The 57671-nt window shown below is 71.7% G+C and carries 41 protein-coding genes and 1 pseudogene; 28 read left to right on the forward strand and 14 right to left on the reverse strand.

Features of this window, described 5'->3' with window-relative positions; genetic code table 11:
- The first annotated feature begins 18 nt into the window (after positions 1-18).
- From V6V47_RS12400 to V6V47_RS12425, 6 genes are all read left to right on the forward strand, one after another.
- A complete protein-coding gene (locus V6V47_RS12400; protein WP_334628296.1) occupies positions 19-750 on the forward strand; it encodes a succinate dehydrogenase cytochrome b subunit in 732 nt (243 codons plus the stop codon).
- Position 751: 1 nt separating this feature from the next.
- Positions 752-2689 (forward strand): fumarate reductase/succinate dehydrogenase flavoprotein subunit, encoded by a 1938-nt coding sequence (locus V6V47_RS12405; RefSeq protein ID WP_334628297.1) that lies wholly within the window; start codon positions 752-754, stop codon positions 2687-2689.
- Positions 2686-3444 carry a succinate dehydrogenase/fumarate reductase iron-sulfur subunit gene (locus V6V47_RS12410; protein WP_334628298.1) on the forward strand — a complete coding sequence of 253 codons (759 nt, stop codon included), beginning with the start codon at positions 2686-2688 and terminating at the stop codon, positions 3442-3444. The genes V6V47_RS12405 and V6V47_RS12410 overlap by 4 nt, the downstream gene beginning before the upstream one ends.
- 289 nt (positions 3445-3733) lie before the next feature.
- Positions 3734-4918, forward strand: a complete 1185-nt coding sequence (locus V6V47_RS12415; RefSeq protein ID WP_334628299.1) for a zinc-dependent alcohol dehydrogenase — start codon at positions 3734-3736, stop codon at positions 4916-4918.
- Between the two features lie 196 nt (positions 4919-5114).
- Positions 5115-6125: a serine hydrolase gene (locus tag V6V47_RS12420; RefSeq protein WP_334628300.1), complete on the forward strand. Its 1011-nt coding sequence runs from the start codon at positions 5115-5117 to the stop codon at positions 6123-6125.
- A 125-nt stretch (positions 6126-6250) separates the two neighbouring features.
- Positions 6251-7393, forward strand: coding sequence for an MBL fold metallo-hydrolase (locus V6V47_RS12425; protein WP_334628301.1), 1143 nt, complete (start codon positions 6251-6253; stop codon positions 7391-7393).
- A gap of 19 nt (positions 7394-7412) precedes the next feature.
- Here the strand turns inward: V6V47_RS12425 and V6V47_RS12430 are convergent, their stop codons facing one another.
- Positions 7413-8924: a deoxyguanosinetriphosphate triphosphohydrolase family protein gene (locus tag V6V47_RS12430; protein WP_334628303.1), complete on the reverse strand. Its 1512-nt coding sequence runs from the start codon at positions 8922-8924 to the stop codon at positions 7413-7415.
- Between the two features lie 142 nt (positions 8925-9066).
- Here V6V47_RS12430 and V6V47_RS12435 point away from each other — a divergent pair, with 142 nt between their 5' ends.
- Both V6V47_RS12435 and V6V47_RS12440 read left to right on the forward strand, forming a co-directional pair.
- Positions 9067-11607, forward strand: coding sequence for a Tex family protein (locus V6V47_RS12435; RefSeq protein WP_334628304.1), 2541 nt, complete (start codon positions 9067-9069; stop codon positions 11605-11607).
- Positions 11608-11869: 262 nt separating this feature from the next.
- Positions 11870-12337, forward strand: a complete 468-nt coding sequence (locus tag V6V47_RS12440; RefSeq protein ID WP_334628305.1) for a hypothetical protein — start codon at positions 11870-11872, stop codon at positions 12335-12337.
- On the opposite strand, the gene V6V47_RS12445 is transcribed toward V6V47_RS12440, so the two are convergent.
- On the reverse strand, positions 12267-13160 hold the full coding sequence (locus tag V6V47_RS12445; RefSeq protein WP_334628307.1) for a DUF389 domain-containing protein: 894 nt from the start codon (positions 13158-13160) through the stop codon (positions 12267-12269). The two genes, V6V47_RS12440 and V6V47_RS12445, sit on opposite strands and share 71 nt — an antisense overlap.
- Before the next feature lie 274 nt (positions 13161-13434).
- Here V6V47_RS12445 and V6V47_RS12450 point away from each other — a divergent pair, with 274 nt between their 5' ends.
- Genes V6V47_RS12450 through V6V47_RS12465 form a run of 4 tightly spaced genes read left to right on the forward strand, consistent with a single transcriptional unit; the run spans position 13435 to position 17118 of the window.
- Complete coding sequence (locus tag V6V47_RS12450; protein WP_334628308.1) at positions 13435-14595, forward strand: DegT/DnrJ/EryC1/StrS family aminotransferase; 1161 nt, start codon at positions 13435-13437, stop codon at positions 14593-14595.
- Positions 14592-15257 carry a sugar transferase gene (locus tag V6V47_RS12455; protein WP_334628309.1) on the forward strand — a complete coding sequence of 222 codons (666 nt, stop codon included), beginning with the start codon at positions 14592-14594 and terminating at the stop codon, positions 15255-15257. The genes V6V47_RS12450 and V6V47_RS12455 overlap by 4 nt, the downstream gene beginning before the upstream one ends.
- A complete protein-coding gene (locus V6V47_RS12460) occupies positions 15254-15901 on the forward strand; it encodes an acetyltransferase (RefSeq protein ID WP_334628310.1) in 648 nt (215 codons plus the stop codon). Before V6V47_RS12455 ends, V6V47_RS12460 begins: the two co-directional genes overlap by 4 nt.
- Positions 15898-17118: a glycosyltransferase family 4 protein gene (locus V6V47_RS12465; RefSeq protein WP_334628311.1), complete on the forward strand. Its 1221-nt coding sequence runs from the start codon at positions 15898-15900 to the stop codon at positions 17116-17118. The genes V6V47_RS12460 and V6V47_RS12465 overlap by 4 nt, the downstream gene beginning before the upstream one ends.
- Before the next feature lie 60 nt (positions 17119-17178).
- Here the strand turns inward: V6V47_RS12465 and wecB are convergent, their stop codons facing one another.
- The 4 genes from wecB to V6V47_RS12485 form a co-directional block, all read right to left on the reverse strand.
- Positions 17179-18303, reverse strand: a complete 1125-nt coding sequence (wecB, locus tag V6V47_RS12470) for a non-hydrolyzing UDP-N-acetylglucosamine 2-epimerase (protein ID WP_334628312.1) — start codon at positions 18301-18303, stop codon at positions 17179-17181.
- 22 nt (positions 18304-18325) lie between these two features.
- Positions 18326-19450, reverse strand: coding sequence for a polysaccharide biosynthesis C-terminal domain-containing protein (locus tag V6V47_RS12475; protein WP_334628313.1), 1125 nt, complete (start codon positions 19448-19450; stop codon positions 18326-18328).
- Positions 19444-20484, reverse strand: a complete 1041-nt coding sequence (locus tag V6V47_RS12480) for a polysaccharide biosynthesis protein (protein ID WP_334628314.1) — start codon at positions 20482-20484, stop codon at positions 19444-19446. Before V6V47_RS12480 ends, V6V47_RS12475 begins: the two co-directional genes overlap by 7 nt.
- Before the next feature lie 111 nt (positions 20485-20595).
- Positions 20596-21531: an NAD-dependent epimerase/dehydratase family protein gene (locus V6V47_RS12485; protein WP_334628373.1), complete on the reverse strand. Its 936-nt coding sequence runs from the start codon at positions 21529-21531 to the stop codon at positions 20596-20598.
- A gap of 223 nt (positions 21532-21754) precedes the next feature.
- Between V6V47_RS12485 and V6V47_RS12490 the strand changes: the two genes are divergently transcribed.
- Both V6V47_RS12490 and V6V47_RS12495 read left to right on the forward strand, forming a co-directional pair.
- Complete coding sequence (locus V6V47_RS12490) at positions 21755-22990, forward strand: glycosyltransferase family 4 protein (RefSeq protein ID WP_334628315.1); 1236 nt, start codon at positions 21755-21757, stop codon at positions 22988-22990.
- Positions 22991-23223: 233 nt separating this feature from the next.
- On the forward strand, positions 23224-24471 hold the full coding sequence (locus tag V6V47_RS12495) for an O-antigen ligase family protein (RefSeq protein WP_334628316.1): 1248 nt from the start codon (positions 23224-23226) through the stop codon (positions 24469-24471).
- A gap of 190 nt (positions 24472-24661) precedes the next feature.
- On the opposite strand, the gene V6V47_RS12500 is transcribed toward V6V47_RS12495, so the two are convergent.
- The 3 genes from V6V47_RS12500 to V6V47_RS12510 form a co-directional block, all read right to left on the reverse strand.
- Positions 24662-25930, reverse strand: a complete 1269-nt coding sequence (locus tag V6V47_RS12500; RefSeq protein WP_334628317.1) for a glycosyltransferase family 4 protein — start codon at positions 25928-25930, stop codon at positions 24662-24664.
- Between the two features lie 3 nt (positions 25931-25933).
- Positions 25934-27055 (reverse strand): glycosyltransferase family 4 protein, encoded by a 1122-nt coding sequence (locus tag V6V47_RS12505; protein ID WP_334628318.1) that lies wholly within the window; start codon positions 27053-27055, stop codon positions 25934-25936.
- Between the two features lie 116 nt (positions 27056-27171).
- Positions 27172-28680, reverse strand: a complete 1509-nt coding sequence (locus V6V47_RS12510) for a lipopolysaccharide biosynthesis protein (RefSeq protein WP_334628319.1) — start codon at positions 28678-28680, stop codon at positions 27172-27174.
- Positions 28681-28913: 233 nt separating this feature from the next.
- Between V6V47_RS12510 and V6V47_RS12515 the strand changes: the two genes are divergently transcribed.
- A complete protein-coding gene (locus V6V47_RS12515) occupies positions 28914-30188 on the forward strand; it encodes a glycosyltransferase (RefSeq protein WP_334628321.1) in 1275 nt (424 codons plus the stop codon).
- Here the strand turns inward: V6V47_RS12515 and V6V47_RS12520 are convergent.
- Both V6V47_RS12520 and V6V47_RS12525 read right to left on the reverse strand, forming a co-directional pair.
- A complete protein-coding gene (locus V6V47_RS12520) occupies positions 30074-30766 on the reverse strand; it encodes an acyltransferase (protein ID WP_334628323.1) in 693 nt (230 codons plus the stop codon). The genes V6V47_RS12515 and V6V47_RS12520 overlap by 115 nt on opposite strands.
- Positions 30766-31326 (reverse strand): acyltransferase, encoded by a 561-nt coding sequence (locus V6V47_RS12525; RefSeq protein WP_334628374.1) that lies wholly within the window; start codon positions 31324-31326, stop codon positions 30766-30768. The genes V6V47_RS12520 and V6V47_RS12525 overlap by 1 nt, the downstream gene beginning before the upstream one ends.
- A gap of 216 nt (positions 31327-31542) precedes the next feature.
- Here V6V47_RS12525 and V6V47_RS12530 point away from each other — a divergent pair, with 216 nt between their 5' ends.
- The 8 genes from V6V47_RS12530 (at position 31543) to V6V47_RS12565 (ending at position 45497) form a co-directional block, all read left to right on the forward strand.
- Positions 31543-32691, forward strand: coding sequence for a DegT/DnrJ/EryC1/StrS family aminotransferase (locus tag V6V47_RS12530; RefSeq protein WP_334628325.1), 1149 nt, complete (start codon positions 31543-31545; stop codon positions 32689-32691).
- A complete protein-coding gene (locus tag V6V47_RS12535; RefSeq protein WP_334628326.1) occupies positions 32688-33911 on the forward strand; it encodes a glycosyltransferase in 1224 nt (407 codons plus the stop codon). The genes V6V47_RS12530 and V6V47_RS12535 overlap by 4 nt, the downstream gene beginning before the upstream one ends.
- A gap of 26 nt (positions 33912-33937) precedes the next feature.
- Entirely contained in the window at positions 33938-36718 is a 2781-nt protein-coding gene (locus V6V47_RS12540) for an O-antigen ligase family protein (RefSeq protein ID WP_334628328.1), read from the forward strand.
- A gap of 17 nt (positions 36719-36735) precedes the next feature.
- The gene (locus V6V47_RS12545) at positions 36736-38004 is read left to right on the forward strand and encodes a glycosyltransferase family 4 protein (protein WP_334628329.1); all 1269 of its coding nucleotides are present in this window, start codon (positions 36736-36738) and stop codon (positions 38002-38004) included.
- Positions 38001-39272, forward strand: coding sequence for a glycosyltransferase family 4 protein (locus V6V47_RS12550; RefSeq protein WP_334628330.1), 1272 nt, complete (start codon positions 38001-38003; stop codon positions 39270-39272). The genes V6V47_RS12545 and V6V47_RS12550 overlap by 4 nt, the downstream gene beginning before the upstream one ends.
- A gap of 276 nt (positions 39273-39548) precedes the next feature.
- Entirely contained in the window at positions 39549-41228 is a 1680-nt protein-coding gene (locus tag V6V47_RS12555) for a nucleoside-diphosphate sugar epimerase/dehydratase (RefSeq protein WP_334628331.1), read from the forward strand.
- A 141-nt stretch (positions 41229-41369) separates the two neighbouring features.
- On the forward strand, positions 41370-44474 hold the full coding sequence (locus V6V47_RS12560) for a M14 family metallopeptidase (protein ID WP_334628332.1): 3105 nt from the start codon (positions 41370-41372) through the stop codon (positions 44472-44474).
- A 108-nt stretch (positions 44475-44582) separates the two neighbouring features.
- The gene (locus V6V47_RS12565) at positions 44583-45497 is read left to right on the forward strand and encodes an NAD(+)/NADH kinase (RefSeq protein ID WP_334628375.1); all 915 of its coding nucleotides are present in this window, start codon (positions 44583-44585) and stop codon (positions 45495-45497) included.
- A gap of 13 nt (positions 45498-45510) precedes the next feature.
- On the opposite strand, the gene pgm is transcribed toward V6V47_RS12565, so the two are convergent.
- Positions 45511-47154, reverse strand: coding sequence for a phosphoglucomutase (alpha-D-glucose-1,6-bisphosphate-dependent) (gene pgm, locus V6V47_RS12570; RefSeq protein ID WP_334628333.1), 1644 nt, complete (start codon positions 47152-47154; stop codon positions 45511-45513).
- Between the two features lie 31 nt (positions 47155-47185).
- On the reverse strand, positions 47186-48418 hold the full coding sequence (gene glgC, locus V6V47_RS12575) for a glucose-1-phosphate adenylyltransferase (protein WP_334628334.1): 1233 nt from the start codon (positions 48416-48418) through the stop codon (positions 47186-47188).
- Between the two features lie 70 nt (positions 48419-48488).
- On the opposite strand from glgC, the gene glgA reads away from it, so the two are divergent.
- Complete coding sequence (glgA, locus tag V6V47_RS12580; protein ID WP_334628335.1) at positions 48489-49718, forward strand: glycogen synthase; 1230 nt, start codon at positions 48489-48491, stop codon at positions 49716-49718.
- Positions 49719-49792: 74 nt separating this feature from the next.
- On the opposite strand, the gene V6V47_RS12585 is transcribed toward glgA, so the two are convergent.
- Positions 49793-50737, reverse strand: a complete 945-nt coding sequence (locus V6V47_RS12585) for an inositol-3-phosphate synthase (RefSeq protein WP_334628336.1) — start codon at positions 50735-50737, stop codon at positions 49793-49795.
- A gap of 108 nt (positions 50738-50845) precedes the next feature.
- On the opposite strand from V6V47_RS12585, the gene V6V47_RS12590 reads away from it, so the two are divergent.
- The 4 genes and pseudogenes from V6V47_RS12590 to glgB all read left to right on the forward strand — a co-directional run bounded on the left by V6V47_RS12590 (position 50846) and on the right by glgB (position 57410).
- The gene (locus V6V47_RS12590) at positions 50846-52096 is read left to right on the forward strand and encodes an HNH endonuclease signature motif containing protein (RefSeq protein ID WP_334628337.1); all 1251 of its coding nucleotides are present in this window, start codon (positions 50846-50848) and stop codon (positions 52094-52096) included.
- A 461-nt stretch (positions 52097-52557) separates the two neighbouring features.
- Complete coding sequence (locus V6V47_RS12595; protein ID WP_334628376.1) at positions 52558-52755, forward strand: winged helix-turn-helix domain-containing protein; 198 nt, start codon at positions 52558-52560, stop codon at positions 52753-52755.
- 276 nt (positions 52756-53031) lie between these two features.
- A pseudogene (locus V6V47_RS12600) lies at positions 53032-55080 on the forward strand (maltotransferase domain-containing protein); the annotation flags it as partial.
- Between the two features lie 227 nt (positions 55081-55307).
- Complete coding sequence (gene glgB, locus V6V47_RS12605) at positions 55308-57410, forward strand: 1,4-alpha-glucan branching protein GlgB (RefSeq protein WP_334628338.1); 2103 nt, start codon at positions 55308-55310, stop codon at positions 57408-57410.
- Positions 57411-57671 lie beyond the last annotated feature (261 nt).

Genomic DNA, 57671 nt, shown 5'->3' on the forward strand with positions numbered 1-57671 from the left:
ATCAACACTGCGACTTCGATGCATTGGACGACTGATCGAACTCCTCCTAGCGTCGAACCCGTGGTAATCACGAAAACTCGGTCGCCCATCCGTTCCAGCGTCGGTCTCAAGGCCGTGATGGCGGTGACGGGCATCCTGGTGGTGCTGTTCCTCATCGTGCACATGCTGGGAAACCTCAAGATCTTCACGGGCGAAACCTCGTTCGACCACTACGCGCACTGGCTGCGGGACATCGGCACGCCGCTGCTGCCCCACACCTGGTACCTGTGGATCCAGCGCGCCGTGCTCACCGTCGCCCTGGTGGCGCACATCGTCGCCGCGACCGTGCTGGCCCGGCGCGCACGCGCCGCCCGCCCGGTGAAGTACGCCCACCGCAAGAAGGTGCAGGGCAGCTACGCGGCCCGCACGATGCGCTGGGGTGGAGTGATCATTCTGCTCTTCGTGATCTACCACATCCTGGACCTGACCACCGGTCACCTGAACCCCCAGGGCGACGCCAGCAACCCCTACGGCAACGTGGTCGCCGACTTCGCACCGGAGCGCTGGTACGTCACGCTCTTCTACACCCTGGCGATCGTCACGGTCGGCTTCCACGTACGCCACGGCGCGTTCAGTGCGTTCCGCAGCCTGGGCCAGCAGACCCCGCAGGGCGAGCGTCGCGCGCGCGCCGCCGCACTGGTCCTCGCCGTCGCGCTCTGCGGCGGCTACCTGGTGGTCCCGTTCGCCGTACTCACCGGATTGGTGTCCTGACATGGAACTCTTCACCGAGGGCGACCCGATCGCCGACACCAAGGCTCCCGACGGCCCGATCGAGAAGCGCTGGGAGACCCGGCGCTTCGAGGCCAAGCTGGTCAACCCCGCCAACCGCCGCAAGATGACGGTGATCGTGGTCGGCACCGGCCTGGCCGGCGGCTCGGCCGCGGCCACGCTTGCCGAGCAGGGCTACCACGTCAAGTCCTACTGCTACCAGGACAGCCCGCGCCGGGCGCACTCGATCGCGGCGCAGGGCGGCATCAACGCCGCGAAGAACTACCGCAACGACGGCGACTCGGTGCACCGGCTCTTCTACGACACCGTCAAGGGCGGCGACTTCCGCTCCCGGGAGTCGAACGTGCACCGACTGGCCGAGGTCTCGGTCAACATCATCGACCAGTGCGTCGCCCAGGGCGTGCCGTTCGCCCGCGAGTACGGCGGCCTGTTGGACACCCGCTCCTTCGGTGGCGCCCAGGTGCAGCGCACCTTCTACGCCCGGGGCCAGACGGGCCAGCAGCTGCTGCTCGGCGCGTACCAGGCGCTGGAGCGGCAGATCGGCCTCGGCAACGTCGAGATGAACACCCGGCACGAGATGCTCGAGCTCGTCATCGTCGACGGCAAGGCCCGGGGCATCGTGGTCCGCGACCTCGTCAACGGCGAGATCAGCACCGAGATGGCCGACGCCGTGGTGCTCGCCTCCGGCGGCTACGGCAACGTCTTCTACCTCTCCACCAACGCCAAGGGCTGCAACGTCACCGCCACCTGGCGGGCGCACCGCAAGGGCGCGCACTTCGCGAACCCCTGCTACACGCAGATCCACCCGACCTGCATCCCCGTCTCCGGCGACCACCAGTCGAAGCTGACCCTGATGAGCGAGTCGCTGCGCAACGACGGCCGGGTCTGGGTGCCCAAGGCCAAGGGCGACGACCGCAACCCACGAGACATCGGAGAGGACGAGCGGGACTACTACCTGGAGCGGATCTACCCCTCCTTCGGCAACCTGGTCCCCCGGGACATCGCCTCGCGCGCCGCGAAGAACGTCTGCGACGAGGGCCGGGGTGTCGGGCCGACCAAGCTCGGCGTCTACCTCGACTTCGCCGACGCGATCAGCCGGCTGGGCCGCAAGGCCATCGAGGCCAAGTACGGCAACCTCTTCGAGATGTACGAGCGGATCACCGGCGAGGACCCGTACGAGGTACCGATGCGGATCTACCCCGCCGTGCACTACACGATGGGCGGCCTCTGGGTCGACTACGACCTCCAGTCGAGCATCCCGGGCCTGTTCGTGATCGGCGAGGCGAACTTCTCCGACCACGGCGCGAACCGTCTCGGCGCGTCCGCGCTGATGCAGGGCCTCGCGGACGGCTACTTCGTGCTGCCCACCACGATCGCCAACTACCTGGCCTCCGGTTCGCTCGACAAGGTCGACGCCAGCCACCCGGCGGCGGTCGAGGCGCAGGCCGACGTCGAGGACCGGATCCAGCGGCTGCTGGCGGTCAACGGCGACCGGACCGTGGACTCGTTCCACCGGGAGCTCGGCCAGATCATGTGGGAGCACTGCGGCATGGAACGCAGCGACGCCGGGCTGCGCAAGGCGATCAGCGAGATCCGCGCCCTGCGCGACCAGTTCTGGCAGCGGGTCAAGGTGTCCGGCACCGGCGAGGAACTCAACCAGTCGCTGGAGAAGGCCGGCCGGGTGGCCGACTTCTTCGAGCTGGCCGAGCTGATGTGCATCGACGCCCTGCACCGCGAGGAGTCCTGCGGCGGCCACTTCCGGGCCGAGCACCAGACCCCGGACGGCGAGGCACAGCGCGACGACGAGCGGTTCGCGTACGTGGCGGCCTGGGAGTTCACCGCCGCCGGTGAGCCCTCGATCCTGCACAAGGAAGACCTGAAGTTCGAATACGTCCACCCCACGCAGCGGAGCTACAAGTGAACCTGACCCTGCGCATCTGGCGCCAGAAGGGCCCTGAGGACAAGGGTCAGATGGTGACCTACCCGGTCGACGACGTGTCCCCGGACATGTCGTTCCTGGAAATGCTCGACGTGCTCAACGAGCGGCTGATCCTCGCCGGCGAGGACCCGGTGGCGTTCGACCACGACTGCCGCGAGGGCATCTGCGGCATGTGCGGTCTGATGATCAACGGCGACGCGCACGGACCGCAGCGCGGCACCACCGCCTGCCAACTGCACATGCGGCAGTTCAAGGACGGCGAGACGATCGACATCGAGCCGTGGCGGGCGCGAGCCTTCCCGGTCATCAAGGACCTGGTCGTCAACCGGAACGCCTTCGACAAGATCATCGCCGCTGGTGGTTACGTCACCGCGCCGACCGGCAGCGCACCCGAGGCGCACTCCACCCCGGTGGCCAAGGCCAACGCGGACGCCGCGTTCGAGTCGGCGGCCTGCATCGGCTGCGGCGCGTGCGTGGCGGCCTGCCCGAACGGCTCCGGCATGCTCTTCACCGCCGCCAAGCTCACCCAGCTCTCACTGCTGCCGCAGGGCCAGCCGGAGCGGTACACCCGGGTGATCGGCATGGTCGACGCGCACGACGAGGCCGGCTTCGGCGGCTGCACCAACGCCGGTGAGTGCACCTCGGTCTGCCCGAAGGGCATCCCGCTGAACACCATCGGCCGGCTCAACCGCGACTACCTCAAGGCCACCGCGAAGGGTGGCACCCCGGGCTCCTGAGGCCCGCCACCCCGACCGCCGTATCCCGCGCCTTGCCGGGGTACGGCGGTCCGCGTTTGGTCGCGGTGTGGGCTGGGGCGACCGTCCCCCCGCGCTCAGATCCACTCGACTTCGCTGATGTCGCGGTATCCCCGCAACGGGATACCGCGACATCAGCGAAACGGTGTCGATCACGCCGGCCCCGCGACGGGCGATGGGCGACGGCGGGGCCTGAATCGACCGGCTGCTGGTTCAACTCACCGTTCCCGGGTAGCAGTCGAGAGGACGGCGGCGAGAGGGGCGAGCGAACATGAAGGCGTTGACCTGGCAGGGCAAGCGGGACGTACGGGTCGAGGACGTGCCGGACCCCCGGATCGAGGAGCCGACCGACGCGATCGTGAAGATCACGTCGACCGCGATCTGCGGCTCCGATCTGCACCTGTACGAGGTGCTCGGGCCGTATCTGAAGCCCGGTGACGTCCTGGGCCACGAGCCGATGGGCATCGTCGAGGAGGTCGGGCCGGAGGTGACCGGACTCAAGCCGGGCGACCGGGTGGTGGTGCCGTTCAACATCGCCTGCGGCAGGTGCTGGATGTGCCGGCGCGAGCTCTATGCGCAGTGCGAGACCACCCAGGTCAGCGGCGAGGGCAAGGGCGCGGCCCTGTTCGGCTACACCTCGCTCTACGGTTCGGTGCCGGGCGGGCAGGCCGAGTACCTGCGCGTCCCGCAGGCCCACTTCGGGCCGATCAAGATCCCGCAGACCGGTGCCGACGAGCGCTACCTCTACCTGTCCGACATCCTGCCCACCGCCTGGCAGGCGGTGAAGTATGCGGACACCCCGCCGGGCGGCACCCTGGCCGTCTTCGGGTTGGGTCCGGTCGGGCAGTTCTGCGCGCGGATCGGCCGTCACCTCGGCGCGGGCCGGGTGATCGGGCTGGACCTGGTGCCCGAGCGTCTGGAGCTGGCTCGCCGGCACGGCATCGAGGTGCTCGACGTCCGCGACCTGTCCGACGTGCCGGGCGCGCTGATCGATCTGGTCGACGGGCGTGGCCCGGACGCGGTGATCGACGCGGTCGGAATGGAGGCGCACGGTTCGCCGGTGGGCAAGCTGGCCCACGCCGCCGTCGGGCTGCTGCCGGACAAAGTGGCCCAGGCGATGACCGACCGGGTCGGCGTGGACCGTCTCTCCGTCCTGCATGCCGCGGTCAAGGGGGTTCGCCGCGGTGGCACGGTGTCGGTGTCCGGTGTGTACGGCGGCGAGGCGGACCCGATGCCACTGATGGAGATGTTCGACCGGGGCATTCAGCTGCGGATGGGCCAGTGCCACGTGCGCCGGTGGACCGACGAGATCCTGCCGCTGCTCGCTGGCGACGACGACCCGCTGGGCGTGGAGGATCTGCGTACCCACCGGTTGCCGCTGGCCCAGGCGCCGCAGGCGTACGAGATGTTCCAGAAGAAGGAGGACGGCTGCATCAAGGTCGTGCTCGAACCGTGAGTCGGGTGGTGGTGGTCGGCGCGACCTGCGGCAACTCCTGTTCGGACCGGTCGGTGCGATGGGCGCCGCACTGCGCCGACGGCTCGGCTGACCTGTTCGGAACTGTTCGGGACTGTTCGAGGGCTTCGTGCGTCGATCACCTCGCCTAGGGTGGTGGGCCGGCAAGCGCTTCGGCGCTCCACGACGGGAGAGACAGTTGACTATCCGGCTGAACCGCAGGACCGCACTCGGGCTGGGCACCGTGGCCACCGCCGGCACAGTGCTCGGTGCCGCTGGCCCGGCGAGCGCCGCCGAGGGCACCGAGCCCGCCCCGACCACCCCTGCCCGGGCCGCCCGGCGGGTCGCCACCGTCTTCAGCAAGCACAGCGCCGAGGCCGGCGGCAACTGGCAGGCGTACGTCAGCGTGGCCGACCCGGCCGGCGCGCCGGTGGTCGCGGTGGCGGCCGACGCGGACCGGCGGATCGAGGCGTACAGCGTCAACAAGATCGCCGTCGCCACGGCGGTGCTCGACAAGGTCGACCGGGGGCTGCTCACCCTGGACCAGCGGGTCGAGGTGACCGCGGAGATCGTGGTGCCCGGCGGTGACGGCATCTTCAGCCTGGACGGCGCGTACCCGAGCAGTGTGACCCTCGGGCATGTGCTGGCCACCTTCCTGACGGTCTCCGACGACACGTCGGTGCGGCTGTGCGGCCTGGTCTGCCCGGCCGCCGAGATCAACTCCATCCTGGTCGCCAAGGGCTTCCCGAACACCCAGGTCCAGCTGGTCGCGAACCCGAACCGCTACTTCCTCGGCACCAGCACCCCCCGGGAGATGCACGACCTGCTGCGCGCCCTGGTCGGCGGGACACTGCTCTCCCCCGCCTCGACGACGTACATGCTGGGCCTGCTGCGTTCCCCGGTGGCGTTCACCGACGGCATCCGGCGCACCATGTCCTCCGACGAGCGGGCGCGGATCGCCACGAAGGCCGGCTGGTATGACGATGCCCGGCACGAGGCTGGTGTGATCTTCGACCGGGCCGGCGCGGCGGTGCTCACCTACGCGCTCTTCGCCGACGGGCAGGCCAACCCGGAGGACTTCGGCGCCACCCACCCGGCGGTCCAGGCCCGGGCCGCCATGGGCCCCAAGTTCCTGGCCGCGGTGGACCGCATCGCCGGCGCGGGCAAGACGTTCCGGATCACCTCCCGGCGTCCCAGCAACGGCGGCTAGGGCACACCCTGAACCCGTCCCCGGGTCGGTCGCCGCTGCCGGCGACCGACCCGGCGTGGCGACCGCCCAAGCACGGGTCGGCCCGGGTGACTACCGTGTAGGGCGGACACGTCGGAGGGACGGCAATGGCGCGAGCGCAGAGCACGGACGTCGAACGGTCGCTCGGGCGGCGGATGCGAGGCGCGGCCGGGCTGGCCGCGCTGGCGGGCCTGGCCTGGGTTGCCCGGGATGTCCCGGCGGCGCTCGGTGGCCGGCTCAGCGGGGCCCGAGCCGAACGGGCGGCCCGTTCGCCGCAGTTCCGCGAGGGCACCTTCCACAACCGGGCCGGCACCCGCACGATGGTCGCCGACCCGGGTCGCAACCTGCTCCGCGATCTGATCTTCGGCAAGCAGAAGCGGCGCCCGACCGCACCCGTGCCGCTGCTGCGCCCGAGCGCACCGGCGGCCGCTGACACCGCCGACGAGCTCAACATCATCTGGTACGGCCACGCCTCGACGCTGATCGAGATCGAGGGCCGGCGGGTGCTGCTCGACCCGGTGTGGAGCGAGCGGTGCTCCCCCTCGGGTCTGGTCGGCCCTCGCCGGCTGCACGAGCCGCCGGTACGCCTGGACGAGCTGCCCCCGCTGGACGCCATCCTGATCTCACACGACCACTACGACCACCTGGACATGCCCACCGTGCGGGCGCTGCTCGCCGGGCAGTCCGCGCCGTTCCTGGTGCCGCTGGGCGTGGGCGCGCACCTGGACCGCTGGGGCGTGCCGGCCGACCGGATCATCGAACTGGACTGGTCCGAGTCGCACCAGGTCGCCGGGCTGGAGATCACCGCCACCGCTGCCCAGCACTTCTCCGGCCGGGGGCTGCGCCGCGACGGCACGCTCTGGAGCTCCTGGGTGGTCGCCGGAGCCCGTCGCAAGGTCTTCTACACCGGCGACTCCGGCTACTTCGACGGATACGCGGCGATCGGGGCCGAGCACGGGCCGTTCGACGTGACGCTCATGCAGATCGGCGCGTACGACCGGGCCTGGCCGACGATCCACATGTTCCCCGAGGAGGCGGTCAGCGCCCACCTCGACCTGCGGGGCGGGCTGTTCGTCCCGGTGCACTGGGGCACGTTCAACCTGGCCCTGCACGACTGGTCCGAGCCCGTCAACCGGCTCTGGGCCGAGGCGAAGGCCCGCGATGTGCGGCTCGCCGTGCCCCGCCCCGGCGAGCGGGTCGTGGTCGACGAGCCGCCCGCCGTCGACGGCTGGTGGCAGGCCGTCGCCTGAGCCCAGGCCGCTCGGCGGCTCAGAGCACGAAGGCGTCGGTCCAGAGGGCACCGGAGCGGCCCGAGAGCGCGTCCAGCATGGCCACCGCCTGACCGTCGGTGAGCTGCGCGACGAAATCCACGATGGCCCGCCCCCGGGCCCGACCGATCCGGTCCGGGGTGCGCGGGTGCAGCTCCGCCTCGGCCAACTCGACGAGGTCGTGCAGGCGACGAGGCAGCCGGGACTCCTCCTCCGGGTCGAGCAGCCACTCCCAGAGCGCCTCGACCAGGGTGCCCAGCAGGCGGGCCTGGCCGCGTTGGTGCAGGGCGAGGTCGGGACGGGCCAGCACGAACCGGTGGTGGACGAACTTGAGCACCTGCACCTCGTGCCACTGGGCGCAGCCGAGCAGCACGTGCCCGGAGCGCACCGACGGCCGTTCGGTGACCGTGATCGCCTCGACGAAGCGGGTGGACCAGCGGGCGGAGAACCGCGCCACGTACTGCTCGGCCTCGATCGAGCCGTCGAACGGCATCGCCAGCAGCCCGTCGACCAGCTCCTCCCGGACGTGCTCGACGGCAGCGGCGAACGCGTCGTCGTCGGCGATCCAGGCGTCCTTGCGGTGCAGTTGCCGGCGCAGCCGCTCGATGGCCGCGCCGGGGCGCCGGGCCGCCGTGGCCAACGCCGCGTCGGTGATGGCCTTGAGCTGCCCACTGTCGCGCTGCCAGGCCATCAGCTCGGCGGACACCGCACCCTGCTGGAGCACACCGACCCGGTAGAAGTCCTCCACGTCGTGGATGGCGTACGCGATGTCGTCGGCGGTGTCCATCACCGACGCCTCCACGGTCTGCTGCCATTGGGGAATGCGGCCGGCGAACGGCTCCCGGGCCTGCCGCAGATCGTCGAGCTCGGTCCGGTACGCGCCGAACTTCGACGAGCCGGACTCGGGGTCGTCCGGCGGCGGCGTGGCCCCCCGCGGCGGCGGGTCCATCGTGCGCGGGTGCGGGTCGGGATGGTCCAGCCGGGTCCACGGGTACTTCAGCAGCGCCGCGCGGACCGCGGCGGTCAGATCCAACCCGGTGGTGGCCGCGCCCCGGATCTCGGTGCTGGTGACGATCCGGTACGACTGGGCGTTGCCCTCGAAGCCGTCACTGAGGCCCAGCCGCTGCCGGGCGAGCCGGTCCAGCACCCGCTCCCCCAGGTGCCCGAACGGCGGGTGGCCGAGGTCGTGGGCGAGCGCTGCGGCCTCCACCACGTCCGGGTCGCAGCCGCCGAGCTTGTCCAGCAGGTCGCGCCACCGCTCGTCGGCGGTCAGCCGTTCGGCGATCGAGCGGGCCACCTGGGCGACCTTCAGGCTGTGCGTGAGTCGGTTGTGCACCAGCAGGCCGGAGCCGACCGGGCTGATCACCTGGGTGACGCCGCCGAGGCGGGCGAAGAACGGCGAGCCGACGATCCGGTCCCGGTCGGCGCGGAACGGGTCGGCGGCGAGGTCACCGAGGGCCCGGGCGCTGCCGCCGAAGAGCCGCCGGGCGCGCGGCTCCGCAGGTTTTTCCATGATCGCCACGCTAGCGCAGGCCGGGCGGGGCCGTGGCGGCTCGCCCCGGCCGGGCGCGGCGACAGCGCCGTGGGCCGCCCGGCACAATGCAGGGCGGTACCCGCTCTGTGAAGGCGGATCAAGTCGAAGGCGGATCGAGATCGTGACCCAGTCTGTTCATCAGCGGATCGCCGACGAGCTCGGCGTGGCCGAGCGTCAGGTGCGGGCGGCCGTTGACCTGCTCGACGGCGGCGCCACCGTGCCGTTCATCGCCCGTTACCGCAAGGAGGCCACCGGCCTGCTCGACGACACCCAGCTGCGCACCCTCGAGGAGCGGCTGCGCTACCTGCGGGAGCTGGATGAGCGGCGGGCCGCGGTGCTCGAGTCGATCCGCGGCCAGGGCAAGCTCGACGAGGCCCTCGAGGCGCAGATTCTGGCGGCCGACTCGAAGTCCCGGCTGGAGGACATCTACCTTCCGTACAAGCCCAAGCGCCGGACCCGGGCACAGATCGCCCGCGAGGCGGGGTTGGCGCCGCTGGCTGAGACGCTGCTGGCCGACCCCACCCAGGACCCGAAGGCCACCGCCGCCGGGTTCGTCGATGAGGAGAAGGGCGTCGCCGACGCCGCCGCCGCGCTGGAGGGCGCCCGGGCGATCCTGATCGAGACCTTCGCCGAGGACGCCGACCTGATCGGCACGCTGCGCGAGCAGATGTGGTCGCGGGGCCGGCTGGTTTCCCGGGTACGCGAGGGGCAGGAGAGCGCCGGCGCGAAGTTCGCCGACTACTTCGACTTCTCCGAGCCGTACCCGAAGCTGCCCTCGCACCGCATCCTGGCCATGTTCCGGGGCGAGAAGGAGGGCATGCTCGACCTGACCATGGCCCCGGAGGAGGCCGGCGAGGCGGACGCCGTCCCGGCCGGTCCGAGTCGGTACGAGGGGGCCATCGCCGGCCGGTTCGGCGTGTCCGACGCCGGCCGCCCGGCCGACCGCTGGCTGACCGACACGGTCCGTTGGGCGTGGCGCACCCGGATCCTCATCCACCTCGGCGCGGACCTGCGGGTGCGGCTGTGGCAGGCGGCCGAGGAGGAGGCGGTACGGGTCTTCGCCACCAACCTGCGGGACCTGCTGCTCGCCGCGCCGGCCGGCACCCGGCCCACGATGGGGCTGGACCCGGGCCTGCGTACCGGCGTGAAGGTTGCCGTGGTGGACGCGACCGGCAAGGTGCTCGCCACCGACACCATCTACCCGCACGAGCCACGCCGGCAGTGGGACGCGTCGGTCGAGACCCTCGCACGGCTCGCCGCCACGCACGGCGTGGAGCTGGTGGCGATCGGCAACGGCACCGCCTCGCGGGAGACGGACAAGCTCGCCGCCGACCTGATCGCGCGGCACCCGCAGCTCAACCTGACCAAGGTGATGGTCTCCGAGGCCGGCGCGTCGGTCTACTCGGCCAGCGCGTACGCCTCACAGGAGCTGCCCGGGATGGACGTGTCGCTGCGCGGCGCGGTGTCGATCGCCCGTCGGCTCCAGGACCCGCTCGCCGAGCTGGTCAAGATCGACCCACGGTCGATCGGGGTCGGGCAGTACCAGCACGACCTGTCCGAGGTGAAACTGTCCCGGTCGCTGGACGCGGTGGTCGAGGACTGCGTCAACGCGGTCGGCGTGGACGTCAACACGGCCTCCGCGCCGCTGCTGACCCGGGTCTCCGGGATCGGCGCGGGGCTGGCCGAGAACATCGTGCTGCACCGGGACGCCAACGGGCCGTTCCGATCCCGGTCCGAGCTGAAGAAGGTGGCGCGGCTCGGCCCCAAGGCGTTCGAACAGTGCGCCGGCTTCCTGCGCATTCCCGACGGGGACGACCCACTGGACTCCTCCAGCGTGCACCCGGAGGCGTACCCGGTGGTCCGCCGGATCCTCTCCACCACCGGCCAGGACCTACGTTCGGTGATCGGTAAGAGCGGCATTCTGCGCGGGCTGCGGGCGACCGACTTCGTCGACGAGCGGTTCGGCCTGCCCACCGTCACCGACATCCTCGCCGAGTTGGAGAAGCCGGGACGTGATCCCCGGCCCGAGTTCCGCACCGCCACCTTCGTGGAGGGCGTGGAGAAGATCGGTGACCTGACGCCGGGCATGGTGTTGGAGGGCGTCGTCACCAACGTGGCCGCGTTCGGCGCGTTCGTGGACGTCGGGGTGCACCAGGATGGATTGGTGCACGTCTCGGCGATGTCCCGGACGTTCGTCAAGGACCCCCGCGAGGTGGTGAAGTCCGGTGACGTGGTCCGGGTGCGGGTGCTCGACGTGGACGTACCCCGCAAGCGGATCTCACTGACCTTGCGCCTGGACGACGAAGCCGGCGCGGCCGAGCGAGGTCGCCCCCGGGCCGAGGCGGGCGCGGCCCCCGATGGCGCCCGGGACGGACAGGGCGGCCGCAGGGGCCAGGATGGACGCGGAGGGCCGGCGCAGCGCGGCGCCCAGGGCGGCCGGGACCAGCGCGGCGGGCAGGGTGCGCGCAGCGGTCAGGGTGCGGGCAGCGGGCAAGGCGGACGCGGCGGCCAGGGTGCCGGCAACGGCCAGGGCGGACGCGGCGGCCAGGGTGCCGGCAACGGCCAGGGCGGACGCGGCGGCCAGCAGCAGGGCCGTGGCGGCGGGTCCGCACCGGCCAACGACGCGATGGCGGACGCCCTGCGCCGCGCCGGACTGGCCTGACCGTTTCAGCCGAAGGCCCGACGCTGACGGAGGCTCGATCACCCTTGCCCGGTGGTCGGGCCTCCGGCCGCTATGGAGCTGACGTCGTGAACGGATCGCGGTTCGACGCTGCCAACGACTCAGCTCCATAGGCACGGCGGCCCGGCCGGGCGGGCCAGGGCAGGCGACGGCGATCTGTGGCGCGATCGCCCCGCGCAGAGCGCCGGAGCGCGGGGCGGGCGCCATCGGGGTGGGTCGCGCTCGCGGGCGTACCGTCGGGGACGTGAGTGAGCGGGACGGCCGGGAGTGGCGGGAGCGGCAGCGGCAGGCGGTGCGGGCGCACGCCGACGCGGACGCGCGGCGGCGGGCCGCCGAGCAGGCGGAGGCGGCGGAGCTGGTGGCCTGGTTCGTGGCCGAGGCGACCCGGCGCGGGCTGCCGACCACCCGGTTGAGCGCCCGGGGGTACGACGGACGTGGGCGTTACCGGACCCGGCTGACCGGCTGGTACGTGGACCGGGCCGAGACCCGGGCGGTGGACGTGACCGGTCGGTTCCACCTGCTGACCGTGCCGGGCGGCCTGCGCGCCCGACTGTTCGGCGTCGACCCGGAGCCCAGTCCGGCGCCGATGGTCCTCGGGGCGGGCGGCCGGGACGGCGAGTCGATGCCCCTGCGGACCCTGCTCACCCGGCTACTGGGCGACGGGACCGGCGGGCCAGGTTCCACCACCAGAGCCGCTGCGCCAGGAGAGTGAGCAGCCCCGCCAGGACGATCGCGGACAGGTTGATCACCAGCTGGAGGGCTGACCCGGCCGCCTCGTCCCACACGCCGTAGGAGGCGGCGACCGCCACGTTCGCCGCGGCCGGGACGGTGGTCACCGAGATCAGCACCCCGACCAGGCTGCCCGACTTCTTCGAGGTCAACGAGAGCATGCCCGCCACGCCGGCGAGCAGGCCGACCACCCAGGAGAGGGCGTCCGGCCGCCAGATGAAGTCGGTCAGCGGTCGCTCGGCGAGCAGCATCTCCTTGCTGACCAGGCCGGCGGCGGTCAGCGCCCAGGTGCTCAGCGCTGTCGCCACCATGGCCGCCAGGAAGCCGACCACGAGGGCCTGCACCGACCGGCCGATCACCCCGAGCCGGAAGCGCAGCAGCGCCACGCAGAGAGCGGCGAGAGGGCCGAACTCCGGGCCGACCACCATCGCCCCGACGATGAGGATCGGCTGGTCCAGCAGCACACCGATGCCGGCGATCATGGTGGCCACCACGATCAGCACCAGGTAGGTGCCGGACAGCTCGGTCTGCTCACCGGTCTTCGCGGCGATCTCGTCCCAGACCACCGCGTCCGCGCCGCTGCCGGGGGCCCGGCGCGCGGCCTGGTCAGCCGCCGCCGAGATGGTCAACTCGACATCCTCGGCGGCGATGCCACCGCTGGTGTCCACACCGATCCGCTGCAACCCCTGGAACACCCGGTCGGCGCTCTCCCGCACCACGTCGCAGAGGATGAGATCACCCTGCGGCTGCCGGGCAGCGCCAGGAAGCACAGCCAGGTGGGTCACCCCCGCCTCGGCTGTCAGCAAGTCGACGACCTCGGTTGATCGGTCCGCCGGGACGATCACCCTCAGGTGCAGCACTCGTTCTCCCTGGTGTGGACGATTTGCGCTCGCGCGGGCGGCAGCACTCTACCGGCTGCGTCAGGTGGTTCGGCGAACCACGAGGGCCGATCGGGTTGATTTGGCGCAGAAATGGCGAAACCGCTCACGCGTGCTCATAGCCCTTGCTACAACCATTTTGGGCTTTTCTCATGACCGATCGGAGGCGTCGTCCGTGGACCTGATTCACCAACGTCCGCCCGTGGCGCCGCGCAGCGGTGGCCCGGCCGTGACCGATCCGGTCTTCCTCTCCCCTCCGGACATCGGTGAGCTGGAGGAGTCGTACCTGCTCCGGGCCATTCGTGCCGGCCGCTTCGACCCGGACGGGCCGGAGCTGGGCGCGTTCGAGCGGGAGGTCGCCGCGCGGGTCGGCGTCGGGCACGCGCTGGGGCTCGCATCCGGCACCGCCGCGCTGCACCTGGCGCTGGTCGCCGTCGGCGCCGGGCCGGGCAGCGTGGTGGTGGTCCCCACCCTCACGTTCGCCGCCACCGCGAACGCGGTCACCTACACCGGAGCCGAACCGGTCTTCGTGGACTGCGACGCGGCCACCGGCAACCTCGACGTCGACCTGCTGGCCGACCTGCTCGGTCGGCTCGCCGACGCCGGCCGCCGGGTCGCCGCCGTGCTGACCGTGGACATCAACGGCCGGTGCGTCGACTACGACCGGCTGTTGCCGCTCTGCGCGGCCACCGGTGTACCGGTGGTGGAGGACGCCGCGCAGGCGCTCGGCTCCACCTACCGGGGCCGGTGCGCCGGCACCTTCGGTCAGGTCGGGATCTACTCGTTCAGCCACAACAAGGTGATGACCACCTCGGCCGGGGGGATGCTGGTCTCCGACGACGCCGCGCTGGTCGCCCGGGCCCGACACCTGGCCACCCAGGCCCGCGAACCGGTGCCGCACTACGAGCACAGGGACGTCGGCTACAACTACCGGCTGAGCACACTGCTCGCCGCCCTCGGCCGGGCCCAGCTCGGCCGACTGGACACGATGATCGCCCGCCGGCGGGCCCTGCGGGACCGGTACGACCGGCTCTTCGCCGCCGTGCCGGGCACCCGGATCCTCGGTGCCGGCGACACGGGCTCGAACTGCTGGCTGACCTCGGTGGTCATCGAGCCGGAGCGGGCCGGCTGGCACGCCGGACAGCTCGCCGAGCACCTGGCCGGCCGGGGGGTGGAGAGCCGCCCGATGTGGAAGCCCATGCACCGCCAGCCGGTCTACGGCGACCGGCAGGTCGCCCTCACCGGGGCCGCCGACGAGCTCTTCGCCACCAGCCTCTCCCTGCCCAGCGGCTCCGCGCTCACCGACGACCAGGTGGACCGGGTGTTCGCGGCGATCACCGAGTTCCTGGACGGCCGTCGGTGAGCCGCCACGCCCAGCGTTACGACAGCGGCAAGCGCGTGCTGGACGTGATCGTGGCCGCCGTCGGGCTGGTCCTGGCCACACCGATCCTCACCGCGGTGGCACTGGCCGTCCTGGTCACCATGGGCCGGCCGGTGCTGTTCCGGCAGGCCCGACCGGGTCGGCACGGACGGCTGTTCCGGCTGGTCAAGTTCCGCTCGATGACCATCGGGGGCGAGGACGGCGCGCCGGCCAACGACGCCGCTCGGCTCACCCGCTTCGGCCGATGGCTGCGCACCACCAGCCTCGACGAGCTACCGCAACTGTGGAACGTGCTGCGCGGCGAGATGAGCCTGGTCGGGCCGCGCCCGCTGCTGCCGGCGTACCTCACCCGGTACACCCCGGAGCAGTTCCACCGGCACGACGTCCGTCCCGGCATCACCGGGCTCCAACAGGTGTACGGGCGCAACGCCCTGACCTGGGAGGAGCGCTTCGAGCTCGACGTGCGGTACGTGCGGACCCGCTCACTCCGGCTGGACCTGCGGATCCTGGCCCGCACGGTGTACACCGTGCTGCGTCGGGAGGGAATCACCGCGACCGGAGCGGCCACCGCGCACGAGTACCTCGGCTTGCCCGAACTGGCCTCCGCCGGCACGGGCCCGGCACGGGCGGGGCACCGGACGTGAGCGTGGACCTCGTCATCGTCGGCTGCGGCGGACACGGCCGGGAAGTGCTCGGCATCGTCCGGGCCATCAACGCCGCTGCCGACGCCGGCCCGGTGTGGCGGGTACGCGGTTTCGTCGACGATCAGCCCAGCGAGGTGAACCTGAAGCGGGTGCAGCGGCTGGACGTTCCGTTCCTGGGCAGCACCGCCCGACTCGCCGAGCAGCCCGCCGGCACGTACCTGGCGCTCGGCATCGGGGACCCGTCCGCCCGACGGACGGTGGACGAGCGGCTGGCGCCGTACCGGCTGCCGGCGGCGGTGCTGGTGCACCCGGACGCCACGGTCGGGCCGGACGCCGTCTACGGCGAGGGACTTCTCGCGTTCCCCGGTGCCAGGGTCACCACCAACGTCGCGCTGGGTCGGCACGTGCACCTCAACCAGAACAGTGCCGTGGCGCACGACTGCGAGGTGGGTGACCACGTCTCGGTCAATCCGCTGGGCGCGGTCTCCGGCGACTGCTGGCTGGGTGACGGTGTGCTGATCGGCGCGGGGGCGGTGGTGTTGCAGAAGCTGCGGGTGGGTGCCGACGCCACCGTGGGCGCCGGGGCGTGCGTGGTCCGGGACGTGCCGGCCGGCACCGTGGTCAAGGGAGTTCCGGCCCGGTGAACGCGGTCGACGCCACCGGCAGCCCCGGCTCGGGCCACCCGCTCGGCACCCGCCGGCTGCGCGTCGCGGTGCTGGTCAAGACCAACGCCGGTGGGATGTGGCTGCTGCCGCAGGTCGAGGAGCTGCGACACCGGGGGCACGAGGTGACCGTCGTGCTGCCCCCCGGGTCCGGCCGGCTCACCGACGAGCTGGAACGCCGTGGCCTCGAGGTGCTCGCGTCGCCGTACGACTTCACGCTGGGCCGCTCCGCGCCGCTCGGGCTGCTGCGGCTGCGCGCACTCCTGCGGCGGATGCGCCCCGACGTGGTGCAGTACCACCTGATCGCCTCGGCGTACGCCGTGCGGCTGGCCACCCTGGGCCTGCCGGTGCGCCGGGTGCACATGGTGGCCGGCCCGGCGTACCTCGAGTCCCGGCTGGTCCGGTCGGTGGAGCGGTTTCTGTGGCGGCTGGACGACGTCCTGATCTGCGGCTGCCGGTACGCCTCCGCGCGGTACGAGGAGCTGGGCTGCCCGCCGCAGCGGCGTCCGGTCGCCGTCTACGGGGTGGACACCGACTCGTTCAGCCCGGACGCCACCGGCCCGGACCAGCGGGCGAAGCTCCGCGCCGAGCTGGGCATCGACCAGGACGCGTTCCTGGCGGTGATGATCTCCCACGTCTATCCACCCAAGCGTCTCGTGCACGCCGGCCGGGGCGTGAAGGGGCACGACGTGCTGCTGGCCGCCTGGCGGACGTTTCGTCGCCGACAACCGGACGCGCACCTGCTGCTGGTTGGGGGCGGCTGGACGGCGGCCGGGGAGAGCTACCGGCGGCAGCTCAGCGAGCGTTTCGGCGTACCCGGTGATCCCGGGGTGACCTGGGTGGAGTCGGTGCCGGACGTCCGACCCTGCTACGCCGCCGCGGACGTCAGCGTCTCTCCGTCGCTCTGCGACGGCCCGGGCGCGGCGGTGGAGGCTGGCTCGATGGGCGTGCCGAGCATCGTGAGCGCGGCGGGCGGCCTGCCCGAGGCGGTCACCGAGCGCTCGGGCTGGGTGGTTCCGCCGGGTGATCCGACGGCGTTGGTGGACGCGCTGGGCGCCGCGTACCGCAACTGGGTCGGTGGCACGCTCACCCTGCGCGGCCGGCTGGCCCGCCGGCACGTGCTGACGTCCTTCGACGACCTGCGCGCGGCGGCCGAGGTGGCGGACATCGTCGAGGACGTGGCGGCCCGCCCGCATTGAGCACGACGGTGGCGGCCGGTGGCCGGTCCCGCCGGACCACCGACCGCCCTTGGTGGTGCCTCAGTGTCGGATGCCGGCCCAGTCGTGGTGCCGGCGCACGGTGGAGAGGATGAAGTCGACCACCCGCCGGGACGTGTCCGGCACCTGGTAGTCGACCGGGCAGGGCACTCCCTGTGCGGCGACCTGGGCCACCGTCACCTCGATGGCCTCGACCACGCCCTGCGGGTCGAGACCGGTCATGATGATGCCGCCGGCGTCGAGCGCCTCGGGGCGTTCGATCGACTCGCGCAGGGTCACGGCGGGGAAGCCGAGGATGGCGGCCTCCTCGCTGATCGTCCCGCTGTCGGACAGGGTGCAGTACGCCTTGGTCTGCAGGTGTACGTAGTCGAGCAGGCCGAACGGCTCATGGAAGGCGATGCCGTCCAGCGCGGTGGCGTCCGGTGCCAACGCCTCCAGCCGCTTGCGGGTGCGCGGGTGGGTGGAGACCAGCACCGGCAGGCCCCATCGGTCGCGTACGGCGACCAGGCAGTCGAGCAGTTGGCGGAGCCGCTCGGGGCGGTCCACGTTCTCCTCCCGGTGCGCGCTGACCAGGAAGTAGCGGCCCCGGTCGAGTTCCAGTTGGCGCAGGATGGCCGAGCTGGCGATGGGGCCCCGGTAGTGGTCGAGGACCTCGCGCATCGGTGAGCCGGTGTGCAGGATCCGGCGCGGGTGCAGGCCCTCGGCCAGCAGGTTGCGGCGGGCGTGTTCGGTGTAGACGAGGTTGAAGTCGGCCACGTGGTCGACCAACCGGCGGTTCGTCTCCTCCGGCACGTTGAGGTCGAAGCAGCGGTTGCCGGCCTCCATGTGGTAGACGGGCACCCGCATCCGGCGGGCCATCAGCGCGGCGATGCAGCTGTTGGTGTCGCCGAGCACCAGCAGCGCGTCCGGCCGCAGCTCGGCCAGCGCGGCCTCCATGCCGACCAGCACCCCGCCGAGCACCCGGCCCAACGAGGACGTGTCGACCCGGAGGAAGCGGTCCGGCTCACGCAGGCGCAGCTCCGTGAAGAACACCTCGGAGAGCGCCGTGTCCCAGTTCTGCCCGGTGTGCACGAGCACGTGGTCGACGGTCTCGTCCAACCTGCTGAGCACCCGCGACAGTCGGATGATCTCGGGGCGAGTGCCGACGACGGTCATCACCCGGGTCATGTGGTCTCCCTCCGCACACGGCTCACTGGACGCCCGCCGGCATCCGGTGCTCGACGTCGACCGGCTCGGGCCAGGTGTCCGGCCGCTCCGGGTCGAACAGCTCGTTGGTCCAGAAGAGGGTGAGCAGCTCGTCCGTGCCGGTGTTGGTGAGGTTGTGCGCCCACATGGTCGGCATGTCGATCACCACCGGTTCGTCGCCGCTCACCGGGAACCGGACGACCTCGGTGTCGCCGATCCGGCGCAGGCTGATCTCGGCGGTGCCACGCAGCACCACGAACCGCTCCACCTTGGCCAGGTGGAAGTGCTCGCCCCGGGTGATCCCGGGTCGGGTGGTGGAGCTGAAAGTCTGCCCCGTACCCCCGTGCGTCTTCACCGTCTCGACCAGCGCTCCCCGGGCATCGGCCCGGGTGGGCAGGGCGAGCGGGTAGTGCGCCGGAAAGCAGTGCGACCGGTAGGTGTTGAACAGCCGCACGTCGTGCCGGTCGCGCAGCGGCGGGATCTCGCCGGTGCGGTAGGTGCCGGCGTACGCGGCAAGCTGGTCGGCGAGGGCGCGGACCCCGATCCGCAGTGCCGGCATGGCCGGATCCCACGAGCCGCCTTCGGGCACCCCGGCCAGGCGGGCCGCCGCGTCGGTGACGTGGACCAGGTCCATCTCCCGGTCGCCGTGCACCTCCGGCTGGCCGCCCTCGGCGAGCACCCGGCAGAACGTGGCGACCGCCGAGTTGTACCACGGTCGGCCGTGCTCGCCGTAGAGGTTGGGCAGCAGCAGGTCGTCGAGGGGCACACCGCTGGCGCCGAGGATGGCGGCCGCGGTGGCCTTCGCGTCGCCGTACAGGGTGCCGTTGCCGGCCTGCACCGAGTTGGCGTAGACCACCTTGGCCGGCGGCTCCGCGCAGGCCCGCAGGCCGTTGGCGAGTTGGGCGGCGAGCTGGACGTTACCGGCGGCCACGTCGGCCGGCTCGCCCCGGTTGACCCCGGCCAGGTGCAGCACCCGGTCCACTCCGGCGACCTTCTGGGCGACCACCGCCGGGTCGGCGAGGTCGGTGCGGCTGATCACCGTCGGTGCGGGCCAGCCGAGGGCGTGCAGCAGGACCCGCACGTGCCAGCCGACGAAGCCGCCCGCGCCGGTGACGGCGAGCCTCAGCATGCGAGGGCCGGGTCGCGCAGGGCCAGCTCCGCCCGGATCTCGGGCAGCGTCTTCAGCAGCTCCACCACCTCGGGTACGCCGAGCCGGGTCGCGTTGGCCGAGTTGAAGTCCTCGGGGGGCACCTCACCCAGCTCGCCCTCGGAGACGTACAGCGCGTAGTTGAGGTCGCGGGCGTCCAGCGGCACCCGGAAGAAGTCGCCGAAGTCGTCGGCCTGGGCCAACTCCTCCCGACTCGCGAGGGTCTCGTGCCACTTCTCGCTGTGCCGTACGCCGATCACCTCGAGCTTGAACGGCACGCCGAAGAGCTGGCACACCGCTTCGGCGAGGTCGCTGATCGTGCAGGCGGCGGCCTTGCGGATGAACACGTCGCCGGGCCGCGCGTTGTGGAACGCGTGCTCGACGAGGTCGACCGAGTCGGCGAGCGACATCAGGAACCGGGTCATGGTGGGGTCGGTGACCGTGGGGGCCTGGCCGGCCTTGATCTGCTCGATGAAGAGCGGAATCACCGAGCCGCGGGAGTACATGACGTTGCCGTACCGGACGCAGGACACGGTGGTCGCGCTGTTGGGGTTGTTCCGGGAGTACGCCTGGGCGACCTTCTCCATGAGCGCCTTGCTCATGCCCATCGCGTTGACCGGATAGACGGCCTTGTCGGTGCTGAGCACCACCACCGAGCTGACCCCGTTCTGCGCGGCGGCCTCGACCACGTTGCCGCTGCCGAGGATGTTGGTGCGGACCGCTTCGAGGGGGAAGAACTCGCAGGACGGCACCTGCTTGAGCGCCGCCGCGTGGAAGACGAAGTCGACGCCCCGGGTGGCGCGCAGCACGGTGTCGATGTCGCGGACGTCGCCGACGTGGTAGCGGACCCGCTCGTCGCCGAGGGCCCGCCGCATGGCCTCCTGCTTGGCCTCGTCCCGGCTGAGGATCCTTACCTCTCCGACGTCTCGGGCGAGGAGTCGCCGCGCCATGGTCTGTCCGAACGATCCGGTTCCACCGGTGATCAACACCCGACGGCCCGCGGTCTTCACGCTCATTGATTCTCCCGTCCGCCGCCAGGCGGAAGCCCCGCCGGATACGGCATTCGGGTCAACGAGGCCTCTGAGCACCGGATACGCCGTTTGGGCTGAAACACACCAAACAAGATGCTAATGGCCAGTAAGCACGTGACCGGACATCCAGGAGACGGTCTGCTCCAGCCCGGAGCGCAGGGCCACCGGACGCACCGACGGGAACAGCTCCCGCAGCCGGGAGCAGTCGGCCTGCGAGTCGCGGACGTCACCCGGGCGCGGCGGCTCGTGCACCACGGGCAGCGGTCGGCTGAGGATGTCCTCCAACTCGGCGATCAGGTCGAGCAGGGAGATCCGCGCGCCGAAGGCGAGGTTCACCACGTCGGTGGTGGTCACCCGACGGACGATCGCGTCGACGATCACCGAGGTCACGCTGCCGACGAACGTGAAGTCGCGGGTCTGCCGGCCGTCGCCGTGCACCCGCAGCGGCTCGCCAGCGAGCGCGGCCGTGACGAACCGGGGCAGCACGGCCGCGTACGCGTGGTGCGCCGCCTGCCGGGGACCGAACACGTTGAAGAACCGGAACGGCAGCACGGGCAGGCCGTAGCAGGCGGAGTAAGCGACGGCGTACGCCTCGGCGGCCAGTTTGGAGACCGCGTACGGCGAGACCGGGACCGGGCGCAGTCCCTCCTGCCGGGGCAGCACCGGGTTGGCGCCGTACACCGACGAGGAGGAGGACAGGATCACCTGCCGTACGCCGTGCCGGCGGGCCGCCTCCAGCACCATCAGCGTCCCGGTGGCGTTGGCGTGGTGGCTCTGCAGTGGTTGGTCGATGGAGCGCGGCACCGAGCCGAGCGCGCCCAGGTGCACCACGCTGGCCGCGCCGGCGAGCGCGTCGTCCAGCAGGTCCGGGTCGAGCACGCTGCCCTGGAACAGGCGGGCCGGCAGCCCGTCCAGGTTGTCCAGCAGCCCGGTGGAGAGGTCGTCGACGATTACCACCTCGCTCACCTGCGGAACCTCGCCGAGCGCCCGTACGAGGTTCGCGCCGATGAAGCCGGCACCCCCGGTCACCACTACCTTCAACGTGTCTCCCCGGTCGGTCCGGCCCCCGGCCGACCCGGCGGCACGATGCCAGCCCGGCGAGCCTGAGGACGTGGCCGCGCGGCGACCACAGTGGGACAACGACGGCTCTAGCCACAAGTCACGTGAAACGGACCGGACGTCGCGTGTCTTTCGATCCCGTCCGCCCGTTGTCCGCCCTGATGGGCGAGTCGAGGTCGACGGGAGCGCCGAGCGCATGCGAATCGGACTGATCAGTCAGTGGTACCCGCCGGAGAGCACCTTCGTGCCGGGTCAGCTCGCCGCGGAGCTGGCCCGTCGGGGGCACGAGGTCCGGGTGTTGACCACCTTCCCGAGCCTGCCGCTCGGACGGACCTACCCGGGCTGGCGGCAACGCTGGAACCACCAGGCAACCAACCGCGGGGTGACCGTGCGCCGGGTGCCGGCGTACCCGAGCCACGACCGGTCCGGCCTGCGCCGGGCGGCCAGCTATCTCTCCTTCGCCGCCACCAGCACGGTGGCCGCGCTGCGCTACCTGCGCGGCGTCGACGCGATCTACGTCTACCACCCGCCACCCACCTCGTACGTCCCCGCCGGGCTGCTGCGTACGCTGCGGGGCGTCCCGGCGGTCCTGCACGTGCAGGACCTGTGGCCCGAGTCGGTCACGGCGTCCGGGATGGCCCCGTCGGGGCTCGCCGGGCGGGCGCTGGACGTGATCCTCAGCGGCACGATGCGCCGCATCTACCGGCGGTGCGCCGGGGTCGCGGTGATCGCGCCGGCGATGGCCGAGCAGTTGGTCGAGCGAGGCGTCGATCCAAGCGCGCTACGCACCGTCTTCAACTGGACCGACGAGGTGCTGTTCCGCCCCGTACCGGCGACCGACGAGGCCCGGGCGACGATCGGCCACCGGGGCCGGACCACGGTGATGTTCGCCGGCAATCTGGGGTTGCTGCAGGGTGTCGACGTGGCGATCCGGGCGGCGGCGGCCGTGCCGGACGCGGTGGACCTGGTCTTCGTGGGCACCGGACTGGGCGCGGAGCAGGCCCGCAAGCTCGCGGACGAGTTGGGCGCGGGCAACGTCCGGTTCCTCGGTCAGCGTCCGGCCGCCGAGATGGCCGAGCTGTACGGCGCTGCCGACTACCAGCTCGTCATGCTGCGCGACCTCCCGTGGCTGCGCGGGACGGTGCCCTCGAAGTTGCAGGCCGCGCTGGCCTGCGGCGCGCCGATACTGATGTCCGCCGACGGCGACGCCGCCCGACTGGTGGAGACCGGCGGCGCCGGGCTGGTCTGCCCGCCGGACGACTGGCGGGCGCTGGCCGAACAGTTCACCGCTGCCGCCCGGGTGCCCACCGACCAGCGGCTCGCGATGGGCCGCCGAGGCCGCGAGCTCTACCTGGACCGGATGTCCCTGCGTGTGGGTGTGGACCAACTCGAGGACATGCTCGCCAAGGCCATCATCCGAGGCCGCGCCTGATGCGACAAACCGTCAGCACCACGTTTTTCCGACATCGGGCGAAAAACAGTTATATTGCTCATGCCCCGCCTAGGCTCGTTGCGGCACGGTCCGGCGGCCGCCGGACGGATCACCGTACGGCGGGAGGAGAGCCTGTGGCGCAGCGGCCCGGGGCAGTCGAGTCCACCATGGATCCGCCGGTAGGTCCCTCGGCGGGCCCGCCTGCGGGCTCGTCGCCGATCGGCTCGCTCCGCATGCCGGGCGTCCCGGCGCAGGGGCTCGTCGCTCCCCGGTGGAACCTGGCCGGGCTCGGCGTGCTGCCGATCTGCGTCGCCGCCGCGCTCGCCCCGGCCAACCCCAACCTCGTGTTCGCCGGTGGGCTCTGGCTCGCCGCCCTCGCCCTGTTGACCAGTGGTCGCATCCCCCGCATCGGGCCGGCCGACTACCTGGCCCTGCTGATCTGCTGCTGGGCCAGCACCACACTCATGTGGAGCCGCGACGTCGAGAGCAGCCAGATCGCCGTACGGGCCTGGTGGACCGTCGCCCTGCTGCTGATCGCCGCACGACACGTGTTGTCCACCCGACGCCGGCTACTCCTGGTCGCCGGGTCCTTCCTCGGCGGCGCCCTCTGGGCGGCGGTGCAGCTGATGCTGGTCCGGGACAGCGCGGAGGCGGACCCGACTCCGGCGCTGCGCACCTCCCTCGACGGCGTGGGCGTCAACTACACCGCCTACTGCCTCGTCACGGCGGTGCTGGTCAGCCTCCTGCTGCTGGTGGTCCGGCCCGGCAACCGGCTGGTTCGCGTCGCGCTGTGGCTGCTGCTGCCGGTGTTCGTCTACGCGACCACGCTGACCGGGACGCGGGCCAGCCTGATCGCCCTGACCGCCGTCGCGGTCTATCTGATCCTCAGCCGCCTGGCCGTACGCACCTGGGTCCTCGCCGCGCCCGCCGCGGTCATCCTTCTGACCGCCGTACCGTTCGGGCACCTGGCGCAGCACCCGCCGCAGTGGCTGGAGAACCTGTTCGACCGGCCACTCGACGACCTCTCCGGGCGGCTGGCCGTCTGGCCGATCGCCGAGGCGTCGTTCTGGGAGTCACCGGTGGTCGGCATCGGTGCGGGCGCCTTCCCGAGCACCAACCCGTACTACGAGGTGGGTGCGCACACGTTGCTGCTCACCCTCGGCAACGACGTGGGCCTTCTCGGGATCGGCCTGTTCGTGGCGCTGATCGGCTTCCTCCTGCGCGGCGCAGCCCCGGGTCAGGGCCGTCGTCATGGGCTTTTGGTGGGCGCTCTGATCGTCGCGTGGACGCCGATCTGGCTCAGCGGCCACTGGGAGATCTCGCCGGCGGCCTGGCTGGTGCTGGCCATCTGGTCCCGACTGCCGGTGGCGCTGCCCGTCCGGCCTCCGGCCCACCGGCAGCGCCGGCGGGTCGGCGTCGACAAGCGACGGCACCTCGGCCCCGAGCGTGCCGTCAGGATGCCGTCAGCAACGACGCGCTAGCTCCTGTCCCCGCGAACGGTGCGCCTCGATCCCGGCTGGCCGGCCCGGATGTTTGCCCTTTGCTCTGCTTCAACGGACGCAACGACAAGAGGCCGTCCGTGTTGCGCCGGGTGAAGCAGAGCAAAGGGCGCGCGACAGTGATTCGGGGGGACGGGGACCGGACCGGTGCGGAAAGGAACGTCGACCCTGTTCAGCCGGCCCGTTCCGGCTGGACGGTGCCGGCGCTGACCGGGGCGGTGGGCCGACCACCGAGCCCGGTCAGACCGGCGAGGAAGTCGCGCATCCTGCGGCCCTGGGCGGCCGGGTTCCGGGTCTCCCGGACGAAGCGCGCCCCACCGGCCCCGAGGGCGTGAGCCTCCCGCTCGGAGAGGCTCAGCACCCGATCGATCGCCGTGCGCAGGCCGTCGACGGTGTCCGGTTCGGCGAACGACAGCCAGGGCGTGTAGTCCGCCGGGATGCCCGGCAGCCGGGTGCTCACCACCGGTACGCCGGTGGCGAGGTACTCGATGATCTTCGAGGGGAACGACCAGCGGACGAAGTCCTGGTCGACCGGGCGCGGGTTCACCAACACGCTCGCTCGGGCCAGCCGGGGCAGCAACTCGGCCCGGGGCAGCAACTCGGGAGGCGCGATGCGCCGGTCCAGGGCAGCCTGGTCGCGCAGCCAGTTCGCCAGCTCACCGCGCCCGTACACGAACAGCCGCAGGTCGTCACTGGATAGGCCGCGGAACGCCTCGACCAGCCGGTCGACGCCGTAGGCGCGGCTGAGTCCACCGGCGTACACGATGTCCCGGGTCGCCGCGGTGTCCGCGGGTGCGTCGCCTCCCGGATCCGGCGCGTAGATCCCCTCCATGACCAGTCGCGGGCGACCGGGCGCGAAGTCGTCGGCGAGCGCGGGGGTCAGCGCGATCACCCCGGAGCAGCGCGCGAGGGCCGCCCGGACCAGCGCCACGTCCAGCCCGCGCAGCAGCCGCACCACCCGGCCGTCGGTGGGCAGCGCGACGCCCGGCGGGTCGGTGAGCACCGGGACCACCCGGACGCCCGCGCGCCGGGCCCACAGCGCGCCGAACCACAGGAAGGGCGAGTGCACGCCGTGGATCAGTAGTACGTCGGTCCCACCGTCGCGCAGGGCGCGACCGCCGGTTCGCCAGGCGGCCAGGAACCGCGTGACGTGCTTGAGGCCGAGCAGGTTCACGAACGCCAGCAGTTGACCGTCCACGTCGTCCTGCCGGAACCGGCCCGCACGGAAGCGGACCTGGCGGTTGCCCGGCCAGCTCGACACCGGCGCCGCGGAGAGCAGGTGCACCGGGCAGCCGGCGGCGCGCAGACTGCGGATGAGACTCCAGGCGAAGGTGTGGGTCTGGGTGGGCATGATGGTGTCCCGGGCGATGATCTCGGCGAGCAGCTCGTCGGTCACGGTGAAGCCCAGCAGGGTGACCCGGGGGCTGCGTTCCGGTGGCACCGCTCACTCCCCGATCAGGCGCTCGTAGACGCGGTCGAGGGAGCCGAGCATGACGTCGAGGCTGTAGCCGTCGGCCACCACCTTGCGGCCCAGGCCCCCGACGTGGCGCCGCTCCGCCGGGTCGTCGAGCAGCGGCGTGAGCGCCGCGGCCAGGGCGTCCGGGTCGCCGGCCGGCACGAGCCGGCCGCCGCCGGAGCGCAGCACCTCCACGTTGCCACCCACCGCCGACGCGACCACCGGCAGTTCGTGCGCCATCGCCTCCAGCAGGGCGTTGGAGAGGTTCTCGTGCAGGGTCGGGAAGACGAAGAGGTCCGCCGCGGCGAGCAGGTCCGGCACGTCGAGCCGGTTGCCGAGCAGCCGCACCTCGACTCCGCCGGCAGCGCCGGCCTCGGTCAGGGCGGCCGTGATGCCGGCCCGGTCGGGTCCGTCGCCGGCGACCAGCAGCACCCGCCGGGCGGGCGGCGGCAGCCGGCGGGCGGCGGGCGGCGACAGCCGGCGCAGCGCGTCGGCGAGCACGCCGAAGCCCTTCTCCCAGGTCAGCCGGGACACCGCGATCATGGCGACGTCGTCGATGTGCAGCCCCAGGTCGGCACGGACGCGGTCCCGGGCCACCCGTGGGTGTGGCGGTAGCGGTACCCCGTTCGGGATCACCCCGACGAATTTCCCGCCCAGGTCGCGGAGGAAGTCCCGGCCGGCGGCGTACTCGCAGACGGTGCCGACGTGGGTGGCCAGCCGCAGGGTTACGGGCTCGGCCCCGTACACCAGCAGTCGGCGCCGCAAGGCCCGGCCGGGCTGGCGCAGATCGCGCACCGTGCCGTGCACGGTGACCAGGATCCGGGGACAGCCGGCCAGACGGGCGGCGAGCACCCCGTGGAAGCCCTCGTTCTGCAAACCGCGCACGTGCACCAGGGCTGGGCGGACGCGCCGCAACAGCCGCACCCACTCGCGGAGCAGCGGCACGTTCAGAGCGCCGTTGCCCGCGCTCTGGTGCATCCGGACGAACTCGTACCGGTCGGCCAGGGGTGAGTCGAGCACCCGCTGCACGGCGGTCAGCGGCCCGTTGGCGCCGGGGGCACCGGCCGAGTGTTGCACCACCACCGGTCGGTCCACGACGAGACGCTGCATGACCCTCCACTTCGACGGCGGCTCGGCAACGACCGGATCTCGTCGTGCCGACAGCACCACGTACGGTAACTCCGGCATAAGCCGCGAAGCGCCGACACGCCGAGGGCCGCGCCTGGTTACGCGGCGGCTGGCGGCTCGATCTCCACGGCCCGGTGGCGGCCCTGGTGCCCCTCCACCAACGCACGGCGGTAGCCGACGACAGCGGCCGGCAGCACCGTCAGCCCGTACGTCGCGGCCGAGGCCAGCGCCACCCCGGGCAGGCCCACCCGGCCGGCCAGCACGATCTTCAGGGGTACGGCCACCAGCAGGCACGCCGCCCAGCCGACGAACTGGGGCCGGAGCAGACCGATGCTGTTCTGCACCATGAACAGCGGAGACGCGACGGCCAGCAGCACCGACCACACCGCGAGCGCGGCGAACAGCGAGCGCGGCACCGGCGCGAGGTCGGCCGAGCGCACCCAGAGCCGCAGCACGTCGTCGCCGACGAACACGAGCGCCAGCCCGGGTAGGGCGACCACCGTGGCGGACAGGTACACCATTCGGGGGGTGGTGCGCCGTACCCACGCCAGGTCGCCGCGCGCCAACGCTTCACCGTTGGCCGGCCAGAGCGGCATGTTGACCAGCGTGACGAAGAGCGTCAGCAGGGCGAACACCCGCAGCACCACCGCGTACGTCGCTGCCGCGGGCAGCCCGAGCAGCCGGCCGATCAGGAAACCGTCGAGGTTGAGCACCACCGAGGTGAGCAGGGACAGCAGGAAGAACCGCGCGCCCAGTCGAAGCAGGTCCCGGGCGACCGGCACCCGCACGTCACCGACGCGGGGGCGCAGGTCCCGGTCCTGCCAGCTGAAGTAGCAGAGCGAGTTGGCCAGGTTGACCACCGGCACCGCGAGCACGGCGGCGGCGATGACCAGCACCTGATCGACCCCACCGGCGACCGCCGCGTAGACGAGGGCCACCGAGACGAGGCTCCCGCCGGCCTGCCAGAGGTTGCTCTGCGCCACCTGCTGCTGGGCGTACTGGACGCGCTGGATCAGCGCCAGGGGGATGTTGACCAGGAAGGCGCCGAAGCAGAGCAGGACCACCGGTCGGGCGTCGGCGGCCACTGCCGGGTCCGTGGCGTTCAGCAGCCCCGGCCAGGGCACCCAGGGCGTGGTCACGAACAGCGCCGCCAGCAGCAGCACGGCCAGGGCGCCGAGCATGGCGTACGCGCTGGAGATCTCCCGGGCCGCCGCCCGCCGTTCGCCGGTGCCGTGCAGCCGGGCCAGCCGGGTGAGCAGACCGTTGCCGAGCCCGAAGTCGGCGAAGAGCGCCATGCCGGTCAGGGAGGTGACCGCCATCCAGAGGCCGTACCGCTCGGCGCCGAGGCTGCGGAACGCCAGCGGGGTGATCAGCAACGGCGCGACCAGGCCGACCAGCTTGCCCGCCAGCGACGTGGCGATGCCGATGACGAGCCGCCGGCCCCGGGACTTCCGGACTCCGGAATCGAGGGCGCGGGGCGCCCCGGCCGCGGGTGACTTCCGACCGACCGGGGTCGGAGTGGGCACCGGCCAGTGGGCGGCGGCGGAGCCGGGGGTGGGGGCGGGCCACTGCCCGGTCGCGGCGTGGACCGGCGCGTGGCCGGTCACGGCCACACCCCGGCGCTCAGTCGTCGCATGCCGTCCCGCCTCCAGCGCCCGGTTGGCGATTAAACCCGTCCCGTTGCGGATAGTACCCGGCCCATAACTGAGCGCTCAGAAGGCCGGAGGCGCGCGTCTTACCTGGCCGACACGGAGCGGCGTCGGCGTACGTCGTCGACAGTGGAACTAGACTTAACGTCCATAGCTGCCGCATAACCTCAAACACCCCAGAGAGGCAGAGTATGGGCGAGCCCGCCATTACCGGCAAGACGCCACTGCTGATGGCGCTCGCCGCGTACCGGTTTCCGCATGGCGATGCGATGTCCAACCGGCTACTGCAACTCGCCCGGTCCGCCACCCCGCCCGGAGGCGTCACCCTGGTGGTCAACGACTGGCCCGAGGACGGGACGTGTCCGCCCACCGCCCCGGACCTGCCGCCCGGCGTACGGCTGATCACGCTGCCTCGCCGTCGCATCGGCGGCGGGGTGCTCGGCCGTTGGCTGCACCGGCGGACCCGTCCGCTGCGAATGGTGGCCGCGTTGCGCCGCGCCGGCGTCCGCCGCCGCGAGCTGACCGGCGTGTACCTGCCTCTCGGCCTCTGGGACCTGCTCACCTGGGCGGTCCTGCGGGTGGTGGTGCCCTGCCCGGTAACCGTGGACGTGTTGGAGCGGCACGACCCGGCGCAGTTTCCCCGGGGCCGGCTGACGCCCTACTTCATCCGGCACCGGTGGTCGTCGTTCCTGGCCGGTCGGCTGGCCGGCCGGATCATCGCCATCTCCGAGGCGTTGGAGCGGCATTTCGTCCGCCGGGGCCGACCGACGCTGCTGGTGCCGCCACAGGTGGACTGCGCCGACTACCCCGATCCCGCACCGCCCTCGCTCGACGACGGGCTGCGGCTGCTCTACGCCGGCTCCGCCGGACCGAAGGATCAGCTGGCCGTGGTGCTGGCGGGCATCCGTGGCCTGCCCGCCGCCGATCGGTCCCGGGTGCACCTGGTCATCGCCGGAATCAGCCGGGACCAGGCCGACAGCCTTTCCGACCTGGGCGACCTCACACTGGGCGACCTCGACGACCAGGTCAGCTTCCTCGGGCGGGTCCCGCGCGAACGGGTGCTCGCCGAGCTGCGCCGGTCGCACTTCTCGGTGCTGGTCCGGCCATCCGCCGGGTACGCGCAGGCGGGCTTCCCCTCCAAGGTGCCGGAGAGCCTGGCCGCCGGCTGCCCGGTGCTGCTCAACCACACCAGCGACCTCGCCCGGTACGTGGTCGACGGTCGGGAGGGGATCGTGCTGGCCGGTCCCACCGAGGTGGACGTCAGGGACGGGCTGGCCCGGGCGCTGGCCCTGCGCGACGCGGACTGGTGGGCGATGAGCCACGCGGCCCGCGAGCGGGCCTACTGCTTCGACTACCGGGCCTGGACGCCGGTGGTCAGCGGTTTCGTCTGCGCCGTCGACCGCGGCACCGGGACCTCGGCCAGGCTGGACAGCTCGGCCTCGCTCAGCCGCCGGTCCGCCGGGTAGAGCTGCCGCTCGTGGGCGAGGATCGTCTCGACCGGCCACCGCAGCCGGATCACCCGGGCCGGGTTGCCGGCGGCCACCGCGTACGGCGGGACTGAACGGGTCACCACCGCGCCGGCGCCGATCACCGCCCCCCGGCCGATCGTGACCCCGTGCAGGATCACCGCCCGGGTGCCCACCCAGACGTCGTCTCCGATAGTCACGCCCCGGTCGTGGGTGTCGTCGCCGGGCTCCTTGCCGACCGCGATCATCGGCCGGCCGACCTGATCGATGCGGTGGTTGCCGCCCCGGATGGTCACCTCGGGACCGAACATGACGTTGTCGCCGATCCGGATCCGGGCGCGGGTGGCCATCAGGATCGGCCGGTACCCGAGGTCGACATTGCGGCCCACCTCGATCGTGTGGCAGGTGTAGACGCCATCGGGGTCGAAGGTGAAGTTGTCGCCCCGGGCAGCGAACCGGCCGGCCAGGGCGAGGCCACGGATGGCGCGACGGGCCCGGGAGCCGGAACACAGGAGACGGTCCAGCGCCACGACCACCGGCCGGAGGAGCGCACCGGGACGGTGCGCGCCGACCCGCATCAGGAGCCCGCTCGCGGGCCGGTCTGTTCCGGCACCCCGTAGATCTGCCGGATCACCGCCGCCTTCTCCGCCGCGGGCAGGTGCCCGCAGCGCAGTGAACGGGCCTGCATGCGGGCGAGATAGTCGTCCGTGGTCCGGACCACCCGGGCCGGAACTCCGGCCGCGACGCTGTTGTCGGGGATGTCGCGGGCCACCACCGAGCCGGCGCCGATGACGCACCGGTTGCCGATCGTCACCCCCGGCAGGATGGTCGTCCGCACTCCGAGGTAGACGTCGTTGCCGACCACGATCGGAGCGGTCCACTCCAGATCGGGCACCTCCTTGCGGAGGATCAGCGTGCCGCCGTCATGCGTGACGAACTGCACCCCGGCGGTGACGTAGACGTTGTCGCCGAGGGAGACGAGCCACGGCTCGGAGCCGAACATCGCCCGGTCGACGCCGTAGAACCGGACCCGGCCCCGCAGGTCGACGCCGAGGGAGCGCGCGAAGCCCTCCGGGTCCCGGGCTGCCGCTCGACGATCACGAAGAGCCGTGTGTAGCGCACGTACCGTGCCCAGCATTCGTATCACTGACTACACCTTTGTCATGAAATGAACAGACCGAGGGTAGCCGTCCCCGTCGCCCGAACGGGTCAAGACCCGCCGACAGGCCGCAGGGCACCGCGAAGCCGCCGGGCCAATCATCACGACTATGGCCATTCCAGGCTTTTACCCTGATGATGCCTGCTAATACTCTTACACGGCTTTTGTCCATTATCAAGGAGGGCGCACCGCCCGATGAGCGACACCGTCCACCTCTCGTCACCCGACATCGGCCCGCTCGAGGAGTCGTACCTCGTCGCCGCCCTGCGCTCGGGCTGGGTCGCGCCGGTCGGCCCGGACCTCCTCGCCTTCGAACGCGCGGTCGCCGAGCGGGTCGGCACCGGCGGTGCCGTCGCCGTCAACTCCGGTACCGCCGCTCTGCACCTGGCCCTGCTCGGCGTCGGGGTCGGCCCCGGCGACGTGGTCATCGTGCCCACCCTCACCTTCATCGCGACCGCCAACGCGGTCCGGTACATCGGCGCGCGTCCGGTCTTCGTGGACTGTGACCCCCGGACCGGCAACGTGGACGTCGACGTCGTCGACGAGCTGGTGCGACGTTTGCGCTCGCGCGGCGAGCGGGTCGGCGCGATCATCCCGGTGGACATGTTCGGCAGCTGCGCCGACTACACGCGGTTGACCCCGGTCTGCGCCGAGGCCGGGATCCCCCTCGTGGAGGACGCCGCCGAGGCGCTCGGCGCGAGCCATCGCGGCCGCCCGGCCGGGTCTTTCGGACGGGTCGGCGCGCTCTCCTTCAACGGCAACAAGATCATGACCACGTCCGGCGGTGGGATGCTCGTCTCCGACGACACGGCGCTGCTCGCCCGAGCCCGACACCTCGCCACCCAGGCCCGGGAACCAACGCCGCACTACGAGCACCGCGAGACCGGCTACAACTACCGGCTCAGCAATCTGCTGGCCGCGCTCGGTCGGGCCCAGCTCGTCCGGCTGGACGGGATGATCGCCCGACGACGGCAGCTCCGCGACCAGTACGCGAAGGTCTTCGCGCCGGTGCCCGGTGTCGAACTGGTTGGCGCGGAGGACGCCGACTCGAACTGCTGGCTCACCGTCATCACCGTCGACGAGGAGCAGTGTGGCTGGCGGGCCGCCGACCTGGCCGCCCACCTGGCGACGCGCAGCATCGAGACGCGGCCCGTCTGGAACCCGATGCACCGTCAGCCGGTCTTCGCCGGCGCGGAGAGCCTGCTCACCGGGGCAGCCGACCGGCTCTTCGACCACGGACTCGCCCTGCCCAGCGGCAGCGCGCTGACCGAGCCGCAGGTCGGGCAGGTGTTTGGAGCGATCGACGACTTCCTGGCCCGACGCGCCGTGGTCGGGGCGGCATGAGCACCCACCGCCGGGGTGCCGACGACCGACCACTGCGCATCCTCCAGGTGACGAGCACGGCCGTCGGCGGTGACTGGTTCCACGATCAGGTGACCGGCCTGGCCCGGCTGGGCCACGAGGTGTGCGCGGTCGTACCGGGCGAGGGCCCGCTCACCGCCCGACTGCGATCAGCCGGGGTGCGCACCGAGATCGTGCCGATGTCGGGTTGGCGCCCGCGGCAGCTTCCCCGGGTCGCGGCGGCCCAACTGCGTCTCGTCCGCCTGATCAGGCGCTTCAAGCCGGACGTGGTGCACGGCCACCTGGTGAAGGCCAACATCGCCTGCCGACTGGCCAACCTGGCCGCTGGCCGGCCGCTGCTGGTCAACCAGATCGCCGGCACCGTACATCTGCGGAGTCCGCTGTTGAGCCGCATCGACCACGCGACCCTGCCCCGGGTGGACGTCCTCATCGGGTCGTGCCACGCGTTCGCCGAAGAGTACCGACGCATGGGCGCCCGGGCGGTGACGGTCAGTCACTACGGGTGCGACGTGCACCGGCTCGACCCGAGCGCGAGCGGGGAGCCCTTCCGCGCGGAGTTCGGACTGGCCCCCGGTACGCCCACCGTCGGGATGCTCGCGCACCTGTACCGCAGCCGACTGCAGGCGTTCCAGGACATCGGCTTCAAGGGCCACGAGGTCTTCCTCGACGCGGCGCCGCGCCTGTTGCACCGGGTACCGGAGGCCCACCTCTTCGTCGTCGGCGACGAACTGTCCGGTGACGTGGGCTACCGCCGCGACCTGGAGGAGCGCGCCGCCCGGCTGGGGGTGGCCGAGCGGGTGCACTTCACCGGCCGGCGGAACGACGTGCAGAACGTGCTGGCCGGCCTCGACGTGGCGGTCACACCGTCGCTCGAGGAATCCGCGTCCTACGCCACCGTCGAGGCGCTGTTGATGGAGCGGGGCGTGGTGGCCAGCGACGTCGGCGGGCTGCCCGACACCGTGCAACACGGCGAGAGCGGCCTGTTGGTGCCACCGGCGGACCCGGGCGCGCTGGCCGACGCGGTCGTCGACCTGCTGACGGATCCCCAGCGCCGGGCCGCGATGGGCCGCCTCGGCCGCAGCCGTTGCCTGCAGCTCTTCGACATCGAGCGAACGGTCGCCACCGTCGAGGCGATCTACCGGGCGGCGCTCGCCGGTCGCCGCCTGCCGCAGCTCGGCCGCGTGCCGGAAGTGGTCCAGTGACGGCCGCTCCCCCAGCCGAAACGGACGTGCCAGCACGCTCCTCCGACAGCGACGTCTCGGCCGCCGCCGCCGGATCGGTCGGGTCCAGGATCCTCCTCCTGGCCATCAGTCTCGCGACGGGCGTGCTGGCCGCCCGGGTGCTCGGCCCGCACGACCGGGGAGTGGTGGCGGTCGTGCTCGCCTGCGCCTCGATCTTCGGGGCCCTCCTCAGCCTGGGAATGGAGACGGGCAACCTCCGGTATGCCGGCGGATCGGGCGCGGCCCATCGTCGGACGGTGTGGCGCACCCTTCGGCACGTCGGATCGGTCGGCGTCGGCGCGGCGACCGCCTGGGGGGTGCTGGCCGTGCTGGTCGGGCCGGCGGTCCGATTCGGACTGGACCCAGTCACCTTCGGCCTCACCCTGGCCCTCGGCCCCGTGGTGCTGCTCTCCGCCCTGCTCGGCACGGCGGAGATCGGCCGTAGCCGAGCCTCGGTCTACAACATGACCGTCATCGGTGGGCTGGTCGTGTACGGCCTGCTGCTCGCCGTCCTGGCGGGGGTCGGCCGCGCCGAGACCGACACCGTCATCGGCGCGTACCTCGTGGGGCAGGCGAGCGGCGCGCTGGTGCTGCTCGTCCGCGCGCTGCCGCTGGACCGCGACCCCGGCCCACCCCGGGACGCCACGGCGTACTGGTCGTTCTCCCGTCGGGCCTACGCACCCAACCTGGCCCAGTTCGCGATGGTGCGCAGCCAGGTGCCCACCCTCCACCTGCTGGCCGGTGCCGGTGCCGTCGGCGTCTACTCCGTGGCGGTGCCGTTCGCCGAGATGCTCCTGGTGCTCCCGGTGGCGCTCAGCCTCATCCTGGTGCCGGCGGTCGCGCACGGCGGCGCCGACTGGCACACCGTCCGCAGGATGTCGATGCGAACGCTGCTCATCACGGCCGCCGGGGCGGCGCTGCTGGCCGCAGGCGCCCCGCTCGTCTTCCCGCTGCTCTTCGGGCCGCAGTTCGCCCCGGCGGTACCGGTGCTGTGGGCGATGCTGCCCGGCCTCATCGTGCTCGCGGTGGCCCGTACGGCGCAGAGCTATCTGACGGCCCTCGACCGGCCCGGCCCGACGACCCTGGCGGCCGTCAGCGCCACCGCCGCCGGGCTGCTCGCCATGGTCCTCCTGACCCCCCGCTTCGGCGCCCCGGGAGCGGGCCTCGCCGTGTCGGCGGGATACACCCTCTACGGCCTGGTCGTCGGTTGGGCCTTCCTCGGGTGCCGGCCGGACCGCCACCCGCGGCGGGACACGACCAGCGGCGAGACCCACCGGACCGGCCGCCGGGCGTCACCGGGGACGCGGGATCGCGTACGCCTACGGTTTGCGCCCGCACGGGCCGGCGTGATGATCGCCGGCACGGCGGCCGGTGTGGTCCTCGCCGGCACGGCGGCCGGCGTGGTGACGGTCCAGGACACCACGCTCCTGCTCCGGTTGGCCGCCTTCGCCCTGCTGGTGCTGGTCATCGCCCGGCCCGGAATCGGCCTCTACTGCGTCGCCGTGGCGGTACCGGCGTCACAACTGCCCCTCGACGTGGCACCGACCACCACGCACCTGCTCACGCTGATCCTCTGCACCGTGATCGGTACGTTGCTCAACGGCCGGCTGGCCCGTCGGGGCGCTCCCGCCATCCTCATCGTGGCCGGCCTGACCTGCCTCCTTGCTCTCGGTGTGACCACCGGCAACCAACCCGACCAGGCGTTCCGCTCGGTTGCCGCGATCGCGATACCGCTGGCCTGCATACCGCTGGTCGACAGCGCCCGGACCCGGTCCCGGCACGTTCTCCTCGTGTTCGCCGCCGCCGCTGCCGCGGTCGGTCTGGTCCACGCCCGACTCGCGCTCATCGGGGTGCCCGCCCTCGTGAAGGAGAACCCCGACGTCGCGGACTCGCTGAGCAGCTTGAACCACAACACCTGGGGCCCGATGTTGCTGTTGGCGCTCGCCGTCCTGCTGGGCGGGATCCGGTCGGGCATGTCCCGCGCGGCGCGTGCACTGACCGTCGCCGGGACCATCGCCGTGATCGTCAGTGTGGTCCTGTCCTACAGCCGTTCGACGTACGTTGGCGGGGCTCTGCTCCTGCTCTGCTTCGTGATCCAGCGCCGGCGCACGGTGGCCCTCGCCCTCACCGGGATGGTCGTCGTCATCACCGTCGGCCTGACCGGAATCCAGCTGGTGCCCGACGGTGTGGCCGAGCGGATCTCCTATACCACGGTGGACGGGCGGCTCGACAGCTCCAGCAGCGTCCGTCTCGACCTCTGGGCAAGCGCCCTACGGATGGCCGCCGACCATCCTCTCGTCGGCGTGGGCTTCCAGAACTTCCGCGCTCACCTGCCGGCGTACTTCCAGCCCGAGGTCACCGGGTCGGTGGTCGACGTGCAGCTCGCCAATCTCAACCACGCGCACAACACCTACCTCACGGTGCTGTCCCAGACCGGGCTCGTCGGTGCTCTGCTCGTGGGTGGGCTGCTGTTTCTCGTGATCCGCCAGGTCCGTCGGCGACTGCGCGCCGGCGACCCGACAGCGGATGCGGCGGTGCTCGGCATGGTCGCGGTCGGGGCGTGCAGCCTGTTCGGAGAGCCGCTGCTCACCCTTCCGGTGCTCATCCCGTTCGTGCTCCTGCTGGCCATCGCCACCAGACGCCCGCGGACCGAGCCCGGCGAGGCACCCGACAGTCGCCCTGCCCGGCCGCGGCAGCCGGTGCGGCAGAGCCGACCGGTTCCGGCCCCCGGCCCGGGAGCCCAGGACGCCGGCCGCAGCCGGGCGAACGTCGACAAGGTGCTGATCTGACTGTGGAGGAGTCCGAAGTGACAGCGACGCGTCCCGAGAAGCCACGAGCCGGCGGTCTCGACAAGCCGCGGCAGAGGCGGGCAGCCACGGATGATCACTCCTCCGCGGTGCTTCCGTCGGTGCTGCTGCTCTGCGGCGCGAGCTCGCAGCACGCGCGCAAGTGGGCGGTCGCGCTGGCCGAGCGCGGCCACCCGGTGATCGCCGCGAGTTGGCTCGGCGCGGAGCCGATCGACGGCGTCGACCTGCGCGTCGCGCCCGGGACCGGCCGGACCCGACACGGGCGGTGGGGTGCGGTCTGGCAGCTCGCCGCCGTCGGCTGGTGGCTACGTCGGCAGGTACGGGAGTCGGACCCCGACGTCCTGCATGTGCATTCGGTGGGGATGGCGGGTCTGCTCTCCCTGTTGGCACCACGGCGACCCGCCCGGGTCATCACGCCCTGGGGCGTCGACCTGCAGTCCGCTCGCCGGTCCCGGGTCCGCCGGTGGGTGGCCCGAGCTGCCCTGCACCGCGCCGACCTCGTCCTGCCCACCGCGGAATCGGTCCGCACGGAGATTCTCCAGCGCTACCGGATACCGGCGAACCGGACCCGTACCGTCTCCTGGGGCGTGGCCGACAACCTGTTCGAGCTGCGGGACACGGTAGACAAGGACGTCGTACGGCGGCAGTTCGGCATCCCGGTCGACGCGACCGTCCTCTTCGCGGCCCGGACGGCCGGCCCCGTCTACCGCACCTCGGAGGTGCTGAGGGCCTTCGCCGGAGTGGCCGCCGCCCGACCCGATCTCCACCTTGTCGTCCTGGCCGGGCACCGTCCCGCCGAGGCGGCAGCGGCTCAGGCACAGCGGAAATGCGTCAGCGAAGCCCACGATCTCGCCGCGAGCCTGCCGGGTCGGGTCACGGTCGTGGACCGGCCTCTGACCCCGGAGGACACGTTCCGACTGATGCGGGCGAGCGAGGTGAGCATCTCGGTTCCCCGCTTCGACCAGCGCAGTTGCACGGTGCTCGAGGCGGCCCTGGCTGGCTGCCGGCTCCTGCTGGCGGATCTACCGCCGTACCACGAGATGGTGGCGGACGGCATGGGGGCCGACATCGTCGTAGGGCCGCTGGAGGCCGCGCTGTCGGAACGTTTCCTGGCCGCCCGTCCGCTGGAGCCCCGACTACAGCAGCAGAACCGACAGTTCATCGAGACCTCGGAGTCCTGGTCGCGCCAGGTCGCCATCGTGCAGGAGTGCTATCAGCGGCTGACGAGCGATCGGGCCGAGCTGCGCGGGAGCGGAGCGGACGGGTGAGGATCGTCTACCTGCACCAGTACTTCCGCACACCGCAGATGTCCGGAGGCACCCGGTCGTACGAGTTCGCCCGGCGTCTCGTGCAACGCGGCCACGAGGTGCACGTGGTGACGAGCGACACCGACTCCGTACCGGACGTCGGGCCGACCTGGCGAACCACCGTGGAAGCGGGCGTCGTGGTGCACTGGGCGGCGGTTCCCTACCGCAACGCGATGTCCTTTCGGGCTCGGATCTCGGCCTTCGGCCAGTTCGCCCGGTTGGCGGCCGCGCGGGCGGCGTCGTTGGAGCAGGACGTCATCTTCGCGACCAGCACGCCGCTGACCATCGCCATACCTGCCGTCTACTCCGCCCGGCGTCGGCGGGTGCCGATGGTGTTGGAGGTGCGCGACCTCTGGCCTGAGGTGCCGATCGCGCTGGGTGCCCTGCGGTCGCCGCTGTTGCGCCGTGCAGCCACGACGCTCGAGGTCTGGGCCTACCGCAACGCCGCTCACGTCGTGGCGCTGTCGCCCGGAATGGCGGCGGGTGTTCGGGCGCGGTGCCCCGGCGCGACGGTGACCGTCGTCCCCAACGGCTGCGACCGCCACCTGTTCGCCGACGCGGACACGGCGGGCCGAGCGTTACGGGATCGCACACCATGGCTGGGCGGCCGGCCTCTGATCCTGTACGCGGGGACGCTCGGCCTCGTCAACGACGTGGGTTACCTGGTCCGGATGGCGGCGACGCTCCGTCGGGACCACCCCGACGTACGGGTGGCTCTCGTCGGGCAGGGCGCGGAGGCAGCGCACGTGCGGGCGTTGGCAGTCGAGTCTGGAGTCCTCGGTCGAAATCTCTTCCTGCTGGACCAGGTGTCGAAGGCCGAGGTGGTGGCGTTCTTCGCCGCCTGCGACCTGGCCGTGTCGACGGTGCGGGACGAACCGGCGCTGCACGCCAACTCGGCCAACAAGGTCTTCGACGGGTGGGCTGCCGGTCGGCCGGTCGCGGTGAACCACGAGGGGTGGATCGCCGACGTCCTGCGGCGTAGCGGCGCCGGACTCGTACTGCCCGCAGGGGATCCCGCCGCAGCCGCGACGCTCGTCGGCGCGTTCGTGACCGATCCGGCGAGGACCGCCGCGGCGCGGGCAGCGGCCCGCGTGGTCGCGGCCACCGAATTCGACCGGGATCTGCTCTTCGAGCGGTTCGAGCAGGTGCTTCAAGAAGCGGCGCGGCAAAGACGGACTATTGACCCGAAAGTCAGGCAAAGTCCGCAAGAAGCCGCAAACCGCTCATAAGCCGATTATTTTGGGTCTGACACATCTCAGGCCATCCGCAGGGGTCCCCAGACGGGCCGCCGCTACCGCAGCAGGAGTTTTCTCATGCAACGCTCGGGGACAAGCCCCACGCGCCCCGGTCGGTCGCGTCGCAACCCCCGTCTGACCGGCGGCTTCCTCGCGGCGGACACTCTGGCCTGGATTGCGGGTTTCGCCATCGCCGCGTGGGCGCGCTTCGAATTCTCGCTCACCGGCCCCGCCCTTGCCCGCGCGATAGGCATGGGTCTGGTCGCCGCGGTGACACACGTCGCGGTGTCCGCCATCCGGCGGACGTACTCCGGCTGGCACCCGGTGGGCAGCGTCGAGGAGATGCAGGGGCTCGCCAACACGGCCCTGATCACCGGGTTCCTCGTACTGGTCGCGCTGGTGCCCATGGCGGCCCGGCCGGTACCCGCGAGCACGCCCCTGGTCGGCGCAGCGATCGCGCTGCTCGTCATGCTCGCCGTCCGGCTGGCCTACCGTAGCCGCAGGGACCGTACGCTGCGCCCGGACGCCGGCCGGGCCGAGCCGGTCCTGCTCTTCGGCGCGGGCTCGGCCGGACAGGGCCTCCTACGGGCCATGCTGAGCGACCCGGCCGGGCAGTTCCTGCCGGTCGGCATGCTGGACGACGACCCGCAGAAGCGCCAACTGTCTCTTGCCGGGGTCCGCATGCTCGGCTCCCGTTACGACATCGACACCGCCGTGCGACGCACCGGAGCGAAACTGGTCATCTTCTCGGCCGCCAACGCCGACTCGAAGCTGATCAACGATGTCCGGGAGAGCACGCTGAAGACCGGGGCCGCGTTCAAGGTCCTCCCCTCCGTACGGGAACTGGTCGACCACCGGATCACGGTCAACGACGTCCGCGACCCGGACATGGCGGACCTGCTGGGACGGCGGCAGGTGACCGGCGACCTCACCAACGCGGAATCGGAGCTGCGCGGACGCCGGATCCTGGTGACCGGTGCGGGCGGATCGATCGGCTCGGAGCTCTGCCGCCAGATCATGCGGGCCGATCCCGGGGAGCTGATGATGCTCGACCGGGACGAGTCGGCCCTGCACGCCCTGCAGTTGTCGCTGTCCGGCCGCGCGATGCTGGACAGCCCCGAGCTGATTCTCGCCGACCTCCGCGACGAGGAGCGGATCCGTCGGGTGGTGGCCGAGCGCCGGCCCGACATCGTCTTCCACGCGGCGGCCCTGAAGCACCTCACGCTGCTCCAGCGACACCCGGGCGAGGCGGTCAAGACGAATGTCTGGGGCACGCAGGCGGTGTTGAACGCGTGTCGCGACGTGGCGAAGTTCGTGAACATCTCGACCGACAAGGCCGCTAACCCGATCAGCGTGCTCGGCTACTCCAAGCGGGTCACCGAACGCTTGACCGCACACGCCGGCGCCGTACACGACGGCACGTTCCTCAGTGTGCGGTTCGGCAACGTGCTGTCCAGCCGCGGCTCAGTGGTCACGGCGTTCCGGGCACAGATCGAGGCCGGACTGCCGATCACGGTCACCCATCCCGACGTCACGCGCTATCTGATGACCGTGCAGGAGGCGGTCCACCTGGTGCTCCAGGCCGCCGGCATCGGCCGCGACGGCGAGGCGCTCGTCCTCGACATGGGCGAGCCGGTACGGATCGACGACATCGCCCGCCAGTTGGCTGCCCAGGCACCCGGGCCGGTCCAGATCGTCTACACCGGGCTGCGGCCGGGCGAGAAACTCCACGAGGACCTCATCAACGCCGGCGAACAGGACGTCCGCCCGCTGCACCCGCTCATCTCCCACGTGACAGTGCCTCCACTCGACCCGGCCGAGATCACCACACTCGACCCGTTCGACGACCCGGAGAAGATCATCGATCGACTCGCCTGGTTGTGCGGTCAACCCCAGGGCGTCGCTCGGCGATCCGCGGTGGCGATCGCCCCGACGCCCCGCGCGAGCTGACCCCCGCGGAACGCGCAGCCCGGCCATCACCGGTGGCACCGACGCCGACACGGTCAGCGACCTGACACCCATCGAACTATTGACATCATTTACGCCAGCCCGAAGGCTCGCGCCTACAGGTCCTTCCCCCAAGGAGGCGCGATGAGACCGAGACGACTGGCGATCGCTGGCGTGGTCACCCTGGTCAGCGCACTGGCGCTGACCGCACCGGCGAGCGCACGGCCACCGTCCGACCCGGGCGGTCGTGACGGTCTCGAGGTGTACGTCGGCACGCTCGACGCGAAGCAACTCGGCCAGCTCCGCGCCGCCGGAGTCGACCTCGGCCACGACGCCGTGACCGACGCGGGTGGGCAGACCCAGGTCGAGACGGTGCTCAGCCGTCGGCAGGCCAAGCGACTGACCGGCCAGGGCGTACCCCTGACGGTCAAGAAGGTGCGCGGCAAGGACGCGTCGCAGGCGCTGCGCGAGCAGACGGCGGCCGGCTGGTCGGCGTTCCGCTCCTACAGCGAGCCCGGCGGCCTCCGCGACGAGATCACCGCCACCGTCGCGCGCCACCCGGGCCTGGCCAAGCTCGAGACGATCGGTCGGACCCAGCAGGGCAAGCCGATCCTCGCCGTCAAGGTCACCAAGAACGCCCGTACGGTGCCGGACGGCCGCCGCCCCGCGGTGCTCTACGGCAGCGCCCAGCACGCCCGCGAGTGGATCACGCCGGAGATGACCCGTCGGCTCATGCACCACGTGCTCGACAACTACGGCAGGGACAAGGCGATCACCCGCCTGCTGGACCGGACCGAGCTGTGGTTCCTGCCGGTGGCCAACCCCGACGGCTACGACCACACCTTCACCCCCGGCAACCGGCTGTGGCGCAAGAACCTGCGCGACAACGACGGTGACGGGCAGATCACCACCGTCGACGGTGTCGACCTGAACCGCAACTTCAGCTACAAGTGGGGGTACGACAACGAGGGCTCCTCGCCCGAGCCCAACAGCGAGACCTACCGCGGCCCGGCGCCCAACTCGGAGCCGGAGACCAAGGCTCTGGACCGACTGTTCCAACGGGTCGGCTTCGAGTTCTTCGTCAACTACCACTCGGCGGCGCAGTTGCTGCTCTACGGCGTCGGCTGGCAGGTCAGCACCCCCACGCCGGACGACGTGATCTACCAGGCGATGGCCGGTGACGACGCGCACCCGGCGGTGCCCGGCTACGACCCGGACATCTCCGCCGAGCTGTACACCACCAACGGTGACACCGACAGCCACGCCACGGTCCGCTACGGCACGCTGGGCTTCACCCCGGAGATGTCGACCTGCGCCTCGGCGTCGGGTGTCGACCCGGACGACGAGTGGCGTCCAGAGGACTGCATCAGCGACTTCATCTTCCCCGACGACGAGGGCCTGATCGCCGGCGAGGTGGCCAAGAACCTGCCGTTCGCGCTGGCGGTGGCGACGTCGGCGGCCGACCCGGACGACCCGGTGTCGGTGGTCGGCCGCAGCACCCCGGACTTCGTGGTCGACACGTTCGACACCTCGTACGGGCGCACCCAGCAGGTCGCCTCGATCACCCGCCGGGCGCTCAAGAACGTCCGGATGCACTACACCGTCAACGGCGGCCGGCCGAAGACCAGCACCGTCCGCGAGTGGCGCGGCGGTGAGCGGTACGGCGACACCGGCGACGACTACTACGCCGAGCTGCGCGGCACCGTCACCGGCACAAGGCCGGGTGACCGCGTCGAGGTGTGGTTCACCGGGGTGAAGCCCCGCTCCGGCCCGGTGGCCAGCGCGCACTTCACCTACCGGGTGCACGACGACATCGGCGGCGACGTGCTGGTCCTCGCCGTGGAGGACGTCACCGGGCTGAGCCCGGCACAGACCGGCGGCACCGCGAAGTACGCCGACGAGGTCGCCACGTCGCTGGCTCGGGCCGGCCGCAGCAGCGACGTGTACGACTTCGACGCCCGAGGCCGCAAGGCCCCACACCCGCTGGGGGTGCTGTCGCACTACCGGGCGGTGGTCTGGGAGACCGGCGACGACGTGATCCTGCGCTCCCCCGGCCAGGTCCCCGGCACCACTGCCCGGGCCGCGCTGGACACCGAACTGGCCGTCCGGGACTACCTCAACGAGGGCGGCAAGCTGCTGGTCAGCGGCAAGAACGCGCTGCTGGCACAGGGCGCCAACGGCTCGTACGTCTACCACCCCGACGCGCCGCCGGAGTGCACCGACGCCGACGACGCCACCTGCCTGCCGTTGTTGAACGACTTCCAGCAGTACTGGCTGGGCGCCTTCACCTACGTGGGCGACGGCGGCACCTCGCCGGAGGGTGAGCCGTACCCGGTCGCCGGCGACGGCCCCGGGTTCACCGGGTTCAGCGGGCAGCTCAACGCCCCCGGGTCGGCGCAGAACCAGGATCACACGGCCTCGTTCCTGACCACCTCGACGTTCCTGCCGCCGGACCAGTTCCCCCAGTTCGCCAGCTCCGCGCCGGTGGGCTGGACCCGCCCGGGCAGTGCACCGTTCGACCCGCGCACCGGGGACTGGTACCTGTACAGCGGGCAGGCGGACGAGTCGTACAAGCGGCTCACCCGCACCGTCGACCTGACCGGGGCGAGCAGCGGTGAACTGCGCTTCTTCACCTCGTACGACCTGGAGGAGAACTGGGACTTCCTCTTCGTCGAGGCGCACGAGGTGGGCACCGACGCCTGGACGACCCTGCCGGACGTCAACGGCAAGACCGGCACGGTCACCGGGGACAGCTGCGCCGGTGACTGGGACGAGCTGCACCCGTTCATCAGCCACTACCAGGGTGCGGACTGCTCGCCGACCGGTAGCACCGGTAGCTGGAACGCGGCGACCGGCGCCTCCGGCGGGTGGAAGGAGTTCGTGGTCGACCTGTCCGGCTACGCCGGCAAGCAGGTCGAGCTGTCGATCTCGTACGCCTCGGACTGGGGCACCCAGGGCCTCGGCGTCTTCCTGGACGACGCCCGGGTGCTCGTGAACGGGGCCGCCGTGGCGGACACCTCGTTCGAGTCGGCCGATCTGGGCGGCTGGACGGTGGCCGGTCCACCGGCCGGCTCCGGCGGCAACTCCAACGACTGGGCGCGTAGCCAGCAGGCGTTCGAGGAGGGCTCGGTGGTGGTCACCAAGGACACCGTCTACCTGGGCTTCGGGCTGGAGGGCCTGGCTCCGGCGGCCCGCGACGACCTGGTCGCCCGTTCGCTGACCCACCTCACCGGCCGGCCCCGCCGCTGAGGTGGCACGGGGGTGCGCCGGCGGTCCCCGGACCGTCGGCGCACCTTCGCTGTACACCCGGCGCGGCCGACCCTGATGTGATGAGCTGTACGGGTGTCGGGGCGGGGAATGGGACTGGTGCTGCACCCCACCCGGGATGTCACCGAGGTGGTCGCGATCATCGAACGGTGGGCGGCACGCCACCACAAGACGCTGTACGTGCGCGCGCAGGACAGGCACCGCGTGCCGGCCAGCGTCGAGGCGGTGCCGGAGAACGAGGTGGCCGTCCGTGCCCACGCGTTGATCAGCATCGGCGGTGACGGCACCATGTTGGGTGCCCTGCGCTCCGCCGTCCTCGACCCGAAGCCGGTGCTCGGCGTCCACCTGGGTCGGCTCGGTTTCCTGGTCGAGATCGAGCCTCCGGCGCTGCCCGAGGCGCTGAGCCGTCTGCTCTCGAAGGACTTCACCATCGAGTCGCACGCCTGTCTCGCCTGCGACGTGTGCGGCGACGACGTGGTGGCGTTCAACGACATCGCGCTGGTCCGCCAGCCCGGCTCCGGCTTCGTCACCGCCACTCTCGCGATCGACGGCCAGCGGTACGGCTATTACCGCGCCGACGCGGTGGTGGTCAGCACGCCAACCGGCTCGACGGCGTACAGCTATGCCGCCGGCGGTCCGCTGATCTCTCCGGCGGCCGACGCGGTGGTCGTGACCCCGTCGGCGCCGATGGCCGGCATCTCCCGGTCGATCGTGCTCTCGCCGAACGAGAAGATCCAGTTGGAGCTGGAGCCCCACTCGTCGGCGGTGGTGGTCGAGATGGACGGGGTGGTGTTCCGGGATTCGGCGAGCGAGGGGACCGTGGACATCAGCTACCGCCGCAACGCCGGCCTGGTGGTGCGCTTCGACCCGCTGCGGCACCAGGAACGCAACCAGCTCAAGATGAGCCTCCTGGACCTACCCTTCCTCCCCGACCAACTCCGCGAACTCCTCCCCGACGAGCTTCGCGGCCGCGACAACCAACGGGAGATCCCACCCCGCTGCTAGCCCTTCGGGGCGGTCAGGCCTGGGCTAGGACATCGTCCACCAGGTCTTTCGCTTCTTTCTGGATCTGCTGGAGGTGGTCGGGGCCTCGGAAGGACTCGGCGTAGATCTTGTAGACGTCCTCGGTGCCGGACGGTCGCGCGGCGAACCAGCCGGACTCGGTGGTGACCTTGAGGCCGCCGATCGGCGCGTCGTTGCCAGGTGCCCTGGTCAGCGTCGCGGTGATCGGCTCACCAGCCAGCTCGGTGGCCGTGACCTGCTCCGGGGAGAGCTTGCCGAGCACCGCCTTCTGCTCCCGGCTGGCCGGGGCGTCGATCCGGGCGTACGCCGGCGCGCCGAACCGCTCGGCCAGCTCCGTCCAGTGCTCGCTGGGGCTACGACCGGTGCTGGCCAGGATCTCGGCGGCGAGCAGGCACAGCAGGATGCCGTCCTTGTCGGTGGTCCAGGTGGAGCCGTCGCGGCGCAGGAACGACGCGCCGGCGCTCTCCTCGCCGCCGAAGCCGACCGACCCGTCCAGCAGGCCGGGCACGAACCACTTGAAGCCGACCGGCACCTCCAGCAGCGGCCGGCCCAGGTCGGCGGCGACCCGGTCGATCATCGACGAGGAGACCAGCGTCTTGCCCACCGCGGCGGCCGGACCCCAGCTCGTGCGGGTACGGAAAAGGTGGCTGATCGCCACCGCCAGGTAGTGGTTGGGGTTCATGAGGCCGGCGTCCGGGGTGACGATGCCGTGCCGGTCGGCGTCGGCGTCGTTTCCGGTGGAGATCTGGAACGCGGCGCGGGCCGCGATCAGCGACGCCATCGCGTTCGGCGAGGAGCAGTCCATCCGGATCTTGCCGTCGCCGTCCAGGGTCATGAACCGCCAGGTCGGGTCGACCGTCGGGTTGACCACGGTCAGATCCAGCCGGTGCCGCTCGGCGATCTCGCCCCAGTACGCCACGCTCGCCCCGCCCAGCGGGTCCGCGCCGATCCGGACTCCTGCGTCCCGGATCACGTCGATGTCGATGGCGGCCGGCAGGTCGTCGACGTAGGTGGCGAGGAAGTCGTACTCCCCGGTGGTGTCGGCGGCGCGGGCCCGGGCGTAGGTGACCCGGCGGACCTCCTTGAGCCCGGCGGCCAGGATCGCGTTGGCCCGGTCCTGGATCCACCGGGTGACGTCGGTGTCGGCCGGCCCGCCGTTGGTGGGGTTGTACTTGAAGCCACCGTCGTCCGGCGGGTTGTGCGACGGGGTGATCACGATGCCGTCGGCGAGCCCGCTGGTGCGCCCCCGGTTGTGGGTGAGGATCGCGTGCGAGAGCGCCGGGGTGGGGGTGTAGCCGTCGCGGCTGTCCACCAGCACGGTCACCCCGTTGGCGGCCAGCACCTCCAGAGCGTCCACCGCGGCCGGGGCGGAGAGCGCGTGCGTGTCCCGGGCGAGGAAGAGCGGGCCGTCGAGGCCCTGCTCCCGCCGGTAGTCGCAGAGCGCCTGGGTGACCGCCAGGATGTGGTCGGAGTTGAACGCGTTGCGCAGGCTGGAGCCCCGGTGGCCGGAGGTGCCGAAGGAGACCTGCTGCGCCGGGTCCGCTGGGTCCGGATGCTCGGCGTAGTAGGCGGTCACCAGGCGCGGCACGTCGACCAGGTCGGCGGGCTCGGCTGGCTGGCCGGCACGGGGGTGGGTCACTGCGGGATCCTCCTCGGGAAGTACGGGTCGGTCACAGCTCGACCTTCTGGCCCTTGCCGATCACCACGATGCCGTTGTCGGAGACGGTGTAGCGCTGCCGGTCCTTCTCCAGGTCGACGCCGATCTCCGCGCCCTCCGGCACGAAAACGTTCTTGTCCAGGATGGCTCGCCGGACCACCGCGTGCCGGCCGATTTCGACACCCTCCATCAGCACGGAGCTGTCGACGTGCGCCCAGGAGTGCACCCGCACCTTCGGCGAGACGATCGAGTTCTCCACCAGCGAGCCGGAGATCACCACACCCGGGGAGACCATCGAACCGACCGCGCGGCCGACCCGTTCGCCCCACTGGTGGACGAACTTCGCGGGCGGCCACGGCGGCTGCTCGGTGTAGATCGGCCACTCGAAGTTGTACATGTTGAACACGGGGTGCACGTTGATCAGATCCATGTGCGCGTCGTAGAACGAGTCGAGCGTCCCCACGTCCCGCCAGTAGCCGCGGTCCCGGTCGGTGCTCCCCGGCACCTCGTTGTCGCGGAAGTCGTAGACGTTGGCCTCGCCCCGCTCGACGAGCATCGGGATGATGCTGCCGCCCATGTCGTGCTTGCTGGTCTTGTCCTCCGCGTCGCGCTCCACGGCCTCGCAGAGCGCCCGGGTGGTGAAGACGTAGTTGCCCATCGAGGCGTAGATCTCGTCCGGCGCGTCCGGCAGGCCGACCGCGTCGGTGGGCTTCTCGCGGAACGCCCGGATCCGCTTGCCGTCGTCGCCGACCTCGATGACGCCGAACTGGTCGGCCATCGAGAGCGGCTGGCGGATGCCCGCGACGGTCACCGCGGCGCCGGAGGCGATGTGGTCCTCCACCATCTGCCGCGGGTCCATCCGGTAGATGTGGTCGGCACCGAAGACGATCACGTAGTCGGGCTGCTCGTCGTTGATCAGGTTGAAGCTCTGGTAGATGGCGTCGGCGGAACCGGCGAACCACCAGGGGCCACGACGCTGCTGCGCCGGCACCGGGGTCACGTAGTTGCCGAGCAGCGTGGACATCCGCCAGGTCTTGGTGATGTGCCGGTCGAGCGAGTGGGATTTGTACTGGGTCAACACGACGATCTTGAGAAAGCCCGCGTTGGCCAGGTTGGAGAGGACGAAGTCGACCATGCGGTACATCCCGCCGAACGGGACGGCCGGCTTGGCCCGATCCGTGGTGAGTGGCATCAGGCGCTTGCCCTCCCCACCCGCCAGGACGATCGCGAGCACCTTGGCAGCCATGCCCCGACGCTATCCACCCGCGTCCCACTTCACCACTCGGACGGGGACACTTCTGCACTAGGGTGCGCACATGACCGACTCCTCCCCGGCCACCGCACCCCTGCGCGTCGATCTGCTCACCCGTGAGTATCCGCCGGAGGTTTACGGCGGCGCGGGCGTACACGTGGAATATCTGGCCCGGGAGCTGCGCCGACTCGCCGACGTCCGGGTGCACTGCTTCGGCCTGCCGCGCACCGAGCCCGGTGTCACCGCGTACCCCGAACCGCCCGGCCTGACCGGCGCGAACGCCGCGCTGCGCACGATGGGCGTCGACCTGGAGATGGCCGCCGCCGCAGCCGGCGCCGACGTGGTGCACAGCCACACCTGGTACGCCAACCTGGCCGGACACACCGCGAAGCTGCTGCACGGGGTGCCGCACGTGGTGACCGCGCACAGCCTGGAGCCGCTGCGGCCGTGGAAGGCCGAGCAGCTCGGCGGCGGCTACGCGCTCTCCTCCTGGATCGAGCGCACCGCGATGGAGGCCGCCGACGCGGTGATCGCGGTCAGTGGCGGGATGCGCAACGACGTGCTGACCGCCTACCCGCAGATCGACCCCGACCGGGTCCGGGTGGTCTACAACGGCATCGACACCATCGAGTACGCCCCGGACGGCGGCACCGACGTGCTGGACCGGCTCGGCATCGACCCGACCCGGCCCAGCGTCGCGTACGTGGGAAGGATCACTCGACAGAAGGGTCTGCCCTACCTGTTGCGCGCCGCCCGGGAGCTGCCGGCCGACACCCAACTGGTGCTGCTCGCCGGCGCTCCGGACACTCCGGAGATCGCCGCCGAGGTGGAGGGCCTCGTCGCCGAGCTGCGGGCCAACCGCTCCGGGGTGGTCTGGGTGGCCGAGATGCTGCCGAAGCCCGAGGTGATCCAGGTGCTCACGCACGCCACCGTCTTCGCCTGCCCCTCCGTGTACGAGCCGATGGGCATCGTCAACCTGGAGGCGATGGCCTGCGAGACCGCCGTCGTCGCGACCGCCACCGGCGGCATCCCCGAGGTGGTGGCCGACGGCGAGACGGGCCTGCTGGTGCCGATCGAGCAGGCCACCGACGGCTCCGGGACGCCGTTGCAACCGGAGAAGTTCGTCGCCGACCTGGCCGCGGCACTCAACGAGCTGCTCGCCGACCCGGGCCGCACCTCCGAGTTCGGCCTGGCTGGGCGGCGCCGCGCGGTGGAGCACTTCTCCTGGGACGCCATCGCGCGGCAGACCCTGGACATCTACCGTTCGGTCGGCGCGGCCCTCGGCCCGCGCTGAGGGGCGTGCGGTACGCCGAGCCTGAAGCGGAGATCCTCCAAGCGGTCGGCGAGCGGTGCCGCTAAGGGGTGACCTCAGATCGCCGTTCCAGGGGGCGACTTGAGCATCGACGCCGCCTCGGCGAGGTCTCCACCCTGCCCGTTGCGCAGCGCGCTGGCCGCCAGGCGAATGAGGTCGATGTTGACCCCCGCGGCACCGCTCGGGTCGTGCACGGTCAGCTTCACGTCCAGGCTCACCGCCGTCTCGCCCCAGCCCTTCGCCTCGAGGTTGAGGTGCGCCACCTTCCGCGACCCCAGGTGCGGCAGGTAGCCGAGGGGCGCCAACTCGACCTTGTCGGCCGTCGACAACGCGTTGAGCTTGGACTGCTTCTTGGAGTTCGGGTTCTCGACCAGGTTGCGGAAGTCTTCGGTACCCCCCAGGTTGACCTGGTACGAACTCACCAGGGTGAGGCCACGCTCCTCCAGCAGCCGCAGCAGCGCCCTGTGCACCACGGAGGTGCCGAACTGGCTGGCCAGGTCATCACCGACCAGCGGCAGACCGGCGGCCTCGAATCTCTCGATCAGCTCTGGATCGCGGGCTACCGGGTCGGCGGTGGTGTTGATGAAGGCGACGCCCGCCCGGTGGGCGGCCTCGGCGTACGCCCGGGCGGTCGCCGGCCGGCCACTCGGCGCCGAGTAGAGCAGCACCTCCGCCCCGGCCAGTGCCGCCGCCACCCGATCCACCTCGCTCGCGTCGACGAGCCCCCTGGTTACCGGGACACCTGCCGTGGGCAGCTCGCAGTCGAGCCGCGGGAAGTTGTTGGGCGGCAGGAAGATCGCCTCGGTCAGGTCCCTGCCGATCTTCTCGTCGGAGGTGGCGAAGGCCGCCACGAAGTCGATGTCGCCCACCCCGAGCCCGTCGACCTCCTGCCTGCGGATGCCCACCAGGCTGCCGGTCTGGCGGTACAGGGCGATCCCCTGCACCAACGCCGAGGTGTTGTTGCCGACACCCACCACCGCGACTCGCACCCGTTCGATCATGGGCGGGAGGCTACGCCAGTCAGCCCATTCGGTGGGGCGTCGAGCCGCCCCCGGCCAGCACGAACGTTGGCGCCGAAAGTTGTCGTACACCTGTTCTAGTCTTTGTTGGTGATCGATGCGTTGGCGCAGGCAGAGGCCGCAGTTGCGGTCTGCACCGACGCGGCCACCTGGGCCACCACCGAGCACGACCTCATCGCCGCGTTGGATGCCGCGCACCGCATCGAGCAACGCGTGGCCGCGGTCAAGCTGACCCTCGTGCGGGAGTTGGACGGTCGAGGCACCGCGACCGCGCAGGGCGCGTCCTCCACGGCAGTGTGGTTGCGTGACCGGCTGCGTCTCGGGGTCGGTGCGGCCCGCCGTCTGGTCGAGCTCGCCGCGATGCTCGACAGCGCTCCGGCCGGGGTGCGCGACGCGTTGGCCGGCGGGGCCGTCACTGTCGACCAGGTCCGGGTCATCGCCGAGACGGCCGAAACCGTGCACGCCACCGCCGGGGCGGAGGCCGCCGACAAGGCCGTCGGTGTCCTCGTCGGCTGGGCGGCGCAGTTCGACGCCGCCCTGTTACGCAAGCTCGGCACCCGGATCCTCGACCACGTCGCCCCGGAGGTCGCCGAGGCCGCGGCGCTGGCAGCGTTGCAGGCGGAGGAGTCGCGGGCCGCCCGAGACCGGCAGGTCACCATCAGCGAGCAGCCCGGCGGTCACCTGCGCCTCACCGGCACCCTCGACACCGAAGCCGCAGCCCTCCTCCGCGCCGCCCTCGACCCGCTCACCACACCCGCCGGGCCCGACGACACCCGCACTCCCGGGCAACGCCGCCACGACGCCCTCGCCGACGTGTGCCGCCTCGCCCTGCGCACCGGCGAGCTTCCCGAACACGCCGGCGACCCCACCCAACTCGTCGTCACCACCAGCTACGACACCCTGCGCCGAGACCTCGACGCGGGCACCTTCGACACCGGCGGGCATCTCAGCGCCGACGCGGTGCGCCGCCTGGCCTGCGACGCACGCGTCCTGCCCGCCATCCTGGGGGGCGCCGGTCAGGTCCTCGACGTCGGCCGGCAACGCCGACTCATCACCGGCCCGCTACGCCGCGCGCTGGTGCTGCGCGACCGCGGCTGCGCCTTCCCCGGCTGCGACCGCCCACCCCGCTGGTGCGACGCCCACCACATCAAGCACTGGGCCGACGGTGGCCCCACCAGCCTCGACAACGCGGTGCTCCTCTGCGGCCACCACCACCGACACGTCCACCACAGCGACTGGGCCGTCCACCTCGGCGCCGACGGCCACCCCGAATTCGTGCCTCCCGCCTGGCTCGACCCCGACCAACTCCCCCGCCGCAACCACTACCACCGGCGCAGATAGCCACGAGTCGGCAACCAACGCCACCGCCGGAACGGCGCTCCCACCCACGGCCCAAACCGGGTCGAGGAGGTGCCCGACCGGCCCAGAAAAGTCGTGCGACTCCGCGCGGCGTCCTCCAGCTCGGCGAAAGGCTGCGCGGCTCGGCGAAAGGCTGCCCGGCTCCGCGAGAGACTGCCCGGCTCCGCGAGAGACTGCCCGGCTCCGCGAGAGACTGCCCGGCTCCGCGAGCCGTTGTGCAGCTTTGCGCGGCGTCGGTGGCGCTCGGGCCCATAGTGGCGCTGCTCACCCGACACATCCCGGACGCCTAGCTGCCGCACGGCCGGCTCGTGCCGCGGGACGCGCGGTCAGGTGACATGGAGAGTCGCCGCGAGCATGCACGGCATGTCACTCCGGGTGCGAGGATCGGATCGCTGACGAGAGGTGGCACCGCCATGCCGCAAGCACCGCTGTAGGGGCAGGTCATTGACGATGTCGTGGCTTCAATCCGCGCTGGCACTTTGCCGCCGGGCGACAAGCTGCCGTCCATCGCCGAGATGCGCGAGCAGTACCAGTCGAGCGCGTGGCCGGTTCGATACGCCCTCCGAATTTTGGAGGAGCGGGGCTGGATCGTCACCCGCCAGGGCAAGGGATCGTTTGTGGCGGCCGAGCCACCCGCTTGACCGAGGCGATCGGTGGCAGTTCAGCAACACCGCGCCCTGCGTGTCGAGTGGCTGAGCTGCCGACGATCCCCGCGAGCCCACCGGCGGGCCCCCGGGGCCGCCCCGCCCACGGCCCCGTCCGTCAAGATCCGCACAACTTCGGGGAAACTGCTGCCTCAACCCGCTCGCAGGCAGCAGTTTCCCCGAAACTGCGCGGATCTTGGGCGCGGGGGCAGATCGGACGGCGATGGGGTTGCTTGCCGCGCGCGAGAAGATCTCGCACAGTAGGTTGGCGGGGTGACAGGACGGTTCCCGATCGAAGACGTCTCCCCCGTCGTCGCCTGCGGCCGCTACCCGGCCAAAGCCGTGGTCGACGAGCCGGTGCCGGTGTCGGCCCGTGCCTACCGGGAGGGCCACGACGCGCTCGGCTGCAACGTGGTCTGGCTCGGCCCGGACGGCGCTGCGCGACCCTTCACGCGAATGCGCCCGGGCGAGCCGGGTCAGGACCGTTGGCACGCCACCATCCAGCCGGACGCCGTGGGCTCCTGGAGCTTCTCCGTCGAGGCGTTCCACGATCCGTACCTGACCTGGCAGAACGCCGTCACCAAGAAGATCGCCGCCGGGCAGGGGCCGGCCGAGCTGGCCAATGACCTGGCCGAGGGCGCGCGGGTGCTCGCCGCGGCCCGCGAACTGGTGCCGACCGCCGAACGGAAGAGGCTCGCCGCGGCGCTCACCGCGCTGGTCGACACCGAGCTGTCGCTGCCGCAGCGGGTCGACCCGGCGTTGGCGCTGGCCGACCTGCTCTGGGAGCACCCCGTGCGGGAGCTGGTCACCGAGGGTGAGACGTACTCCCTCTGGGTGGACCGGAAGCGGGCGCTCTACTCCGCCTGGTACGAGTTCTTCCCCCGCTCCGAAGGGGCGACCAGAGACCGCTCCGGCACCTTCGCCACCGCCACCGAGCGGCTGCCCGGTGTCGCCGCCATGGGCTTCGACGTGCTCTACCTGCCGCCGATCCACCCGATCGGCCGGGTCAACCGCAAGGGCCCCAACAACGCGCTCACCGCTGGGCCGACCGACGTGGGCTCGCCGTGGGCGATCGGCGCCGCCGAGGGCGGCCACGACGCCATCCACCCCGATCTGGGTACGCCGGCAGACTTCCGGGCCTTCATCGAGGCGGCTGCCGCGCAGGGCCTGGAGGTGGCCATGGACCTGGCGTTGCAGTGCGCGCCGGACCACCCGTGGGTCACCGAGCACCCGGAGTGGTTCACGACCCGGGCCGACGGCAGCATCGCGTACGCGGAGAATCCGCCCAAGAAGTACCAGGACATCTACCCGGTCAACTTCGACAACGACCCGGAGGGCATCCGCGCCGAAGTGCTGCGGGTGGTGCTGCACTGGATCGGCGAGGGCATCCGGATCTTCCGGGTGGACAACCCGCACACCAAGCCGTTCGACTTCTGGCACTGGCTCATCGCCGAGGTGAAGGCGGTCGACCCGGACGTGCTGTTCCTGGCCGAGGCGTTCACCCGGCCGGCCATCATGCACGGCCTCGGCAAGATCGGCTTCACCCAGTCGTACACCTATTTCACCTGGCGCACGACGGCCGCCGAGATGCGGGCGTACTGCGAGGAGTTGGTCGTCGCGGCCGACTACATGCGGCCCAACTTCTGGCCGAACACCCCCGACATCCTGCACGAGTCGTTGCAGCACGGCGGCCCGCCGATGTTCAAGATCCGGGCGGTGCTGGCCGCGCTGCTCTCCCCCTCCTGGGGGCTGTACGCGGGCTACGAGCTGTTCGAGCACGTGGCCCGGCCGGGTGCCGAGGAATATCTGGACAACGAGAAGTACGAGCTGCGCCCCCGGGACTGGGCCGGCGCCGAGGCGCAGGGCCGCTCGCTCGCGCCGTTCCTCGGCACCCTCAACCGCGTACGCCGGGACAACCCGGCGCTGCACCAGCTCCGCAACCTGCGCTTCCACGACATCGACAACCCGGCGCTGCTCTGCTGGTCGAAGCATGACCCGCGGACCGGCAACACGGTCATCGTGGTCTGCTCGTTCGACTCGCACGCCGTGCAGTGGGGCAACATGACGCTGGACATGCCGGCGCTCGGCTTCGACTGGCACGAGCGGTTCACCGTGTACGACGAGCTGACCGGCACCAGCTACGACTGGGGGCAGCGCAACGCGGTTCGGCTCGACCCGTACCTGCAACCCGCGCACGTGCTGACCGTGCGCCGGCCGATCCCCCCGACCGTGCCGGAGCCGGCGGGCGTCGAGCCGGCGCAGCTCACCGTCGCCGAGGTGCCGGACGACCTGTCCGGTGGCACCGCCCCGACCGGTCCCGCCCCGACCGGTCCCGCGCCGGCCGATGACGCCCCGAGCGATGCCGTCCCGATCGGTGCCGACACGACCGATGCCGTCCCGACGGTTGCCGGTCCGACGGATGCCGCTCCGACCGCCGCGGAGCCGGACGCATCCCGTCAGGCCAAGCCCGCCGGAAAGCCGCCGCAGCGGTCCAAGCCCAAGACCAAGATCAAGCAAACCCCGCCCCACCGCGGCCGGAAGGATGCCCGATGAACGAGTTGATCAGGGGCGTCACGCACGACCCGCACGCGGTGCTCGGCGCGCACCCCGCCGACGGGCAGACCACCATCCGCACGTTGCGGCGCGGGGCTGGCGACGCGACAGTGCTGGTCGACGGCGACCGACACCCGATGAAGCGGGTTCACGACGTCGGCGTCTTCGAGGCGGTGCTGCCCGGCGAGGTTCTCGACTACCGGGTCGAGGTCGACGGCGCCCTCCACGACGACCCGTACCGCTACCCGCCGACCCTTGGCGAGCTGGACCTGCACCTGATCGGCGAGGGCCGGCACGAGCGGCTGTGGGAGGCGCTCGGTGCCCGGGTCGTCGACGGCGGCGTGGCGTTCGCCGTCTGGGCGCCCAACGCCCAGGGCGTACGGGTGATCGGCGACTTCACCGGCTGGGCGCCGGACGAGGGCTGGCCGATGCGTTCGCTCGGCTCCAGCGGCGTGTGGGAGCTGTTCGTCCCCGACGCCGGGGCCGGTGCCCGTTACAAGTACCGCGTCCTCGGCGCCGACGGGCAGTGGCGGGACAAGGCCGACCCCCTCGCGGCGTACGCCGAGGTGCCGCCGGCCACCGCCTCCGTGGTGCACCACTCGACGTACCAGTGGTCCGACGCGGACTGGCTGACCCGGCGCGCCGAGCGGCAGCCGCACAAGGAACCGATGAGCGTGTACGAGGTGCACCTCGGCTCGTGGCGTCCGGGCCTCGGCTACCGCGAGTTGGCCGAGCAGCTCACCGCGTACGTCACCGAGCTGGGCTTCACGCACGTGGAGTTCCTGCCCGTGATGGAGCACCCGTTCGGCGGCTCCTGGGGTTACCAGGTCACCGGCTACTACGCGCCGACCTCCCGGTTCGGTGACCCGGACGAGTTCCGGCACCTGGTCGACCGGCTGCACGCCGCCGGCATCGGCGTACTCCTGGACTGGGTGCCCGCCCACTTCCCGAAGGACGAGTGGGCCCTCGCGCGCTTCGACGGCACCCCGCTCTACGAGCACCCCGACCCGCAGCGCGGCGAGCACCCGGACTGGGGTACGTACGTCTTCGACTTCGGCCGCCGCGAGGTGCGCAACTTCCTGGTCGCCAACGCGCTCTACTGGTGCGACCAGTTCCACATCGACGGGCTGCGGGTGGACGCCGTCGCCTCGATGCTCTACCTCGACTACTCCCGGCCAGCCGGTCAGTGGTCCCCCAACCAGTACGGCGGCCGGGAGAACCTGGAGGCCATCGCGTTCATGCAGGAGGTGAACGCGACCGTCTACAAACACCACGCCGGCGTCGTGATGATCGCCGAGGAGTCCACCGCCTGGCCGGGGGTGACCAGGCCGACCGCCGAAGGCGGGCTGGGCTTCGGCTTCAAGTGGAACATGGGCTGGATGCACGACACCCTGCTCTACACCTCGAAGGACCCGATCTACCGCCAGCACCACCACCACCAGCTCACCTTCTCCCTGGCGTACGCGTGGAGCGAGAACTACGTGCTGCCGATCAGCCACGACGAGGTCGTGCACGGCAAGGGTTCGCTGACCAGCAAGATGCCCGGCGACACCTGGCAGCGGCTCGCCAACGTACGGGCGCTGCTGGCGTACATGTGGGCGCACCCCGGCAAGCAGTTGCTCTTCATGGGCTCCGAGCTGGCCGACGACCGGGAGTGGAGCGAGGAACGCGGCCTCGACTGGTACCTGCTGCACGACCCGGCCCGGGCCGGCGTGCAACGGCTCGTCGGTGACCTGAACCGGGTCTACCGGGACACCCCGGCGCTGTACGCGCAGGACACCGAACCGGCCGGCTTCCGCTGGATCGCCGGCGACGACGTCGCCAACAACACCGTGTCGTTCGTCCGGATCGCGCCGGACGGCTCGACGCTGGTCTGCGTGGCCAACTTCTCCGCCCAGCCGCTGCACGACTACCGGGTCGGCCTGCCCGCCGGCGGGGCGTGGACCGAGGTGCTCAACACCGACGCGCACCACTACGGCGGGTCGGGGGTGGGCAACCTGGGCGCGGTGCACGCCGAGAACGTGCCGTGGCACGGAATGGTCGCCTCCGCCGCACTCCAGGTGCCGCCGCTGGGCGCCATCTGGCTCCGCCAGGGCTGACCGCCGGGAACGGACCGCAGAACGCACCACCGGGCAGACAGGCGCCTCCGGCGTTCGATTTTCCTTCCCGGTGGTGTTTGGGCGCGCCCGCATACAGCCCGGACGACCCCTCCCTCAGCAGAGGGAGTGCGATCCCCGCTGCCGGGGAGGACGAGGTCGCCAGCGCCGAAGATCATTGATTCATGACTGTCGGTGTGGCTGCGGATCGAGACCGGACTGCTGACGTGAGCTCCGGCGGGGCCAGACCATGGGCGGCGGCAT

The organism is Micromonospora sp. CPCC 205539, from assembly GCF_036906815.1.
In the GTDB taxonomy this organism is placed as follows: domain Bacteria; phylum Actinomycetota; class Actinomycetes; order Mycobacteriales; family Micromonosporaceae; genus Micromonospora.

What these genes read in the sequence shown, in the direction of transcription:
- V6V47_RS12400 (WP_334628296.1), top strand. Translation starts at nt 19, where the DNA reads ATGCATTGGACGACTGATCGAACTCCTCCTAGCGTCGAACCCGTGGTA.
- V6V47_RS12405 (WP_334628297.1), top strand. Translation starts at nt 752, where the DNA reads ATGGAACTCTTCACCGAGGGCGACCCGATCGCCGACACCAAGGCTCCC.
- V6V47_RS12415 (WP_334628299.1), top strand. Translation starts at nt 3,734, where the DNA reads ATGAAGGCGTTGACCTGGCAGGGCAAGCGGGACGTACGGGTCGAGGAC.
- V6V47_RS12425 (WP_334628301.1), top strand. Translation starts at nt 6,251, where the DNA reads ATGGCGCGAGCGCAGAGCACGGACGTCGAACGGTCGCTCGGGCGGCGG.
- V6V47_RS12430 (WP_334628303.1), bottom strand. Translation starts at nt 8,924, where the DNA reads ATGGAAAAACCTGCGGAGCCGCGCGCCCGGCGGCTCTTCGGCGGCAGC.
- wecB (WP_334628312.1), bottom strand. Translation starts at nt 18,303, where the DNA reads ATGACCCGGGTGATGACCGTCGTCGGCACTCGCCCCGAGATCATCCGA.
- V6V47_RS12475 (WP_334628313.1), bottom strand. Translation starts at nt 19,450, where the DNA reads ATGCTGAGGCTCGCCGTCACCGGCGCGGGCGGCTTCGTCGGCTGGCAC.
- V6V47_RS12480 (WP_334628314.1), bottom strand. Translation starts at nt 20,484, where the DNA reads ATGAGCGTGAAGACCGCGGGCCGTCGGGTGTTGATCACCGGTGGAACC.
- V6V47_RS12490 (WP_334628315.1), top strand. Translation starts at nt 21,755, where the DNA reads ATGCGAATCGGACTGATCAGTCAGTGGTACCCGCCGGAGAGCACCTTC.
- V6V47_RS12495 (WP_334628316.1), top strand. Translation starts at nt 23,224, where the DNA reads ATGCCGGGCGTCCCGGCGCAGGGGCTCGTCGCTCCCCGGTGGAACCTG.
- V6V47_RS12505 (WP_334628318.1), bottom strand. Translation starts at nt 27,055, where the DNA reads ATGCAGCGTCTCGTCGTGGACCGACCGGTGGTGGTGCAACACTCGGCC.
- V6V47_RS12515 (WP_334628321.1), top strand. Translation starts at nt 28,914, where the DNA reads ATGGGCGAGCCCGCCATTACCGGCAAGACGCCACTGCTGATGGCGCTC.
- V6V47_RS12520 (WP_334628323.1), bottom strand. Translation starts at nt 30,766, where the DNA reads ATGCGGGTCGGCGCGCACCGTCCCGGTGCGCTCCTCCGGCCGGTGGTC.
- V6V47_RS12525 (WP_334628374.1), bottom strand. Translation starts at nt 31,326, where the DNA reads ATGCTGGGCACGGTACGTGCGCTACACACGGCTCTTCGTGATCGTCGA.
- V6V47_RS12530 (WP_334628325.1), top strand. Translation starts at nt 31,543, where the DNA reads ATGAGCGACACCGTCCACCTCTCGTCACCCGACATCGGCCCGCTCGAG.
- V6V47_RS12535 (WP_334628326.1), top strand. Translation starts at nt 32,688, where the DNA reads ATGAGCACCCACCGCCGGGGTGCCGACGACCGACCACTGCGCATCCTC.
- V6V47_RS12560 (WP_334628332.1), top strand. Translation starts at nt 41,370, where the DNA reads ATGAGACCGAGACGACTGGCGATCGCTGGCGTGGTCACCCTGGTCAGC.
- V6V47_RS12565 (WP_334628375.1), top strand. Translation starts at nt 44,583, where the DNA reads ATGGGACTGGTGCTGCACCCCACCCGGGATGTCACCGAGGTGGTCGCG.
- glgC (WP_334628334.1), bottom strand. Translation starts at nt 48,418, where the DNA reads ATGGCTGCCAAGGTGCTCGCGATCGTCCTGGCGGGTGGGGAGGGCAAG.
- glgA (WP_334628335.1), top strand. Translation starts at nt 48,489, where the DNA reads ATGACCGACTCCTCCCCGGCCACCGCACCCCTGCGCGTCGATCTGCTC.
- V6V47_RS12585 (WP_334628336.1), bottom strand. Translation starts at nt 50,737, where the DNA reads ATGATCGAACGGGTGCGAGTCGCGGTGGTGGGTGTCGGCAACAACACC.
- glgB (WP_334628338.1), top strand. Translation starts at nt 55,308, where the DNA reads ATGAACGAGTTGATCAGGGGCGTCACGCACGACCCGCACGCGGTGCTC.